Here is a 54,877-nt window from a genome sequence, read left to right as displayed (position 1 = left end):
GCGGCGACGACCGGATCGTCGAACTGGCGGCGGCCTACGCGGACCGCGACTGCGTGGTGGTCACGGCCGACCGCGAACTGCGGGAACGGGTGCGGGCGCACGGCGCGCGGTGCGTGGGGCCGCGCGCCGTACGCCCGCCGGACTGACCGGGGGCCGGCCGGCCTCAGCGGCAGTACTGCACCCAGCCGTGGTTCTCGACGTAGCGGGCGGAGACCCAGCGCTCCTCGCCGTACGCCTTGCGGTCGTCCGGACGGGTGCCGTTCTGCCAGTCGCCCTTCTCCGGCTTGCCGTTCTCCGGCTTGCCGATCTGCCAGTCGCCGTGCTCGGAGTCGCCGTTCTCCTTCTTGTCGTCGCGCTCGGCGAGGCGGTACCAGATGCTGTTCCCGTCGACGCTCTCGCCGCGCTTCTTGCACCAGATCTCGACCTTGCTGTGCGGGCGGACCTCGCCCACGGACCGGGAGCGGGTGGTCGGCTTGCTCCGGACCTTCAGCGGGCCCTTCGAGACGACCTTGCCGGTGGTGTGGCCCGCGATGCGGAACCCGCCGTCCTCCGCGACCGCGGTGCCCGCACCGACCAGGCCGAGCACCAGGCTTCCGGCGGTGAGGGCGAGGATGGTCCTGGTGGACTTCAGCATGAGCCGGCTCCTCTACGAAGACTTCCGCCCGGCCGCCGAGCGCGGCACGGGGCGGCAACCGGGCGGTTGCCACGGACGACTATGGCGAGGAGGGAGCCGGGCCCTCGGGTGGCGCACCGCCGGTTAGCCCGATATGCCCAATCTCCGGTATCGGCGTGCGGGGCCGTGCCCGCCCCCGAACGGGCACGGCCGCGCAGCGGGGCCCCGGGGGGAAAGGGCCGGTGCCGGCCGGTGAACCGGCTCGGCACACCGTACGGGCCCGCCGACCGCGGCCGCGCCCATCCACGGGTTGACATCCGCCTACCCCCAACGATGGCGACCCTGTACAACGAGGGGTGTACACAAGGGGGGTTGACGTGCACGTGGCCGCACACCCGGCGGCGGTCCGGCTCCGCGCCGTGCTTCCGGTGGTCAGCGAGGTCGTGTACGCCCTCGGCTCGCTCTGGATCTCGACGACGATGCTCCGCAACTGGCCCGACCCGAACGGCTATTGGCGGGACACCGACGCGCTCGCCTACGCGCTGCTCGTGGCGGTCTACCTGCCGCTCGTGCTGCGCCGCCGGTTCCCGGTCCCGGTCCTCGCCGGTACGGCCGTCTGCGTCGGCACCTACTTCACGCTCGGCTACTACCACGTCGTGGCCGTCTGCGGCCTGCTCCTCGCCCTCTACACGGTGGCCTCCCTGTGCCCGCGCCGGGTCTCGGTCCGGTGCGCCGCAGGGAGCCTGGCCGTGCTGCTGTGGGGCACCCGGCTGGCCGAGCCGGGCATCGGCGCGCTCAGCGTGGGCTTCGTGTCGGTGTCCACGGTGGTGTGCTGGGTGGCCGGCGACGGCTCCCGGCGGCTGCGCGAGCTCACCCGCCGGCTGCGGCTGGAACAGGAGGAGAAGGCCCGCCGGGCCGTCATGGAGGAACGCATCCAGATCGCCCGCGAACTGCACGACGTCATCGCGCACCACGTCTCGGTGATCTCCGTCCAGACGGGGCTCGCCGGGTACGTGTTCTCCTCCGACCCGCCGACCGCCCGCCGCGCCCTGGACACCGCGGGGGACAGCGCCCGCGAGGCCCTGGCCGAGATGCGGCGGATGCTGCTGGTGCTCCGCGAGGAGGGACCGGGCCCGGAGCACGGACCGCAGGGGCCGCCCGGCGGCGTACAGGGGCTCGGACGGCTGGACGAACTGGTCAAACGCGTCGGCGAGGCCGGGGTGCCGGTGGACGTACGGATCACGGGAACCGCGTACGAGCTGCCGCCGGGCATCGACCTGTGCGCGTACCGCGTGGTCCAGGAAGCCCTCACCAACGTGATCAAGCACGCCCCGCGGGCGCGGACCACCGTACGGGTCCACTACGGCCCGGACGAGGTGCACGTACGGGTCAAGGACGCCGGGAACGGGCGGACCCCGGTTCCGGCCCCGGAGCCGGCCGGACCCGGGACGAGCACGGGCCAGGGGTTGATCGGCATGCGCGAGCGGGCGACGATCTACCACGGCACGGTGACCGCCGCGCCCGCGCCCGAGGGCGGTTTCGAAGTCAGTCTGCGGGTCCCCGTACCCCGAACAGGAGGGGATGGAGCGGATGCCGTCCGTACTCGTCGTCGATGACCAGTTCCTGATCCGGTCCGGACTGACCGCGCTGCTGACCGCGGCACCCGGCTACGAGGTCGCCGGCGAGGCGGCGGACGGCGAGGAGGCCGTCCGGCTCGCCGCCGAGACCCGCCCCGACGTGGTCCTCATGGACATCCGGATGCCCGGCACGGACGGCATCGCCGCCACCGAGCGGATCGTGGCGGACGGCCGCGAGCCGCACGCCGACGGCGGGCCCAAGGTGCTCGTGCTCACCACCTTCGACACCGACGAGTACGTCCTGCGCGCGCTCCGCGTCGGCGCCAGCGGCTTCCTCGTCAAGGACACCCCGCCCGACCGGCTGCTCGCCGCCATCTCCACCGTCCACGCCGGCGAGATGCTGTTCAGCCCCCGCGCGTTGCGCGGGCTGATCGACGCGTACGCCGCCCCCGTCGCGGCCCCCGCCGCCCACCCCGGTCTGAGCACACTGACCCCGCGCGAGCGGGAGGTGCTCGGCCTGGTCGGAGCGGGGCTCTCCAACAGCGACATCGCCGAGCGGCTCTTCCTCAGCGCCGCCACCGTCAAGACGCACGTCCACCGCTGCATGAGCAAGCTGGAGCTGGCCAGCCGCGCCCAGGCCGTGGTCCTGGCCCACGAGTTCGGCATGGTCACCCGGACCGGCTGACGCTGACCGGGGCCGCCTGACGGGGACCGGCCGACCCGGAACCTCCGGGACTTTCCGGATGCGGGCTGCGGCGGGCCGGGCGAGAGTGGGTGCCATGGGAATCGAAGACTACGGCGGCGGTCCCGGTGCGCACGAGACCGGCATCCTCGTCGTGACCACCAACGACGTCCCCGGATACCGGGTCGAGCAGGTCATCGGCGAGGTCTTCGGCCTCACCGTGCGCTCCCGCCACCTGGGCAGCCAGATCGGCGCGGGACTGAAGTCGATGATCGGCGGCGAGCTGAAGGGCCTCACCAAGACCCTCGTCGAGACGCGCAACCAGGCCATGGAACGGCTCATCGAACAGGCGAAGGCGCGGGGCGCGAACGCCGTGCTGATGATGCGGTTCGACGTCACCGACGCGGCCGACGTCGGGACCGAGGTGTGCGCGTACGGGACGGCCGTGGTGCTGGTCCCCGCCGCCTGACCGACACCGCTGCCGCTGCCGCCGCCGTAAGTCCAGGACGGCGCTCCGCTTTGTCCATGGGTTTGTCCCGCCCCGGTCCGCAAGCTGACAGACCAGTGAGCGGACCGCTCGGGCCCTCCGTGCCGTGAGCGGTCTTCCGTGCAGGAAGCGCCGACTCCCGGAGGCCCCATGCGAACCCCCCTCTGGCCGCGGCCGCGGCCGCGGCGGCCGGTCTGGCCGCCACCCTGGTCGTGGTCGTGGCCGTGCCCGCCGCCCCCGCCACGGCGGCCGCGCCCGTGACGATCATCTCGCCCGAGCTGTCCGTCAGCGTGGACGGCGCCTTCCCCCGCGTCATCGGGGACGTACTGCACGGCAACGAGGACCCGTTGAGCACCGTTCTCGTCAACGGGACGAGCGACACCCCCACCGTGACCTCCACCCCCTCCGCCTCGGGCATGGACTACGCGCTCGCCTTCTCCGGAGTGACCATCAGGTCCCGGATCTCGGTGACCGGTTCGACCGTGGAGTTCAAGGTCACCGCGATCGAGGACACCGCCGCACTGCGCGTGCGCAGCTTCGCGGTCCCCGACCACACCCTCGTCAGCGTCCGCAGCGACCAGCCCGGCGCCGCCCTCGCCACGGCGGCCATGCACACCGCGACCACCGGCACCGGGGACACCTTCACCCCGGTGACCGCGAGCACCCCCGTCGACCGTCCGCCACCACCGTGATGTACGGCCTGGCCAACGCCGGCAGGCTGGCCGCGGCCCACGGACGGCCGCACCGTCCTGTCCGGTGACGCCCACCTGCTGCCGCGCGGCGGCAAGCTCTCCCACTGGAACGACAAGGGCGGCTCCACCACCTGGACCCTGCCTGCGGGCTGGAGCGCGCCCAAGCTGTACCGGCTCACCGACACCGGGCGCGTCCTGGTCGGCGACCTCGCGATCGGGGCAGGCGGCACCGTCACGGGCCGGAGGGCGGAGGCCAGAGGCCGGAGGGCGGTTGCGTTCGACGCCCTGCGGGGGCACCCCGCCGCACCCCCGACCCCCGGCGGGCGGGCTCACGGTGCCTGCCGCGCGCCCGCCAGGGCGACCGGTCCGGCCCGGTCCACCGCGCCCCGCCCCGAAGGCGTCCGCAGGCCCGCCGCCAGGCCGGCGATCACCACGGCCAGGCCCAGCCACACCGCCGCCCCCGGGATCCCGCCGCCCGCGCAGACCCCCGCCCCGGCCGCCGCGACCGGGGCGATCCCGGTCAGCAGCCCGGCCCGCCCCGGGCCCACCGCGGCCACCGTCCGGTACCAGAGGACGAACGCCACCGCGGTGACCATGACCGCCAGGTACCCCGAGGCCGCCCACTGCGTCCCGGTGACCGAGGCCAGCTCCGAGGGCTGCTCGAACACCGCCGCGAGCCCCGCGAACATCACCGCCCCCATCCACACCGCGTGCACCGACACCCCCCACGCGCCGTGCCGCCGCAGCACCGGTACGGCGAGCAGCGTGAACCCGGCCTCGCAGCCCAGGGCGAGGACCGCCCAGGCCACCCCGGCGGCGTCCGTCCGGCCCGTGCCTTCGACCAGTACGGCCCCCGCCACGACCACGGGAGCCGCGAGCAGCACCTGCCGGCTGGGCCGGCGCCCCTCCAGGAGCGGGCCGAGCAGCCCCAGCAGGATCGGCACGGAGGCCACCGCGACGGCGATCACGGCCGGTTCGGCATGGGCGACCCCCCGCACCACCGCCACGTTGAACAGCACCAGCCCCGTCACCGCGATCCCGGCCAGCCAGAGCCACTCGCGGCCGCGGGGACGCAGGACGGTCACCCGCGCGGCCCTGGCCAGTGCGAGGAGGAGCAGCGCCGCGGCCGCGTACCGGGCGGCCTGGAGGGTGAACAGCGGGGCGTCGACGAGGGCGCGGGAGACGGTGACGCTGCTGCCGACCAGCGCCATGCCGGCGATACCGGGGGCCAGGTCCCGGAAGGCGTTCTTCTTCATACGGACCAGCCTGGGCACACAATGGACCTGTGAGCAGGTCCAAAGAGAGCGGCATCGAGGGGTCCAAAAGGCCCGGGCGGGCGTCCGGGGCAGCGGCCGGGTCGGACTTCCTCCAGCTCGACATCGGCGAGGCCCCGGCCGGCGGCCGGACCGACTGGCTCGCCGGACGGCTCCGCGCCGCCATCGCCGACGGCACCCTCCCGGTCGGCAGCCGGCTCCCGGCCAGCCGGGTGCTCGCCGCCGAGCTCAGCGTGTCGCGGGGGCTGGTCACCGAGGCCTACCAGCGGCTCGCGGAGACCGGCCAGGTCGACGGCCGCGGGCGCGCAGGCACCGTGGTGGTCGCCGCCCCGCCCCCGGCGGCCGCCCCCGCCGCCGCCCCCGAACGCGGCGGCCTCGTGGACGCCCTGCGCGCCGAGCCCTGCCGGATCGACCTCTCTCCCGGTGTCCCCGACCTCACCGCCTTCCCCCGTACCGCCTGGCTCCAGGCGGAGCGCCGCGTGCTCGCCGCACTCACCCCGGCCGACTTCGGCTACGGGAACCCGCAGGGCGCGCCCGCCCTGCGCGAGGCCGTCGCCGGCTGGCTGTCGCTGAACCGGGGCATCCGGGCGGATCCGGACGAGGTGGTGATCGTCAGCGGGGTGGCCCAGGCCCTCGGGCTCCTCGCGAAGGTCCTGCACGAGGACGGCGTACGGCGCATCGCGGTGGAGGACCCGGGCTCCCTCGGGGCCCGCCAGCAGCTGGAGTACGGGCGGCTGGAGACCGTACCGGTACCCGTCGACGGGGCCGGGCTGGACGTGGCCGCGCTGCGCGCGAGCGGGGCCGACGCCGTCCTGACGACCCCGGCGCACCAGTTCCCGACGGGGGTCGTGCTCGACGGGGAGCGCCGCCGGGACCTGCTCGGCTGGGCGGCCGCCGGGGGACTGGTCGTCGAGGACGACTACGACGCCGAGCACCGATACGACCGGGCCCCCGTCCCCGCGCTGCGCGCCCTGTTCCCCGAGGGCGTCTGCTACGCCGGGAGCGTCTCCAAGCTCCTCGCCCCCGCGCTGCGCCTCGGCTGGCTGCTGGTCCCGCCGCGGCTGCGCGACCGCGTGATCGAGGCCAAGCGGTACGCCGACCTCGGCAATCCGGTCCTCGCCCAGCTCGTCCTGGCCCGGCTGATGCAATCGGGCGAGCTGGAACGCCACCTGCGCTTCGTCCGGCGACGCCACCGCCGCCGGCGGGACGCGATGCTCCGGGCCCTCGCCGACCGGCTGCCGGGCGCCCGGGTGCACGGAGCGGCCGCGGGCCTGCACCTCATGGTCACCTTCGACGGCGCCCGCTTCGAGGACGCCGACCTGGCCGCGGCGGCCCTGGCCCTCGGGGTCAAGGCCCATCCGCTGTCCTGGCACCGGATGCGACCGGGTGCGCCGGGCCTGATCCTCGGTTACGCGGCCGGCTCCGTGAGCGAGATCGAGGAGGGCGTCGCCACGCTGGGCAGAGCGGTGGAGGAGCTTTCGCGGACCGGCCCGAAACTTCTTCGGGAAAAGAAGCAACCTCCACCGGGGTCGCGCGTCGTGCGGGGGTGAAGGGTGCGGACCCGCACCCTCGACCCGAACGTGGAGAACCACCGTGAAGAACCTGAACCGCGTCCCCCGCACCGTCCGCCGGGCGGCCGTCACCGCTGCCGCCGCCGGGGCGGTCGTCGCCCTCGCCGGACCGGCCTTCGCCACGGGGGCCTCCGCCTCGCCGTCCCCCGCGCCCGCCTCCAGCTCCTCGCCGAGCGCCGCGCCGAAGGCACCCGCGGACGCGGCCAAGCCCACCCCCTCGGTCAGCGTCCCCGGCAGTGCCTCGCCGAGTGCCGCGCCCAGCGCGTCCGTGTCCTCCGTGCCGAGCGCGGCGCCCAGCGCGTCCGTGTCCTCCGTGCCGAGCGCGGCGCCCAGCGCGTCCGTGTCCTCCGTGCCGAGCGCGGCCCCGGACGCCTCCGCCTCACCCACCGCGCCCGCCGATGCGGAGCTCGCGCATACTGGCTCCTCCGCCACCACCACCGCCCTGGGTGCCGGGGCCGCCGTCCTGCTCGCCGCCGGGGCCGGAACCCTGTACGCCGTCCGGCGCCGCACCAACGGCTGAGGAAACCCGTGCTTCACCTCGTACCGACCGCCGGCCCCGCCACGCCCGTCCTCGACCGGGCGTGGCGGGGCCTGTGGGCGTTGCTGCGCCGCGAACGCTCCGCCCCGCCGGTCACCGCGCCCGCGTACGGACCCTCGTACACCTACGACTTCACCGGCGCCGGCGACTTCGGCCAGCCGCCCACCGTGTCCGCGCTCTACCACGCGCACCGGCTGCGGATGGTGCGGCTGGCCGTACTGCTCGTGGACGACCTGGCCACCGCCGAGGACGTGGTCCAGGACGCCTTCACCGCCCTGTACCGCCGCCACGGCGAGCACGTCGCCGAGGTCGACAACGCGCTCGGCTACCTGCGCACCGCCGTGGTCAACACCTCGCGCTCCGTCCTGCGCCGCAGGCGCACCGCCCGGGCCTGGACCCCGCCCGCCGCCGCCGACGTGCCGTCCGCCGAGGCGTCCGTCGTGCTCGACGAGGCGCACCGCGAAGTGCTGGCCGCGCTCGGCCGGCTCAGCCCGCGCCGGCGCCAGGTGCTGGTGCTGCGCTACTGGGCCGAGCTCAGCGAGGCGGAGATAGCCGCCACCCTGGGGATCAGCCGGGGAGCCGTGAAGTCGAACGCCAGCCGGGGCCTGGACGCCCTGGAGCGGATCCTGGAGGGACGGATATGACGCCCGGGACGTACGACCACGACGGCGAACGCCCCGTCGAGCGGCGGCTGCGGCAGGCCCTCGACGCACGCGCCGCCGAGATCACGGTACGCACGCTGCGGCCCGCGGATCCGCCCGGTGCGCACCCGGCCGTCCCACGGCTGCGGCGCCGGCTCGCCTTCGCCCTGGCCGGGTTGGGGGTGGCTGCCGCCGCGCTGGCCGGGTACCTGGTGCTCACTCCGGAGGACGCGCCGGTCCGCCAGGTGCCGCCGGCGGCGCCCCCCGAGCTCGACCCGCCCACATCATCGCCGTCACCGTCGCCCTCGTTGTCGTCCCCCGGTCCGGCGACGCCGTCGCCCGGAGGGACGCGGACACCGGAGTCGCCGTCCGCGTCGCCGAGTTCGCCGCCCACCCCGGGGGCTTCCGCGAGTCGGTCCGTCACGCCCTCGGGCTTCCCGAGCCCGGGCGGGAAATCGGCATCGCCGTCGGTTCCCCACTCGCCGACTCCCTCCTAACCACGGGGGACGTCCTCTGAGGTGTGCCATGTGGCGGAGACGAGCGGGGCATTGGCCGGGGGCCGGTACCAACTCCTCGAACCGGTCGGCCAGGGCGGCATGGGCCGCGTACGGCGGGGGCGCGACGAGACTCTCGGCCGGGAGGTCGCCGTCAAGGAGGTGACGCTCCCTCAGATGGAGTTCGTGACGGGCGCCTCCCTCGCCGCTGCGCGGCGGGGACTCGTCTGGGCGGGAGCCTTCCTGCTGCCGTGGAGCCGCGCCGCGCACTGGTTCACCCCCGCGCGGGGCTGTCCGTCTTCCTCGTGGCCCTGGTGGCGGGGCTGGTGAACGTGGCGGTGCGGCCCCGGGGGCGCTGGGCGTGGCCGGCGTTCGTGGGCGTGAACGTCATGCTGTTCGTCTGGGGGCACCTGCTGGGTGTGCGGCCCCTCTGGTCGGCCGTCCTCGACGGGCTGATCCTCGGCACCGGCGCCTTCGCCCTGTGGAGGGTCGCCCCCGGGAGTCGTCAGGCCGTCCCCGTGCCCCGCACCGCCGCCACCAGCGGGGCCAGCTCCGGCTTGAGCGCGGCCTGGTCCAGGGCCTCCTGCAGTGCGGCGTCGTTCGTGGGCCGGGCCTCGGCCAGCAGGGCCAGGCCGGACTCGCTCACGTCGGTGTAGATGCCCCGGCGGTCGGTGTCGCAGATGTAGCGGGCCAGCAGTCCGCGGTCCTCCAGCCGGGTCACCAGCCGGGTCGTCGCGCTCTGGCTGAGCACCACCGCGTCGGCTACCTGCTTCATCTGCAGGTGTCCGCCCGGGCCGGAGTGCTGCCGGCTCAACACGTCCAGCAGGGAGTACTCGCGGACGCTGAGCCCGTGCCCCGCCTGGAGCACCCGCTCGAGGTGCGACTCGATGCGCCCGTGCAGGAGGGAGAGGGCGCACCAGCCCTGGGCGAGGCCGGTCAGTGCGCTGTCGGTGGCGGTCATGCCCCCAGGATAGGCGAACCCCGCAATAGCCCGCGCTTGCAAATATCCCGCGTCTGCAATTAATGTGGACGCACGTAAGCCGCGAAAGCAATCTCTCCTGAAGGGGCTCCCCCCATGCCACTCGCCCTCCTCGCCCTCGCCATCGGGGCCTTCGGGATCGGCACCACCGAATTCGTGATCATGGGCCTGCTGCCCGAGGTCGCCTCCGATTACGGCGTCTCCATCCCCACTGCGGGCTTCCTGGTCACGGGCTACGCCCTGGGCGTCGTCCTCGGCGCCCCGCTGATGACCGTCCTCGGCACCCGCGTCCCCCGCAAGCGCATGCTGATGCTGCTGATGGGCCTGTTCATCGCGGGCAACGTGCTCTCCGCGCTCGCCCCCGCCTTCGGCGTCATGCTCGCCGGCCGGGTCGTCGCCTCCCTCGCGCACGGAGCCTTCTTCGGCATCGGCGCGGTCGTCGCCGCGGAGCTCGTCGCCCCCGAGAGGAAGGCCGGCGCCATCGCGATGATGTTCACCGGCCTGACCGTGGCCAACGTCGTCGGGGTCCCGCTCGGCACCCTCGTCGGGCAGACCGCCGGCTGGCGCCTCACCTTCCTGATCGTCGCCGCCCTCGGCGTCCTCGGCCTGCTCGGCATCGCCCGCCTGGTTCCCGAGCTGCCCCGGCCGCAGGGCGTACGGATCCGCCACGAGCTGGCCGCCTTCCGCAACGTCCAGGTGCTCCTCGCGATGGCCATGACGGTCCTCGGCTTCGGCGGGGTCTTCGCGGCGATCACCTACATCACCCCGTTGATGACCGAGGTCGCCGGCTTCGCGGGCACCTCCGTCACCTGGCTGCTCGTCCTCTTCGGCCTCGGCATGGTGGCCGGGAACCTGGTGGGCGGCCGGTTCGCCGACCGCGCGCTCATGCCGATGCTGTACGCCACCCTGGGCGCGCTGGCCGTCGTACTGGCCCTGTTCACCCTCACCGCGCACAGCAAGGCGGGCGCCGCCGTCACCGTCGTGCTCATCGGCGCCCTCGGCTTCGCGACCGTGCCGCCGCTGCAGAAGCGGGTCCTCGACCAGGCCGCAGGGGCCCCCACCCTGGCCTCCGCCGTCAACATCGGCGCCTTCAACCTCGGCAACGCCCTCGCCGCCTGGCTCGGCGGCCTGGTCATCGCCGCCGGCCTCGGCTGGACCGCGCCGAACTGGGTCGGCGCCGCCCTGGCCGCCTCCGCCCTCGTGCTCGCCCTCGTCTCCGGAGCCCTGGAACGCCGCACGGCGGCCCGGCCCGGCCGGATCGTCGCCTCCGGGAGCCCCGGACCCGCCCGCGTCGCGGCCCACCGCTGAGCCCCACCGCTCGCGCTCCCGTGTCCCCCGTGCCACGTTGGTACGGGGGACACGGGAGCATGATGCGGAATCGAATACGGCACAAGAAGATCCACGCCATCGCGACGGCGACCGCCGCCGCGCTGGTCACCCTTGCCGTGCCCGGCTGTACGGCCGCCTCGGACAGCGCCCGCGCCCCGGCCGCCCCCGCCGCCCCGACCCAGGGGTCCGGCACCGTCACACCGGCCGACCGCAGCACCGACGCCGCCCCCACGCCCTCGCCGACGCCGACCCGCACCTACCCCCTCTCCACGGCCCCGCAGACCATTCCGGCCGTACGGGAGCACGTGCCCGCCCGCGGGCCCGGCTGGAAACCCGCTCCCGGCTCGCGGGTGGTCGTACCGGCCGAGGACAAGGCGGCCCTCTCCGACGAGGGCAGACTGCTCGCCGGTGAACTGGGCATCGGATACGCCGAGTCGACGGCGCCGCGCACCGGAGACGTGGAACTCTCCCTCGGTGAAGCGAAATCGGGCGCGCCCGAGTCCTACACCCTCACCGTCAAGGACGGCCGGGTCCACGTCACCGGCCCCGACCAGGCCGGGGTGTTCTACGGCACGCGCACCCTCAAGCAAGCCGTCAAGGGTTCCGGTTCGGCCCCCGAGGGCACCGTCCGCGACGCACCCGCCAAGCCCCAGCGCGGCCTCAACCTCGACATCGCGCGCAAGTACTTCACCCCCGACTGGATCAAGGACCGGCTGCGGGAGATGGCCGACCTCAAGCTCAACCAGCTCGGCCTGCACTTCTCCGACGACCAGGCCTTCCGGATCCAGTCCGACACCCACCCCGAGATCGTGTCCACCCCGCACCTCACCAAGGCCCAGGTGCGCGACATCAACGCGCTCGCCGCCCGGCTGCACATCACCGTCGTCCCGGAGATCGACTCGCCCGGACACCTCGGCGCGGTGATACGCGCCCACCCCGGCCTGCAACTGCGCGACGTACAGGGCCGGGCGGTCAAGGGAGCGGTGGACATATCCGACCCGGCGGCGGCCGAGCTCGTCGACGAACTGCTGCGCGAGTACCTGCCGCTGTTCCCCGGCGGGGCCTGGCACCTGGGCGCCGACGAGTACCAGGCGCTCGTCTACCGCGACCCGCAGGCCTCCTTCCCCCAGCTGGCCGCCGCCGCCCGGCAGCGGTACGGGGCGAACGCCCGCGTACAGGACCTGGCGACGGGCTGGCTGAACGACCGGGCGGCCGTGGTCCGTCCCTCGGGCAAGGCACTGAAGGCGTGGAACGACGGCTTCTTCACCGGCGGGGTGACCACCGCGGCCAAGGACATCCAGGCCGAGTACTGGACGGGCAAGGAGATCGGCGCCCGCCCGCCGCTCTCGTACCTGCGCGAGGGCCGCAAGGTCGTCAACCTCAACGACGAGTACCTGTACTACGTGCTGGGCGAGCCGAACCAGTTCACCTACCCCACCGGCCGCCGCATCTACGAGCAGTGGACCCCGCTCGTGCTGCGCGGCACCACCGCCGTGCCGGCCTCGTACGCGCCGCAGATCCTGGGTGCGCGCCTCGCCGTGTGGTGCGACCTGTCCGGCGCCCAGACCCCGGCCCAGGTCGCGGCGGGCATCCGGCTGCCGCTGGCCGCCCTCTCCCAGAAGGTGTGGGACGCGCGCACGCCCGCTCTGCCGTGGACCGGGTTCAAGACCCTCGCCGACCGGCTCTGAGGGCCCGGAGATCCACGAACCGCAACGGCCGGATGCCGGACAGGTGACGATCGTGATCCGGCCATCGTCATGGCCGAAAGCCGCACGCTAGGTTGACCCCCACACTTCGACCATGCAGAGGGAGACGACCATGCGAGCGGTACGCGGCCCGCGCACGACCCCGGGGCGTGCGGCACTCGCCGCCTTGGCGGTGAGCGCGACGCTGGCCCTGACGGCCTGCGGTCCGGCTGCCGGAAAGGCCGGGCCCGCCGCCTCGCCGAGTGCCGCCGGACCGGCCGGCTCCCTGGCCCCGGCCACCCCCTCCGCCACGGCGAAGACCCCGGCCCCCTCGGCGTCCAAGTCCGCCGCGAAGCCCGCGGCGACGAAGAAGCCGGGCTCCCCGGTGCCGAGCGCGAGCTGCGACCACAAGATGCCGATCGCGCCCGACCTGATCGCCGTGTACCGCTACACCCCGGAGGGCGGCTCGCACAACCTGATCGTCCGGTACGGCAACTGGAGCTGCGGCACCCCGGGCGACGGCGCGTACTTCGACGCGGTCGGCAAGGAGGTCTTCGTCCCGATCGCGGACACCGCCAAGATCACCGCCACCGCCCCGATCGTCCAGGGCTCGGCGCCGGAGAAGATCACGCTCCAGCAGCTCATCGACTGGGTGACCGCCCACCCCGACGCGGGCCGCCCGTTCCAGTACCACCTGGGCGCCGACGGTGCGATCGACACCCTCGACGAGGTCTACCTGCCGTAGCCCGCGGTCCAGGAGCCCCGGCGGCCGCGGAGTCGCGGCCGCGGATGCGGGCCGTGACCGGACCGGCCGGGCCGAAATGCCCTACGGCCAGATGGAGTCGACCCACTCAGGGTGGTCGATGAACGGGTTCCGGTTGTGCTGGAACGTGTCGTAGATGACCTGGTTGCGGCGCTGCTCGAAGGCGTCCGGCGGGTCCATCCGGTTCCACTGCTTCAGCAGGCTGAGCCGGCCGAACAGCGGCGCCGTGCCGTTGTTGACCTTGTCGTTCATCTCCAGGTCGGCGAAGCCGTCGCCGCCGTCGTACCGCACGGCCATGTAGAGCAGCATCCGCGCCACGTCGCCCTTGACGGCGTTGCGCGGCTCGAAGGAGTCGCTGTCGGTGAAGCTGCCCGGGGCCTCGCTGACCGGGCTGCCGCCCAGGTCGAAGTCCTTGTTGCCGCGGGTGCTGTTGACCGTGACGTCCTCGGGGCGCAGGTGGTGCAGGTCGGTGCCCGGGCCGGTGGCGGTGCCGAAGTCCCCGTGGCTCTTGGCCCAGACGTGCTCGCGGTTCCAGTCGTTGACGCCGCCGCCGTTCGTGGACTTCGACTGGGAGCGGCCCGAGTAGACGAGGATGACGTTGTTCGGGTTCGCCGGGTCCTGGTCGGTGACCTTCAGCGCGTTCCACACGCCGTCGTAGCTCACCTTCGACTGCACCTTGACGATGTCGTGCAGGGCCGTCTTCAGCGCGGCACCGGACTTGCCCTCGGCGGCGGCGTAGTACGCGTCCACGGAGACGGCAGTCCTCGCGGCCGCGGGGGCGGCCGTCCGGTCCTGGCCGGCGGAGGCGGCCGCCGGTATCGCGATCAGGGCGGCCACGGCGAGGCCGCAGGCCCATGGGGTCAGGCGGGAGAATCTCATGACGTGGGGGTTCCTCTCCACAAACACCGTCCCCGCCCTGGGTGTTGGCGGGGTGTCAGGTGGCAGAGCGAGGTTCACATTGTCATGTGCCCGGCAGGTAAAGGCCATGTGTCCGGCGCGCGGATCTTCGTGTGTGGGGCCGCCGTGGCGCGGGCAGGGTAGCGGTGGCCCGGCGCGGCCGGGCCGATCGCGCACCTCCGTACCGTGAACACCTCCTACCGGGAGCAGCCCATGGCAGTGAAGATCCTCATCGTGACCGGCGACGCGGCCGAATCGCTGGAGGTCCTGTATCCGTACCAGCGGCTCCGCGAAGAGGGGTACGAGGTCCACATCGCGGCGCCCGCGGTGAAGAAGCTGCGGTTCGTCGTCCACGACTTCGAGGAGGGCTTCGACACCTACACCGAGAAGCCCGGCTACACCTGGCCCGCCGACGTGGCCTTCGCCGACGTGGTGCCGGAGGAGTACGCCGCCCTGGTGGTGCCGGGCGGCCGCGCGCCGGAGTACCTGCGCAACGACCCCGAGGTGCGGCGGATCCTGGCGGCCTTCGCCGACGCTGACAAGCCGATCGCCCAGATCTGCCACGGCCCGCTGATCACGGCCGCGGCCGGGGGCCTGTCCGGGCGCCGGGTGACCGCGTACCCGGCGCTGGAGCTGGACATGAAGGCGGCCGGGGCGGAGTTCGAGGACTCCGAGACGGTCGTCGACGGCACCCTGGTCTCGGCCCGCGCCTGGCCCGACCACTCGCGCTGGATGCGGGAGTTCCTGACGGTGCTGCGCGGCAAGGCCCCCGTCGCCTGAGTCCCGGTCCGCACCCCCGTCGCCGTCGCCCGGCCCGCGGACTGCCGTCCGCGGGCCGGGCGCGGTGAAGGGGCGCGGTGAACGGGAGGCTCCCCATTCCCTTGTGAAGTGTCCGGTCGGGCCCCCTGACGGGACAGGGCGGGTGTGCTGAGGTTGGTGGGTCAATCGATGCTGATTTCAAGGCAGTTGAAAGGACACCACCGTGACTGGACGACCCTTGGGCAGGCGCAGGTTCATCGGGGCGGCCGCGGCCCTCGGCAGCGCCGCACTCGCCGGCCCGCTCGCCCCGCTCGCCCAGGCCCGTACGACAGCCGACGCGACCTCGACCACCGCCTCCCGCCCCGACGCCGTCGCCACCCCGGCCGGATTCCAGCCCGAGGGCATCGCGGTCTCGGGCCGGGGCGCGGCCTACACGGGATCCCTGATCGACGGCTCGATCTACCGCGCCGACCTCGCCACCGGCACCGGCCGGATCATCACCCGGGGCCAGGGCCCGATGTCGGTCGGCCTCAAGCTCGACGCGTACGGCAGGCTCCTCGTCGCCGGCGGCGACAGCGGGCAGATCCGGGTGATCCACTCCGGCGACGGCCGCGTGCTGGCCACGCACCAGGCGGCGACGGGCACGGCCTTCATCAACGACGTGGTCGTCGGATGCGGCGGCGCCTGGTTCACCGACTCCTTCGCCGACGTCGTGTACTTCCTGCCCGCCGGCCGCTCGCTCACCGGCGCCGATGCCGCACCGCGCGCCCTCCGCCTCGGCGGGGAGTGGGTACCGGTACCGCCCGGCGGCCAGTACTGGGGCGCCAACGGCATCGAGCGCACGCCCGACGGCCAGGCCCTGCTGCTGGTGCACGACACCGCCGAGGCCCTCTTCCGCGTCGACCCGCGCACCGGGACCGCGACCCGGACCGTCCTCGACGGGGGCTCGGTGGGCAACGGCGACGGGCTCGTGGTGCACGGCCGCACCCTGTACGTCGTACGCAACTGGGCCTATGCCGTGGACGTCTTCACGCTGAGCGGGGACGGCCGCCGGGCCCGGTTCGTCAAGCGGATCACCGACCCGCGGTTCGACGAACCGACCACCGCGGCCGTGTACGGAAACCGGCTCTACGTCGTCAACGCCCGCTTCGACGCCGACTGGGCGGACCCGGCCACCGCCTCGACGATCGTCAGCTGCCCGCTGTGACCGCCGGGGCCTGCTCGCCCTTGTAGTCGGCGCCGAAGTTCTTCTTCACCGCCGCGTCCCAGGAGCCGTCCTGGACCATCTTCTTCAGCGCGGCGTTGATCTTGCCCTGGAGTTCCTTGTTGCCCTTCTTGACCCCGATGCCGTAGTTCTCGACGCTCAGGTTCTGGCCCGTGAGCTTGAACTTGCCCTCGTTGCCCTTCCGGGCCGCGTAGCCGGCCAGGATGGAGTTGTCCGTGGTCATCGCGTCGACCAGGTGGTCCTGAAGGGCGACGAGGCACTCCGAGTAGCCGGCGACCTCGAGGATGCCGGCCTTCGGGGCGAGCTTGTTCTTGAGGTTCTCGGCCGAGGTGGAGCCGACGACGGAGCAGAGCCGCTTGGCCGGGTTGTTGAGGTCCTCGGCCTTGGTGATGCTCGTGTCGTCGGCGCGGATCAGCAGGTCCTGGTGGGCGACGAAGTACGGGCCGGCGAAGTCGACCTTCTCCTTGCGCTTGTCGTTGATCGAGTAGCTCGCGGCGACCAGGTCGACCTCGTTGTACTGCAGCAGCAGCTCGCGGTCGTTGCTGTACACCTGCTTGAACTCGATCTGGTCCGGCTCGTAGCCGAGCTGCTTGCCGATGTACGTCGCGACGTCCACGTCGAAGCCGGTGAAGGTGCCGTCGGGCTCCCGCATCCCGATGCCCGGCTGGTCGAACTTGATGCCGACCGCCAGGGTTCCCTTGGCCTCGTCGTCGCCACTGCACCCGGCGGTGGTGAGGGTGAGGGCGATCACTGCGGCGACCGCACCGGCCTGGGGAACCTTCATCTTGCACTCTTTCTTTGGACGCGGCGGCGCGCCGGGATCGCCGGGCACACGGAACCGCGAAGACGTGGGGGGACGTCGAGACACGTGTACGAGGAAGACACGTGTACGAGGAAGCTAGGAAGACGACCGGCTCAGCGTCACTAGATCTGAGCAAAACTTGAGGATAACGATCCGGACCGACCGCCGATCCTGCGGCCGATCGGCGCCCGGACGGTAAAAGGGGCGGCATGGGAAACGGTTCGGTGAGGGTCCACAACAACGCGCTGATACTGGGAGAAGGGGTGCAGATCCACTTCATCCGGACCTTGCGGCTGCCCGAATCCGGCACGCACGCGCTACCGCCGGGGATGGGGGAGTTCCCGCTGCGCCGCGTCGAGGACCATCCGGACACGGTGCCGCCCGAGTGGCTGGCGAAGGGCGGCGTGATGCTGCCCGTGTACCTGCGCGAGGCGATGTGGCTGCGCTTCGGCGGCACCCGTGAGCCGGCGGCCCTCCAGGTCGGCGTCGGCAAGGTCTGCGCCGTCTCGGGCGAACGCTGGACGGGGCGGCTCGCGCGCGACCCGCAGAACTACGTGACACTGCCCCGGCAGCCGTGGCTGGACGGGATCAATTCCGGCAACGGGACGGTGCGCCAGTTCGTGGCCGTGCCGCTCGGGCTCGGCGCCACCGTCGAGGGCCAGGTGACCGGCGAGGAGACCACCGGCGGCGTACAGCTCCAGGTGTTCCCCCTGGGCCCGGTGGCGCTCGCGCACTGGCGGCGCTCGGATCAGGCGAAGCGGGCGGGGAGGCCGCGCGGGGGTGCCGGCCCGCAGCCCCCCGCCGGGTTCGCCGGCCGCCCGGGGCCGCCGCCGATGATGCCCGCGCCCATGATGTGCGGCGGCGCTCCCGGCTCCGCCCGCCCGGGCGGCTCCGCCCTCCCTCCCGCGGCTCCGGCGATGGGGCTCGGAGTGGGCGGCTCCATGCGCCAGGAGGTCTACCGGGACGACCGGCCGCTGTCCGACTGGGCCGAGGAGCCGGCCGGGCGCGTCTTCGTCCACCTGGTGCCCCCGCCCGCATGGCGGCACATCACCGGGGAGGACGCCCCGCCCTCGCCGGCCGACCGGGCCGCCTACACCAGGGCCGGGCTGCCCTGGTTCGACTACTACGACGATTCCGCCGCCGATCTCGCCCCGGCCGACGCCCTGGGGGAGGTCAAGCCGGTCGGGGAGTGGCTCGGCGACGACCACGCCCCCTGGGCGGCACCGCACCCGGGCCAGGTCAAGCAGCTCGGGAACGCCCCGCGGCCGGGCAGGCCCGTACAGGACGGCGACTGGTAGGCGGACGCGCGGCGGGGGCCGGCTGGCCGGGATCGTGCGGTCGTTCGGCCCCGGCCGCGGTGTGCATGGGATCATGGCCGGGCCATACCCGTTGAACGGAGGGGGAGTTCGGTGACCGGTGTACGCAAAGGCCTCGCCAAGGTGGAGGTCGCCCTGAAGTGGGACCCCAGCCCGGCCGGCACGCCCGCGAACGACCTGGACATCATCGCCGCCGTCTACGGGGCGGCGGACCTCTACCGGGAACCCGTCCAGCTGGTCCACTTCGGCAGGCGCTCGCCCGACGGCACGATCACCCTGAACCGCGACAGCCACACCGGCCAGGGCTTCGGCTTCGACGAGGTCATGACGATCGAACTGGACCGGATGGGCGACGAGTTGCGCCGGGTGGTCGTCGGCGTGGTGATACAGAACGCCGTGGCGGGCGCCGACGGCACCAAGACCTTCGCCGACATCGCCGGTACGGGCTTCCGGATCCGGGAAGGCCACACCGGCCTGGCACAGGGCGACTTCGGGGACGTGCCGACCGCCACCGCGGCCACGGTGGCCGAGTTCCTCCGCGACGCCTCCGGCACCTGGTCCCTCGACGCACGGGTGCGCGGCTTCGACGCAGATCCGGAGGAGTACACGCGGGCGATGGGCTCCGTACGCTGACAGCCGGGGGATGCCGATGCGCTCGGGCGGGCCGGGGCGGCGCGGTGGCGCGGCGGCCCGCACGGCCCGGGCGGCGGCCACTCTTCGGATGAGTGGCCGTCGCCCGGCCCGGGAGGCGCGCTGCCACCGTCCCCACGAGGCAGCGCGGGCAGGCCTCCGTCCGGTCATCGGGACGGCGGCCCGCCGGTTCAGGGGGTCCGGCCGCCGGCCGGCGCCAGGCCCAGGGAGGGGAGCATGACCGCGTCGACGAACCGGACCAGGTAGTCGGCGTCGGCGTACTTGCCCTCCAGTACGTGGCGGATCCGGAGCACGCCCATGAGCTGGGCGGGCAGGAACTCCACGGCCGGGTGGTCCGCGGTGATCTCGCCCCGCGCCACCGCCCGCTCCACCATCGCGTCGAAGGCCGCCAGCTCCGGCTCGACCAGCGCCTCGCGCAGCGCGGACTGGAGCTCCTCGTCACTGAGCACCGCGTGCCCGAGGGCGTGGATCAGCCGGGTGTCCCGGCCCGAGGTGCACGCCGCGATACGTGCGGCCTCGCGCAGATCGCCGGCCAGCGACCCGGTGTCCACCGCGGCGAGCGTGCCCTGCCGGTTCGCGCGCAGCGCGGCGGCGACCAGCCGGGGCTTGGTCCTCCACTGCCGGTAGAGCGTGGACTTTCCGCAGCTGGCGCGGGCGGCGACGCCCTCCATGGTGAGGGCCTCGTAGCCGTGCTCGCGCAACTGCTCCAGGACGGCGTCGTAGAACTCCTGCTCCCGCTCCGGCGTGATCTTGGAGCGGCGCGCGGGGGTCGGCGGCGTCGTCGTCATGGGTGCGGCTCCTCGGGGGCGCCTCGGTGGCGGGTCTGGTGAAAGTCTACGGGAACGCGAGCGTATCGGTACACCCCCGTATCGATACGCCAATGTATCGATACACTGGCGTGTCGATATCGGCCGAAGGCAGGCCGAGCCAGGGGGACGCAGGACCGATGCGTGTGCGAACAGGAAGCGAGACCGGCGGATGAACGCCCAGACAACCGGGATATCCGAGGAACCCGGCCGACAAGGGGCGGCACGGCGCCGGCTCATACGCGAGCTGCTGCTCGTCGCGGGACTGTTCGCCGTCTACAAGGCGGGCCGGACCCTCTCCACGGGCCGCACCGCGGACGCGTTCCGCAACGCCGGGTGGACCTGGGACGCCGAGCGCGCCCTGCACCTGCCCGGGGAGGGCGCGGTACAGCGCCTGCTGCTGCACGGCGACGCCCTCGTGCACACGGCCAACACCTACTACGCGGCCGTCCACTTCCCGGCGACCGCGCTCTTCCTGGTCTGGCTCTACGTCCGCCGCCCCGGCCACTACCTGTGGGCCCGCCGGGTCCTGGCCGTGGTCACCGGAGCCGCCCTCGTCCTGCACCTCGCCTTTCCGCTGGCGCCCCCGCGGATGCTCGAGGCGGCCCACCTCGTCGACACCGGCCAGGTGTACGGGCCCACCGTCTACGGGGCCGAGCCGGCCGCCGACACGATGGCCAACCAGTTCGCCGCGATGCCCTCCCTGCATTTCGGCTGGGCGCTGATGCTGGCGCTCGGCATGATCGCCGCCACGGCCTCCCGGTGGCGTGCGCTGTGGCTGCTGCACCCTCTGGTGACCCTGCTCGTGGTGGTCGGCACCGCCAACCACTACTGGCTCGACTCCATCGTGGCCGCCGTCCTCCTCGGCGTGGCCCTCCTGCTGGTCCCGAGGCCGCCCCGCCCCCTGCGGACGCCGTCCCCGGCCCGGCTCGCCTCCGCCCCGCCCGCCCAGCGGACCGCATCGGCCCCGGCCCAGGGCCCGGCCCCGGCCTCGACCCCGGTCCCGGGGCCCGCCTCGCCCCAGGCCTCGACCCCGGTCCCGGTCCCGGTCCCGGCATCCGCCCCGGCCCCCGCCTCCGCAGGAGCGCGGCGGTGAACGCCACCGTCCTCGCCGTCGCGCTCTGCCTCGCCTCGGCCGTCACGTACGCGGCCGCGGCGGTCGCCCAGGAGCGGCTCGCCAGGGCCGCCGTCGCGCGCAGCGTCGGGGCCCTCCTCGGCAACGGCGCCTGGTGGTGGTCGGCCGGCCTGAACGCCGCCGCCGCGCTGCTGCACGCCGCCGCCCTGCGGTACGGGCCGCTCACGCTGGTCCAGCCGCTCGGCGCGCTCACCCTCGTGGCCGCCGTCCCGCTGGGCGCGCACGGAGCCGGGCGCCGGGTCGCCGCCACCGAATGGCGCGGCACCCTGGCCACCGTCGCCGGGCTCGGCCTGCTGCTGCTCCCGGCCTCCGGGCCGGCCCCCGACGACACCCTCTCGCTGGCCGAGGCGCTCGCCGTCTCCGGGGCGACGGCCGCCGTGATCCTGCTGCTCACCGCGCGCAAGGACCCCCGTTCCGGGCTCCGGCACGCGACCGCGTCCGGGCTGGCCTCAGCGGCCGCCTCCGCCCTGACCCAGACCGTGGCCGTGGCGGGCGGCCGCGGCGGGGACCTGCTCAGTCTCCGGGTCGTCGCGGTGGCCCTGCTCGTCGTGGTGTTCGCGGTCGGCGGGATGCTGCTGTCGCAGCGGGCCTACCGGGGCGGCCTCGGCGCCCCGCTCGCCGTGGTGAACCTGTCCAACCCCCTCGCCGCGGCCGCCATCGGCATGCTCCTGCTCGGCGAGCGCCTCCAGGGCGGCGCGCTCGGCCTGCTGCTCGCGGTGGCCGGAGCCCTCGCCGCGGCACGCGGGGTGCTCCTGCTGACCCGGACGCCGCCCGCCGTGATGGCCGCTGCCACCGCCTGAGCCGCCCGAGCCGCCCGAGAACCGTTCCTGAGAACCGTTCCGGCCCGCGCCGCGTCCTCCCCGGTGAACACCGAACCACCGAAACGGAGTGACTGGGCATGGGTATCGTCAGCTGGATCGTCCTGGGACTGCTGGCCGGGGGCATAGCCAAGTTCCTGCTGCCCGGCCGGGATCCCGGTGGTCTGATCGTCACCACCCTCATCGGCGTCGCCGGTTCCTTCATCGGCGGCTGGCTCTCGGCGAAGTTCCTCGACAAGCCGATCCAGACCGAGTTCTTCGACCTCGCCACCTGGGGCTCCGCCATCGCGGGCTCCCTGGTCCTGCTCGTCGCCTACCGGCTCCTCTTCGGCAACTCCCGCAGCTGACCCGCGTCCGCCGGCCCGCGCCGGGCGGCCATTACGCTGGCCGCACGGCGCGACGTACGAGCGAGAACGAGCAGCGAGGAACCTTCAGCGACATGAGCGTCACCCCCGTCCCCACGGCCGACATGTACGACGAGCACGGTGAGGCCCTCGGCATCTGTGCCACGCAGTTCCGGCAGCTCGGCGGCCGCCGGCTGTTCGCCGGTCCGGTGCGGACCCTCTCCTGCCACGAGGACAACGCGCTGCTGCGCGAACTCGTCCACGGGCCCGGCGAGGGCGCCGTCCTCGTCGTGGACGGCGGGGGCTCGCTGCGCACCGCCCTCGTGGGCGACCTCATCGCAGGAGCCGCCGAGCGCAACGGCTGGGCGGGCCTGATCATCAACGGCGCCGTCCGCGACAGCGTGGCCCTCGGCGGACTCGACCTCGGCGTCAAGGCACTGGGCACGGTGCCCCGCAAGAGCGGGAAGACGGGCGCCGGCCAGGTCGACGTGCCCGTCACCATCGGCGGCACCACCTTCCGTCCCGGGGACACCGTCCACGCGGACGACGACGGGGTCGTGGTCCTCCCGGCCTGATCCGGGGTTTCCCCGCAGGGGCGAGATCGCGCCACTTCCGCGGCAGCCGCCCTGGCGCCGTCCCTGCGGGCCGGGTTTCACTGCGGGCCCATGAGACGACACAGGATCATGGGCCTGCTCGGCGCGATCGCGCTCGCAGTCGGCACCCCGGCCGCCGCGGGACCCGCGCACGCCGCCACCGGCCACCCCGCCACCGCGTACCCCGCGGCGGCGGCACCCGCGGCCGACCCGCCCGCCGAGTTCGGCACCGACTGGCACGACCCCCTCACCCCCGCCCCGCCGGTCACCCGGCCCGGGACCCGGTCCTGCCGGGTGACCCTCGCGGAGGCGCAGTTCCGCGACTTCACCCCCTACCGCGGCAGTTACGCACCGCCCGCGGACTGCGGCCCCGGCGACTGGGCCAAGGTGGTGCTGCGCCTCGAGGGCAAGGTCAAGGGCCGCCAGTACGACCGCCTGGGCAACGTCACCCTCGGCGGCGTCGAGATCCTGCGCACCTCCACCCCGCAGCCCTCTCCCGACGGCATCAGCTGGTCCGTGGAGAAGGACGTCACCCGCTACCGCGACACCCTGGCCCGCCCGCAGCCCGTCGAGATGCTCATCGGCAACGTCGTCGACGACACCTACACGGGAGTCATCGACGTCAAGGTCACCCTGACCTTCCACGCGGCCGAAGGCCGTACCCCGCCGGCCTCCGGCACCCCCGACCGCGTACTGCCCCTCACCGCCCCGGAGATCACCACCCCGCGCAACACCGAACGCCTCCTCGCCGAGGTGTACGCCACGGGCTCCGGCGGCGGCTGCGAGGAGTACTGGTACATGACCACCCCCGATGCGGCCCCCTACTCCTGCAAGGCCGAGAAGGGCCCCCACCGGGAGGTGCGGATCTCCGTCGACGGGCAACTCGCAGGCATCGCCGCGCCGTTCCCGACCGTATGGACCGGAGGCTGGTCCAACCCCTTCCTCTGGTACGTCACTCCCGGCCCGCGCGCCTTCGACGTCCAGCCGATCGTCTACGACCTCACCCCCTACGCCGCGCTCCTCAACGACGGCCGCCCGCACCGGATCGAGGTGTCCGTGGCCGGGGTGCCGGCCGGGCAGAGCGGCTGGAGCACCCCGGCGAACCTGCTGCTCTGGCAGGACGAGGCCCGCGAGACCGTGTCCGGGGCCCTGACCCGGCAGGAGCAGAGCGAACCGGCCGGCTCCTCGCGCTGGACGCCCGCCGCCCCCGGCGGCGAACACCGTCTGGACACCGACGGCAGCCACCGGCTCACCGTCTCCGGGTACCTGGACACCTCGCACGGCCGGGTCGCCACCACCGTCACCCGCGCGGTGCGGGGCACCTCCGTCCACCGCTGGACCGAGGGCGAGAACCGTGACGCGCTGACCGGGACCTGGACCGACGAGGAGAGCGTGACGCGCGGGCCGACCACCACCCGGACCGTCCGCACCTACACCATGGACGGCGAGACCACCCTGGGCGCCGGGGACCGGCTGCGCACCGTCCTCTCGCTCGGCGACCGCGCCGACACCACCACCCTGCGCGGCGGCCGCAGCATCGACGTCTCCCGCCTCGACGACCGGTACACGGGGGACGCCACCTACACCGCGAACGTCCCGCGCGACCAGCGCCACGCGGTCGCCACCACCTCCGCCCGCTACCGGCTCCACGGGGCCGGGGCGCCCGGCGGCTGCTACGACCGTACGGTCACCACCGTGCAGGGCACGCTCACGGTGGACCGCCGACGCTGCTGACAGCGGAGGGGCCTACGATGACCGGCCATGAGCACTGGTGAGGCCGGCAGACAAATGATCGACGGGCGATTCGAACTCGTCGCACCCCTGGGCAGCGGGGGAATGGGTACGGTGTGGCGCGCCCGCGACATCGCCCTGCACCGCGAGGTCGCACTCAAGGAGGTGCGCCCGCCGGACCCGGCGACCGCCGCAGCCCAACCCGGTCTGGCCGATCAGCTGCGCGAACGGGCCGTCCGCGAGGCCCGTGCCCTCGCCCGCCTCGCCCACCCCCACGTGGTGACGATCCACCACATCGTCGAGCCCCCCGAGGGCGCGGACGGGCATCCGTGGATCGTCATGGAGCTCGTCCGGGGCGGTTCGCTGCACGACAAGCTGGCCTCCGGCCCGCTGCCGCTCGCGGACGTGCTGCGGACCGGCCTCGACGTGCTGTCCGCACTCCGCGCGGCACACGCCGAGGGCATCCTCCACCGTGATGTGAAACCGGCCAACGTGCTGCTGCGGCCCGACGGGTCGGCGGTGCTCACCGACTTCGGCATCGCGGCCCTGCAGGAGTCGACGGGGCTCACCGCGACCGGTGTGCTGATCGGTTCGCCGGAGTACATCGCGCCCGAGCGGGTGCGGGGCGAGGAAGGGCTCGCGGCCTCCGACCTGTGGTCGCTGGGCATGATGCTGTACGTGGCGGCCGAGGGCGTGAATCCGCTGCGCCGGGCCACCAGCCTGGCCACCGTGGTCGCCGTACTGGACGAGCCGATCCCGGCGCCCGTGCGCTCGGGCCCGCTGGCAGCCGTACTGGAACGGCTGCTCGTACGGGACCCGGCCGCGCGGCCCGACGGCGCACAGCTGGAACAACTGCTCCGGGAGGCGAGCACCGCTCTCGCAGCAGGAGCAGGAGCAGGAGCAGGAGCAGGAGCAGGAGCTGTGGCTGCAGCCGCTGCTCCGCTCGCCGCCGCCCCCATGGCCGCGCCCGTCCCCCCGTCCCCCTACGGGCAGTTCGGGCCGTACGGGCAGCCCACCCCGCCGCCGTTCGGCCCGGTCCCCTCCCCCTACGCGGCCCACACCACGCCCCTCACCACGGCGCCGCCGGCCCCGCGCAAGCGCCCGGCCCTGGTCGGCATCGTGGTCGCGGCGGTGGTGGCGGCCGCGGTCATCGGCATCGTCCGGTGGCTGCCGGGCGGGGACGAGGGCGGCGACGACTCCGCGAAGGGCGGCTCCTCGACCCGCCCCACCACCTCCGCGAGCTCCGTCGCCAACCCGCCCGCCACGGCCACCCCCGGAACGAAGACGGGCGGAGGCAAGGCGAGCGCGCCCCAGGGCAGCATGCTCACCCCGCAGAACATCCGGACCGCCCTCGAGGCGTTCAAGCAGCAGACGGGCACCACCACCTTCGTGGACATGACGGTCTACGACGGCTACGTCCTCGCCTCCATCCCCACCGCCCCCGGTGCCGACACCGTCGACTCCTGGCAGTACCGCGACGGCGCGGCCAAGCGCACCGGCCCGGACGGCACGGTCGAGGAGGGCGAGCCCCTGATCGACATGGCCACCGTCAACTGGGACGCCCTGCCGGGCCTGCTGGAGCAGTCCAAGAAGGACCTGAAGGTCCCCAACCCGAGCTCGCGCTACGTCATCGTCGAGCCCTGGATGATGGACCAGGTCCCCTGCATGCGCCCCTACCTCAGCGACGAGTACGGCCGCGGCGGCTACGTGCTCGCCGGGATCGACGGCAAGGTCAAGAAGGTCGTCGCCACCTGACATCGTGTACCCGTACGCATGCACGGTCCGACACGCCGAGGAGCACCACCGACATGCCCAGCTGGCGCACCACCCTCACAGGGGCCGGGATCTCGGGTCCCCGGCTGCGCGACGACTACACGCACGCCGCCCGCCGGGTTCTGCGCCGGGAACCCGCCCCCTACCTGGCGCTGCGCCTGCTCGCAGCACCGCCGCTGGTGCCCTTCCTCGCCGCCGGTCTCGCGTTCATGAACCTCGTCGACGACGTGGCCGAGACCGGCACCCCGAGGGAGCGGGCCGAGGGCCTCGCCGCGCTGACCGACCGGGTGGAGGCGGCGCTGAAGGACGGGGACAGCCCCGACCCCGTCCTGCGCGCCTACGCCGACGCCGTCCACACCCGTGCGCTGCCCGCGCACTGGACAACCCGGTTCCTCGAGGGCGCCGCCACCGCCGAGGCGGGCTTCGACGGCTTCGACGCCGAGGAGGACTTCCAGGCCTACCTCGACGCCTACGCCTGGCCCGGGGTGCTGGTCTTCACCGGACTCCAGTACCAGGGCGGACCCGACGGGGAACAGGCCGCGGGCTGGCGGCGGTTCGTCGACGCGGCCCAGCGCGTCGACTTCCTCGCCGACCTGTGCGGGGACCTCGCGGACGGCCGGCTGTGCATCCCGCGCAGCAGCCTCGCCGAGCACGAGGTGACCCGGGGCGACCTCGAACAGGCCCGCGACACCCCTGCCGTGCGGGCCCTCCTCCTCGCCGAGAGCCGACGCGCCCGGGCCTCCCTCGATGCCACCGACGGCATCCTCGAACTCGCCGAACCGGGGCTGCGTCCGGTCATCGCCACCATGCGGGAACTGATGGGACACCAGCTGACCGCGGTGGAGCGCGCGGGGGTCACCGCCCTGCGCCGGGACGTCGGCTACGGACTGGTGGCACCCCTGCGTACCCTCGCGCGCGCCCGCCGGGGGCTCAGTAGGCCCCGTTGACGTTGTCGATGGAACCGTAGCGGGCGGCCGCGTAGTTGCACGCCGCGGTGATGTTGGCGACCGGGTCGTACGAGTTCAGCGACGTGCCCGGCACGTGGTAGGCCTGGAAGGTCGGGTCGATGACCTGGAGCAGGCCCTTGGACGGGATGCCGTTCTGGGCGTTGATGTCCCAGTTGTTGATGGCGAGCGGGTTGCCCGAGGACTCGCGCATCACGTTGCGGTGAATTCCGTTGTAGGTGCCGGGAATTCCGTGCTTGGCCATCACGGCGAGGGACTCGCGGATCCACCCGTCGAGGTTGTTCGCGTAGGTGGGCGCGGCGGCGGGCTTGAGCGCGGTCCGGGCGGCGGAGCGGCTCGCGCGAACGGCCTCCGGCTGGGCGCCGAGCTTCAGTTTGATGCCGGGCCGGATGATCGACGGATTGTTGCCGATGAGGCTCTTGTTCGCCGCGTAGAGGGTCTTCCAGCCGCCGCTCACGGAATGTTTCGACGCGATCCCGGAAAGCGTGTCGCCGGCCTTCACGGAATAGGTCGCGTCGGCGGCGGCGGGGGTCGCGGCGACGAGGGTGCGGGCGGCGGGAGCGGTGGCCGTCTCCACTGCCCCGGCGGTGGTCGCGCTGATCAGGGGGAGGGTGAGGGCCGCGCCACCGGTGCCGGCGAGCGCCAGCTTGCGGGTGATCTTGTGGTGCTTCGGCCGACGGTGCTTACCCTTTGCGGGCATGGCGGTATTCCTCACGTGGGGGGACGGGAGACCCTGGTGGGTGGACCGGATTCGGCTGGGGACCACCGGGAGTGAGGTGACCGTAGGTGAGTGCGCCGGGCGGCAACAAGACCCGAATTCCGCCGGTAGATCGACTTCCTGCTTTACGTCCGGTAAATGACCTTGGTGGCGTACCGGCGAAATAGCCGATTCCCTTTCCGGGAAAAGGGAATCGGCTGTCCGGGGGAAATGATGTTGGAGGAATCGCCGTGACTCACATCACGGGCCGGGGGCCTCGTGCCCAATCCGGGCAAGTACGGTCCCCATGCGGCTCATTCGGGCGACCGGCCCTTACGTTGCGAATCGCCTGAATCGGGCGTTTTCGGGCGCGGAATTCCTACCGTTCGAGTTCCGCCAGCCGCTCCAGCGCGGCCGTCACCGCCGCCCCGGACGCCGGCAGCAGCGGGAGCCGCACACCGGGCGACGGGATCCGGCCCAGCGCGTGCAGGACGCCCTTGACGACCACCGGATTGGGTTCGGCGAAAGCCGCCGCGGACAGCCGCGCCAGGGCGTGTCCCAGCGGCCGCGCCCGTGCCGCGTCCCCGGCCCGCCAGGCCCCGGCGAGCTCCGCGAACCGGTCCGTCGCCAGGTGGGCGGAGGCGAGGATCCCGCCCGCCGCGCCCATCGCCATCAACGGGGACGCGTACGTGTCGTCCCCCGCCAGTACCGCGAACCCGGCCGGCGGGTCGCCGAGCAGCGCGACCGTGTCCTCGCCGATGCCCCCGCCCGCGTACTTCATCCCCGCCACCCCGGGCAGCGCCCCGAGGGCCCGCAGCGCGGCCGCGTCCAGCGGCTGCCCCGTGCGGTACGGGATGTGATACACGATCAGCGGTACGGGGCTCACCTCGGCCAGCCGCGCGAAGTGCGCCAGCACCCCCGCCGCCGAAGGCCGTACGAACGACGGGACGGTCACCAGCGCCGCCCGCGCCTGCGGCCACCGCGCCAGCCGGGCCAGCGAGGCCTCCGCGGCCCGCGTCCCGCTCGCCCCGGCCCCGACCGTCAGCAGTGCGCCCCGCTCCCGGCAGACCCGGGCGCACACGTCGGTGACGAGGTCGCGCTCCGCCTCGTCGAGGGCCGCGCTCTCCGCGGTGGTGCCCAGCGCCACGATCCCGGTCGCGCCCGCGTCGAGCACCTCGTGGGCGAGGCCTTCCAGGGCCTCGGCGGCCACCTCCCCGGCCGCGTCGAAGGGGGTGATCAGCGGTACGTGGATCCCCCGGAGGGAGTCGGAGAGGGAGTGGATGCGGGCCGTGTCCTGCGCTGTGTCGAGTGCCATGCCGTAGAGCCTGGCCCGGCCGACCCGGCAGATCCAGTTCGCATTTCTTACCTGAAGCGTAAGCTGAGCCGATGCTCGACGTACGACGCCTGCGCCTGCTCCGCGAACTGGCCCGCCGCGGCACCATCGCCGCCGTGGCCGAGGCCCTCGCGTTCAGCCCTTCGGCGGTGTCCCAGCAGCTCGGCGTCCTAGAACGGGAAGCCGGCCTGCCCCTGCTGGAACGCACCGGCCGCCGGGTTCGCCTCACCCCGGCCGGGCAGCACCTGGTCGAGCACGCCGAGGCCGTCCTCGAGCGGCTGGAACAGGCCGAGGCCGACCTCGCCGAGGCCCGCGGCGGCCTGTCCGGCGTCCTGCGGATCGGGGCCTTCCCCACCGCCACCCGGGCCATCGTCCCCGCGGCCCTGACCGCCCTCGCCCGGCGCCACCCGGGGCTGGAGCCCATGGTCTCGGAGACCGACCCGGCGGCCGTGGCGCACGCCCTGCGGGCCGGGGACCTGGACGTGGCCCTCGTCCACGAGTACGACTTCGTCCCCGCCGCCCACGAGCCGGGCCTGGCCACCGAACCCCTGTACGGGGAGACGATGTACCTGGCCACCCCGTCCCCGTCCCCGTCCCCGGCCCCGGCCCCGTCCCCGTCCCCGGCCCCGGCCCCGGCCCCGTCCCCGTCCCCGTCCCCGGCCCCGGCCCCGGCCCCGTCCCCGTCCCCGGCCCCGGCCCCGGCCCCGGGCCTGTCCCCAGCCTCGGCCTCCGGCTTGGCTCCGGCCCCGGCTACGGCCCCTGGCCTGTCCCCGGCCCCCGGCCAGGCTCTGGCTCCGGGCCTGGCCCCGGCCTCCGGAGTCCCTGTCTCGGCCGCCGGAGGCCCGGCCGCGGTGCAGGACGCCGTCCTGCGCGCGCACGCCGACGCCCCGTGGATCACCGCCACGCCCGGCACCCTCTGCCACGCCATGACCCTGCGCGCCTGCCAGGCCGCCGGATTCACCCCCCGCGTCCGCCACCAGGTCGACGAGTTCGCCACCGTGCTCGCCCTGGTCGCGGCCGGCCAGGGCGTGGCCGTCGTCCCGCAGCTCGGCATCACGGCCCCCGCCGATCCGGCCGTACGCCTCACCCGCCTCCTGATGGGGCGCCGCACCCAGCTCGCGTTCCGCAGCGGGGCCGCCGCCCACCCGGCCGTCGCCGCCTTCGGAGCCGCGCTGCGCGCGGCCGTACCGCCGGAACTGGCCGGATCGCACGCCGTGCCGTGACACAACTGCCCTACGGCGCGCCGCCCGTGTACGTTCCGTACCGACGGGAGCCGACGACGGAAGAGCGGGGTAGACGTGACGCATCGCGTACGAGGGGTCATCGCCCGGAGCAAGGACGCACCGGTGGAGACGACGACGGTCCTGGTGCCCGACCCCGGCCCGGGCGAGGCGCTCGTACGGGTCCAGGCCTGCGGGGTCTGCCACACCGACCTGCACTACCGCCAGGGCGGCATCAACGACGAGTTCCCCTTCCTGCTCGGCCACGAGGCCGCGGGGATCGTCGAATCGGTCGGCCCGGACGTCACCTCGGTGGCCCCCGGCGACTTCGTCGTCCTCAACTGGCGTGCCGTGTGCGGCACCTGCCGGGCCTGCAGGCGCGGACGGCCCTGGTACTGCTTCGCCACGCACAACGCCACCCAGCCGATGACCCTGGAGGACGGAACCCCGCTCTCCCCGGCGCTCGGCATCGGCGCCTTCGCCGAGAAGACCCTGGTGGCGGCCGGCCAGTGCACCAAGGTGGATCCGGCCGCCTCGCCCGCCGCCGCCGGACTCCTCGGCTGCGGGGTGATGGCCGGCCTCGGCGCGGCCCTGAACACCGGCAACGTCGGACGCGGGGACTCCGTCGCCGTCATCGGCTGCGGGGGAGTCGGCAACGCGGCCGTGGCCGGAGCCAGGCTGGCCGGCGCCTCGCGGATCATCGCCGTGGACCTCGACGACCGGAAGCTGGAGTGGGCCCGCGGGCTCGGCGCCACGCACACCGTCAACGGCCGCGCGGAGGACGTGGTCGAGGCCATCCGGAAGCTGACCGGAGGCAACGGCGCGGACGTGGTCATCGAGGCCGTCGGCCGCCCCGAGACCTACAACCAGGCCTTCTACGCCCGCGACCTCGCGGGGACCGTGGTCCTGGTCGGCGTGCCGACGCCGGACATGAAGCTCGAACTGCCGCTCCTCGACGTCTTCGGCCGCGGCGGCGCCCTCAAGTCCTCCTGGTACGGGGACTGCCTGCCCGAGCGGGACTTCCCGCTCCTGATCGACCTCTACCTGCAGGGCCGGCTCGACCTCGACGCCTTCGTCTCCGAGACCATCCCGCTCGACGGGGTCGAGGAGGCCTTCGCCCGGATGGAACGCGGCGAGGTGCTCCGCTCGGTGGTCGAGTTCCCGTAGGTCCGGCAGCACCTACACTCGGGCGGAACACCACACCCGTGCCCCGGCCGCGATCCGGCCGGGGCACGGGTCCTCCGCACCTCGTACCCCTGGGGCCCTCCGTGACCGCCGAGCACAGCTACCGCCACCCCGGAACGGTCCTCACCGACCACCGGTTCACCGTCCCGCTGGACCACGCCCGCCCGGACGGGGAGCGGATCGAGCTGTACGCCCGGGAGGTCGTCGCCTCGGACCGGGACCCCGAGACCCTCCCGTGGCTGCTGTACCTGGAGGGCGGTCCCGGCTTCGGCGCCCGCCGGTTCATCGGCCGCCAGGCCTGGCTGGGGCGCGCGCTCGCCGAGTACCGGGTGCTCCTCCTCGACCAGCGCGGCACCGGCCGCTCCACCCCCGCCAACCGGCAGACCCTGCCGCTGCGCGGCACCCCCGCTCAGCAGGCCGAGTACCTCGCCCACTTCCGCGCCGACTCCATCGTGCGCGACGCCGAGGCCATCCGCCCCGGCCTGACCGGCGGCGCACCCTGGACGGTGCTCGGCCAGAGCTTCGGCGGCTTCTGCACGGTCAACTACCTCTCCACCGCGCCCGAGGGCCTCACCGCCGCCCTGATCACGGGCGGGCTGCCGTCGCTGACCGCCACCGCGCGGGAGGTGTACGAGGCCGCGTGCCCGCGCATGGAGCGCAAGAACCTGGCGCACTACGCCCGGTACCCGATGGACGTCGACCGCGCCCGCCGGATCGCCGCCCACCTCACGGAGCGCCCGGCCGAACTCCCCGGCGGCCACCGCCTCACCGCCGAGGCCTTCCAGTCCCTCGGCATCCTCCTCGGCTCCGGCGACGGCAGCCACCAGCTGCACCACCTCCTGGAGGACGCCTTCGTCCCCACTCCGGCCGGCCCCGCCCTCTCCGACGCCTTCCTCGAGGCCGTCCGCGGGCAGCTCTCCTTCGCGGGGCACCCCCTCTACGCGCTGCTGCACGAGGCGATCTACGCCCAGGACCCCTCCGCGCCCACCGCGTGGGCCGCCGACCGGGTGCTCGCGGACCGCCCCCGCTTCGACGCCGCCAAGACCCTCGCCGGCGACGAGCCGCTGCTGTTCACGGGGGAGACCGTCCACCCCTGGCACTTCACCACCGACCCGGCCCTCGTCCCGCTGCGGGAGACCGCCGGACTGCTGGCCGCCCGCACCGGCTGGGAGCCGCTCTACGACCCGGCCCGGCTCGCCGCCAACGAGGTACCGGTGGCCGCCGCCGTCTACCACGACGACCTGTACGTGGACACCGCGGACTCCCTGACCACCGCCCGCGCGATCCGGGGCCTGCGCACCTGGGTCACGGACGAGTTCGAGCACGACGGGGTCCGCGCGGGCGGCCCGCGCGTCCTGGACCGCCTGCTGGCCCTCGTACGCGACGAGGCGTAGGCGCCGCTGAGGGGGCGCCTACGCTCCCGGATGAATCGTTCCAGCAGAAAACGATCACACGAACCCGTACCGCTCCTACGGGAACGCCGCCGGCGACCTCCGCGGGACGCGAGGGCTGCGCCGCGGGTGAGCTCGAGTCCGACGCGACCGCGGTGGTCAGGGAAGCGGCGGCCAACGGCCTGGACTCCGTCACGGGCCGGAGCCTTCCGTCCGGGAGGCGCCGGCCCCGGCGGCGCGTTCGCCTATTGTGCGGCGTATGACCGAACAGCAGGATCAGCAGCCCCCGTTGCCCCCGATGCCCACCGACTGGCAGCGTGCCCTCGCCGTGGTGGCCCACCCCGACGACCTCGAGTACGGCGCCGCCGCCGCGATCGCGGACTGGACGGACGGCGGTCGTGAGGTCGTCTACGTCCTCGCCACGCGCGGCGAGGCGGGCATCGACACCGTCGACCCCGCCGAATGCGCCTCGCTGCGCGAGGCGGAGCAGCGGGCGAGTGCGGCCGTCGTCGGGGTGTCCGAGGTGGAGTTCCTCGACTACCGCGACGGCGTGATCGAGTACGGCCTGGACCTGCGCCGGGACATCGCCGCCGCCATCCGCCGGCACCGTCCCGAGCTGGTCGTCACGATGAACCACCGTGACACCTGGGGCGGTGCCGAGGGCGGCGGCTACTGGAACACCCCCGACCACAAGGCCGTGGGCCGGGCCACCCTGGATGCGGCCGGCGACGCGGGCAACCGCTGGATCTTCCCCGAGCTGCTGACCGAGCAGGGCCTGGAGCCCTGGAACGGGGTGCGGTGGGTCGCGGTGACCGGTACGACCACCCCGACGCACGCGGCCGACGCCGGTCCGGGCATGGAGCGCGCGGTCAAGTCGCTCATGGAGCACAAGGCGTACATCGAGGTGCTGACGGACCAGGACCCCGAGGCGTACGTACGCGGCTTCCTCGGCGGCGTCGCGGAACAGGCGGGTGCCCGGTTCGGCGGCCGCCCGGCGGTGCTGTTCGAGGTCTTCCCCCGTTGACCCGGCACCCCTAGTCTGACGAATCGTCAGGCAGTGAGGGGGGTGCGGCCCGGTGATCGACACCGTCTCGACGGAGATCGCTGAGGGTGAGGAGCGGATCCGGCTGGAAACGGCCGACGGGATCGCGGTCCTCACCCTGTGCCGCCCGGACAAGCTGAACGGCTGGAGCTGGGAGTCCACCCGCCAGCTCGGCCTCCTCGCGGACCGGATCCGCTTCGACCCCTCGGTGCGCGTGGTGCTGCTGCGCGCCGAGGGGCGCGCCTTCTGTGCGGGGATCGACGTGACGGCGCCCGGCGGCGCCATCACGGGGGCCTCGGCCGCCGAACGCACCCGCAACTACTACGAGGGCATCCGCTGGGTCCACGAGCGCTTCGCGGTCCTCGCCCGCCTCCCGCAGCCGGTGGTGGCCGCGGTCCAGGGCTACTGCCTGGGCTTCGGCTTCGAGCTGGCCCTGATGGCGGACATCCGGGTGGCGGCCGAGGACGCGGTCTTCGCGCTGCCGGAGGCCGGGCTGGGCGTGGCCGTGGACGCGGGGGGCGACCTGCGCATCGCCCGCGAGGCGGGTGCCGGGTGGGCCAAGTACCTGGCCCTGACCGGCCGCCGCATCGACGCCGCGACCGCCCTCCGGCTGAACCTGGTCCAGCTGACCGTCCCCGGGGGCGAACTGGAGCCCACCGCCCGGGCCCTGGCGGCGGAGATCGCCGCGAACGCGCCCCTCGCGGTCCAGGGCATCAAGCGCGGCATCGACGCCTACGCCGACGCGGCCCTGCCCGCCGCCCTGGACCGGGTGGCGATGAATGCGGCCCTCACCCTGACCTCGGAGGACATCCGCGAGGGCTACGGAGCCAAGGCGGCCCGCCGCCCGCCGCACTTCACCGGGGGCTGACCCCTCAACCGGCGAACGGGCCCCGCCCCAGCTGTTCGCGCAGCGGGACGACCTCGGGATTGACCACGGCCCGGCGCTGCCAGTTCGCCCCGTCCACCACCAGCGTGTGGCCGGTGACGAAGCGGGCGTAGGGCGAGGCCAGGAAGGTGGCGGCCCAGCCCAGCTCGCGCGGGGCGCCCACCCGCAGCGCGGGCTGCCGGGCGTCCTTGGCGTCGGGGGCGGCCCGCTCCAGGCCGCCGCGGATGTCCGCGGTCATGTCGGCGTGCGGGAACAGCCCGGGGACGAGCCCGTTGATCTGGATGCCGTACGGGCCCCACTCGACGGCGAGGGTCTCCACCAGGTTCTTCACCCCGGCCTTGGCGGCGGCGCTGTGCGCGAATCCCGGGCCGCCGGTCCAGGCGTACGAGGCGCCGATGTTCACGATCGACCCCGGGCTGCCCGCGGCGAGGTGGCGGCGGCCGAACTCGCGGGTCATGAACCAGGTGCCGGTGAGGGTGATGTCGACCACCGCCCGCCAGGCGTTCGGCGACAGGTCCTCGGCGGGGGAAGGGAAGTTGGCGGCCGCGTTGTTGACCAGCACGTCCGGCAGCCCGAAGGCCGCCCCGGCCGCGTCGAAGACCTCCGCGACCCGCTCGGGATCCCGGATGTCGCACACGGCGGCCGTCACCCGGCCCGCGCCGGGTACGGCCGCCAGCTCGTCCTGGGCGGTCTTCAGCTGCTCGATGCGCCGTCCCGCGATCACCAGGTCGGCGCCGAGCCGGGCGAACTCGGCGGCGATGGCCTTCCCGAGCCCGGTGCCGCCGCCGGTCACGAGGACCACCTGCCCGGCGTACGTACCGGGAGGCAGGGCGGCGGCGCCGAGCGGCGGTGGCGCGGGCAGCCCGCGCAGGGGGTTCTCCATGCGCCCATCGATAGCGTGCGGGCGCCGAGATGACCATCCCGCGGACAGGATCAGCCCTGCGGCGCGTACGCCTGCCCGCTCGCGCAGTTCCAGATCACGGCGCTGCCCTCCCGGGTGTTCCGGTCGGTGACGCTGCCTCCGACCCGGTCGTCGTCGGTGGCGGCGAAGGCGCGGGTGAGCGGCACGTCACCCGGGGCGCCGGCCGGGGCAGGGAGCGCGAGCGGAGCCCCCTTGCCGGGCCAGTAGACGGCCTGGAAAGAGCTGGGCCAGCTCTCCTCGAAGGTCGTGGCCGTGCCGACGGCCGCGTTCGTGGTCGGGCTGCTGCCCGAGAGCTCCAGGTGCCGGTGGCCGGCGAGCCGGCCCGGGTCGGTGGGCAGGGCGTCGTACGGCTTCTTCCAGACGGCCGGGGTCAGCTTCGGGTCGTTGCGGTAGTAGTAGTCCTCCAGGCCGACGACCCGGCCGCGGTCGTCGATGTCCCGGCCGACGGTGGCGAAGGCCCGGTGGTAGCCGTTCCACACCTGGAGGCTGTACGGCGGGTAGCCGCCTCCGGCTGGCCAGACCACCGGGAACGTCTTGGTGACCTCGATGTCGTTGTCGGCGTCGAAGTAGGAACCGGTCGCCGTGCCGACGATGTCGCCCCGCTTGTTGATGCCGTTCAGCGAGATGATCCTGGTGCCGGGGATCTCGCCGGCGGGAACCGGCAGCTCCCGCACGACCTTGCCGTTCACCCACTCCTTGGCGACGCCCCGGTCCACGGCGACGACCCGGCCGGAAGCGTTGACGTCGACGTCCGCGGAGGTCCCGTCGGCAGCGGGCGTCGTGAGCGCCTCGGACACCGCGGCGCCCTGCTGGTGGGTGAAGGCGACGCCGGCGTGGTCCGACTCCCGGGTGGCCGTGCCCACCATCAGGCCCGTCGCGCTGACGGCCTTGACGCTGCCCCGGTCGAAGCCGGCGGGCAGCGGGACGGCGTGGACCGCATGTTCGGCGCCGGTCCAGTAGGCGGGCCGGCCGCCGCTCTCGCCGACCGCGAGCCCGCCGGTGCCGAAGCCCAGGACGGTGCCCCCGCTCAGCCCCGGCAGCGAGGGCAGGAGCTGTACGGACGGGGTGCATGCGGCCGTCCCGGCCGCCGTGGCCGGTCCGGCGCCGGTGATCAGTCCCGCGAGGACGACGGCGGCCCCCGCGGCGGCCGTGGCGCTCCTCCTGCTGATGGCGTTCACTGCTGGTATCCCCCTGATGGTGCGTGGTGCGTGTCATATGCCGTACGGCATCTGCCTGTTGATCTACGAAGCCCATGCTGCCCGACGGCGGCGGGTGAACACAGGCCTCCGCCGGAACCGCCGCGCGAAGGGCCGACGTCAACGCGGAGCGGCACCTTCCCCCGGGTGCGCCGATGGGTTCACAGAATGGCAAGCGACCGCTTAGTATGCCCGCGGAGCGTGATTCTCGACGGCGGCTGGAGGCCCCGGATGCAGGCATGGCGCGTACACACCCCCGGCGAACCGCTCGAGGCCATGCGCCTCGAAGAGGTTCCCGAGCCGGTGCCCGGCGAGGGCGAGGTGAGGCTCCGGGTGCTCGCCGCCAACGTCAACTTCCCCGACGCACTCCTCGTCCGCGGCCAGTACCAGATCCGCCCGCCGCTGCCCTTCACCCCCGGCGTCGAGGTCTGCGGCGAGACCGAGGACGGCCGCCGCGTCATCGCCAACCCGAGCCTCCCGCACGGCGGTTTCGCCGAGTACGTCACCGCGCCCGCGCGAGCCCTGCTCCCCGCACCCGACAGCCTCGACGACGCGGAGGCCGCCGCCCTGCACATCGGCTACCAGACCGGCTGGTTCGGCCTGCACCGCCGCGCGCGGATCCAGAGCGGGGAGACCCTGCTCGTGCACGCCGCCGCAGGCGGGGTCGGCAGCGCCGCGGTCCAGCTCGGCAAGGCCGCCGGGGCCACCGTCATCGGGGTCGTCGGCGGCAAGGCCAAGGCCCGCACCGCCGAGGAGCTCGGCTGCGACCTGGTCGTCGACCGGACGACCGAGGACCTCGTCACCCGGGTCAAGGAATTCACCGGCGGCCGCGGCGCCGACGTGGTCTACGACCCGGTCGGCGGCGACGCCTACACCGCCTCCGCCAAATGCGTGGCCTTCGAGGGCCGGATCGTCGTCGTGGGCTTCGCGAGCGGCACCATCCCCACCCCCGCGCTCAACCACGCGCTGGTCAAGAACTACACGATCCTCGGCCTGCACTGGGGGCTCTACGCGGCCAAGGAGCCCGCGGCCATCCTGGCCTGCCACACCGAACTCACCCGGCTCGCCGCCGAGGGGGCCGTCAAACCCCTGGTCAGCGAACGCCTCCCGCTGGCCGCCGCCGCCGACGCCGTGCAGCGCCTCGCCGACGGGACCACCACCGGCCGGCTGGTCGTCGTACCGGCCGCCGCCCCGGCCCGGGACGGAGCGGCCCGATGACCCGCCCGACCGTGACCGCCGGGGAACTGTCCGCCCGCGTACGGGACCTGCTCGCGGACCACCCGCCCGCCACCACCCCCCGCGGCGAGTTCCTCCACGCCCGCTTCGACGCCGGACTCGCCTGGGTCCACTACCCCGAGGGCCTCGGCGGACTCGGCGCGTCCCGCACCCTGCAGGCCGCCGTCGACGCCGAACTGGAGGCCGCGGGAGCCCCCGACAACGACCCGCGCCGGATCGGCATCGGCCTCGGCATGGCCGCCCCGACGATCCTCGCGTACGGCACCGAGGAGCAGAAGCGCCGCTTCCTGCGCCCGCTGTGGGCCGGCGAGGAGGTCTGGTGCCAGCTCTTCAGCGAGCCCGGAGCCGGCTCCGACCTGGCCGCGCTCGCCACCCGCGCCGTCCTCGACGAGGCCACGGGGGAGTGGGTGGTCGACGGGCAGAAGGTGTGGACCTCCAGCGCCCACACCGCCCGCTGGGGCATCCTGATCGCCCGCACCGACCCCGCCCTCCCCAAGCACCAGGGCATCACCTACTTCCTGTGCGACATGCACGCCCCCGGCGTCGAGGTCCGGCCGCTGCGCCAGATCACCGGCGAGGCCGAGTTCAACGAGGTCTTCCTGACCGGCGTCCGCATCCCCGACGCGCACCGCCTCGGCGCCGTGGGCGAAGGCTGGGCCGTCGCCCGCACCACCCTGATGAACGAACGCGTCTCCATCGGCGGCATGCGCATCCCGCGCGAGGGCGGCATGATCGGCCCCGTCGCCGCCACCTGGCGCGAACGCCCCGAACTGCGCACCCACGCCCTCCACCAGCGGCTGCTGGAACTGTGGGTGGAGGCCGAGGTCGCCCGCCTCACCGGCGAGCGGCTGCGCCAGCAGCTCGCCGCGGGACAGCCCGGCCCCGAGGGCTCGGGCATGAAGCTCACCTTCGCCCGGCTCAACCAGGAGATCAGCGGCCTGGAGGTCGAACTCCTCGCCGAGGAGGGCCTGTCGTACGACGACTGGACCATGCGGCGCCCCGAAGGCGTCGACTTCACCGGCCGCGAGGCCGGCTACCGCTACCTGCGCGCCAAGGGCAACAGCATCGAGGGCGGCACCAGCGAAATCCTCCTCAACATCGTCGCCGAACGCGTCCTGGGCCTGCCCCCGGAACCGCGCGACGACAAGGACCTCCCCTGGAAGGACCTGGCCCGATGACCCGCGACCTGCTCTACTCCGAGACGGAGGAGGAGCTCCGCTCCGCCGTACGGTCCCTCCTCGCCGACCGCTGCGACAGCACGACGGTCCTCGCCCGCGCAGAGACCGGCAGGCCGCACGACCCGGCCGTGTGGCAGACCCTCGCCTCCGGCATCGGCGCCGCCGGTCTCCTCGTGCCCGAGAAGCGCGGCGGCCAGGGAGCGTGCCACCGCGAGGCGGCCGTGGTCCTGGAGGAGCTGGGCCGCGCGGTGGCGCCCCTCCCGTACCTGACGAGCTCGGTGCTCGCCACCGAGATCCTGCTCGGCTGCGACACCCCGGAAGCCGCCGGACTCCTGCGGGAGCTGGCCTCGGGCAGCCGGGTCTGCGTGCCGGCCGTGCCGCTGACCCTCGCCCCCGGCGCGTCCCTGCCGGCCGGCGTCCGGGACTCCGGCGGAGGGACCCTGACCGGCACGGTCACCTCCGTCGCGGACGCGGTCGCCGCCGACGTCCTGCTGGTCCTCGCCGACACCGGGCTCCACGCCGTCCCCGCGGGCTCGGCCGAGCTGACCGGGCAGGTCCCGCTGGACCTGACCCGCCCGCTCGCCACCGTCACCCTCGACGGGGCCGCGGGCACCCTGCTCGCCGACCCCGCCACCGCCCGGGCCGCCGTCGCCGGAGCCCTGCTCTCCGGGGCCGGACTGCTGGCCTCCGAACAGGTCGGGATCGCCGAATGGTGCCTGGCCGAAACCGTCGGCCACCTGCGGACCCGGCACCAGTTCAACCGGACCGTCGGCTCCTTCCAGGCCCTCAAGCACCGGCTGGCCCGGCTCTGGCTCGACGTGGCCTCCGCCCGCGCGGCGGCCCGGGCCGCCGCCGACGCCCTGGCGACCGGGTCCCCCGACGCCCCGCTGACGGTGGCCGTCGCCCAGTCCTACTGCTCGGGCGTGGCGGTCCGCGCGGCCGAGGAGTGCGTCCAGCTCCACGGAGGCATCGGCATGACCTGGGAGCACCCGGCCCACCTCTACCTCAAGCGCGCCAAGGCCGACTCACTGGCCCTCGGCACCGCCGGCCACCACCGCGGGCTGGTGGCCGACTTCGCGGAGCTTCCGGCGCCGTAGGGCTACCACACGAGGAGGGCGGGAGCCTCGCCCGGTGACGTTTCCGACGGCCATTCCCGGTACGGGGGCACGCTCCGTTCCGGGCCGGAGAACAGGACCGCTCCACGGCCGCAGGCCGGCCAGGGTGTCGCGCAGCTGCGGCGCCAGGGCAGCGGCGTCCAGCCGCTGGTCGACGGCGTGCCAGGGGTCGCTGCTGTCCGGCTCGTGCCGGTGCGCGTCGGGCCGCTCCTGCCCGACCCGCCGCCAGTGCCCGGCCAGGACGTTCCTGGCGAAACCGGGGCCACCGGGGAGGTCGTCTCCCCCTCCTGCGGCGCGCCCCCGGCCGATCCGTACGCTGGCCGCATGACGGCCACCATCAGCCCCCTCGACGCCACCGGCCTGCGCGCGCACCGCGACGAACTGGCCGCACTCCTCCTCGCCGTCGTGGAGGGCGGCTCCTCGCTCGGGTTCCTCGCGGACCTCGACCACCGGGGCGCCGCCGCCTGGTGGGACTCCCTGCTCCCGGCCGTCGAGGAGGGCTCCCTGGCGCTGTGGGTCTCCCGCACCGGCGGCAACGGCCGCATCGACGGCACCGTCAGCTGGTACCGGGAGTCCAAGCCCAACGGCCGCCACCGTGCCGAGCTGCGCAAACTGATGGTCCATCCGGACGCCCGCGGCCGGGGAACCGCCCGCGCCCTGCTCGCCGAGGCCGAGGCGGCCGCCGCCCGCGCCGGGGTGGTGCTGATGTTCCTCGACACCGAGACCGGCAGCGGCGCCGAGAAGGTCTACCTCCGGGCGGGCTGGACCGAGGCCGGCACCATCCCCGACTACGCCACCGACCCGGCCGGCCGCCTGCACCCCACCACCCTCTTCTACAAGCACCCTCAAGGGTGACCTCGCCCGCCGCGCGGCGTTAGACCCGTAGCCGCCGGCACCGAGCGAGGGAGACCGAATGTTGTCCGCAGCAGCCGCCGCCGCACCACTGACCCGCCGCGCGGTCCTCCGTACGGCCTTCACCGCGACGGTGCTCGCCGGCACGGCCGCGGCCCTGGCCCCCGTGCTGCGCGCCCGCCGCCCCCGGCAGACGCTGACCCCGGCCCCGCTCTCCGAGGAGACGTACCGGGGCCGGCACATCGCCGTCGATCTCGCCGGGGTGCGCATCGACGGCCGTCCGCTGCACGTCATGCGCCGTGCCGACGGCAGCTACCTCAGCGGGATCAACCACTTCGAGTCCTACGCGACGCCCCTGGAAGTGGCCCGCGCCGCCGTCGACGAACTGGGCACGACCCAGCTGGCGTTCGCGGCCCCGCACCACGGCTGACCCATCCACGGGAAGGGGAGGAACCCCGCGTTGTACATCCGGCAGAACCAGAAGAACCTGACCAGCGCCCAGAAGAAGCGGTTCACGGCGGCCGTGCTCGAGCTGAAGCGCGACGGCACCTACGACTCCTTCGTGCGCACCCACGACAAGTACTTCGTGCCCGACCGCGACCGGAAGCTCCGCGTCGGGCACATGTCGCCCTCCTTCTTCCCGTGGCACCGGCTCTACCTGCTGCGGTTCGAGAGGGAGTTGCAGCGCGTGGACCCCGGAGTCTCCATCCCGTACTGGGACTGGACCACCGACACCAGCCCGGTGTCCTCGCTCTGGGCCGACGACTTCCTCGGGGGCACCGGACGGCAGAGCGACCGCAAGGTCATGACCGGGCCGTTCGCCTACGACAAGGGCAACTGGACGGTGACCGTGGGCATCACGGAGTCCGCCTTCCTCACCCGCAACCTCGGCCGCCCGCAGAACCCGATCACCCTGCCCACCCCCGCGGAACTCCAGTGGGCGATCGACGATCCCACGTACGACTCCTCGCCCTGGGACTCCACGGCCGCCGGCGGCAGCTTCCGCAACAAGCTGGAGGGGTGGGCCGCACCCAAGAGCGAGCGCTGGCGCAACCACAACAAGGTCCACCAGTGGATCGGCGGCCACATGACCGGCGGAACGGCCCCCAACGACCCGGCGTTCTGGCTGCACCACTCCTTCGTGGACCTGATCTGGGACCGCTGGCAGGAGAAGCACCCCGACTCGGGCTACCTGCCGGCCGGACCCCTGCCCTACGGGGACCTCCAGCGGGGCCGCGTCATCGCCCTCGACGAGCCGATGCCGCCGTGGGACATCACCCCCCGCGAGGCGTTCGGCCACCGGGGCGTCTACCGCTACGAATGACGGATGCGGGCAGAGACGCGGAAAGGGCCCCCGCCGTCCGGCGGGGGCCCTTCCGGCGATCAGCCGATCAGGAGATCAGGCGATCAGTGGCCGTAGTCGCCGCCCTCGGTGTGGTGCTCGCCGCCGCCCGACGCGTTGACGCAGGTGTTGCCGAACGCCGGGTTGAGCAGCGCGATCACGTTGACCGTGTTGCCGCAGACGTTGACGGGGACGTGGACGGGAACCTGGAGCACGTTGCCCGAGAGGACACCGGGGGAGCCGACCGCCGCACCGTGCGCTCCGGCATCGGCGACAGCCAGACCCGCACCGGCGGTGACGGCGCTACCGGCCACAGCGGTGATGGCGAATGCCTTCGCGATACGCGACATCAAAGATCTCCTCGTGAGATATGGGGCGCCGCAGAATCTGCAGCATTTGACATGGCATACAACGCGGGGAGGGCCGAGGGGTCACGGCCGCTGCGCCTACCCGGTGACACCGAAGGCCACGGACGCGAAGTACGGCCGCACCTGGGTGACGGCGCCCGGCCGCAGGACCTCCACCGCCCGGCCCTTGCAGCCGGGCTCCCGGTAGAAGGCGGCCGTGGCAGGGGTCCGGTTGGAGACCGCGCGGCCGCCGCCCCCCTCCGCCCCGACGCAGCCCTTCGGAGCGGTGAGCCCGTGCGGCCGGTCGTCCTGGCCGACGTACTGGAAGTCCGGCTCGGCCGCGGCGGCGGCGCCGGCGAAGACCGGTCCGGTGGCGGCCAGCAGCAGGACGGGCAGAATGTGGTGGATACGCAGGGATCGCATAGCCGGTCCAACCGGCACGGGCCCCGGCACGGTCACGCCTTGTCACCCGTCGGAGGGCTGTGCGACCGTGCCAGGAGCATGTGCGACCGCAGGAGGACGAGATGAGCGCACCCGGTGACGACGGCCGGGCGCGGCCCCGGGTCCGGACCGGGTCCGGCCTGGTGGAGGGCCGGACGGACGCGCACGGGAGCGCCGTCTTCCGCGGCATCCCCTACGCCGCCCCGCCCGTCGGCGCCCTGCGCTTCGCGGCTCCCGCGCCGCCGGCCGCCTGGGAGGGCGTACGGGACTGCTCGGCCTTCGGGCCCACCGCGCCCCAGGTGCCGTACGCGGACGTGTTCGCGACCCTGCTGCCCGATCCGCAGATCCCCGGGGACGACTGCCTGACGGTCAACGTGTGGACCCCCGACCCGGCGCCGGCGGCCCGGCTGCCCGTCATGGTGTGGCTGCACGGCGGAGCGCACACCCGCGGCTCCTCGGCCGTGCCCGTCTACGACGGCGCCGCCTTCGCGCGCGACGGGGTCGTCCTCGTCTCCTGCAACTTCCGCCTCGGGGTCCTCGGCTACGGGCTCTTCCCCGACGCACCCGCCAACCGCGGCCTGCTCGACCAGATCGCCGCCCTGGAATGGGTCCGCGACAACATCGGGGCCTTCGGCGGCGACCCCGCCCGCGTCACGGTCTTCGGCGAATCCGCCGGGGCCATCAGCACCGGCGCCCTCCTCGCCGCCCCGAGCGCCGCCGGGCTCTTCTCCCAGGCGGTCCTGCAGAGCGGGGCCCCCGAGGTGCTGCCGCGCGACAAGGTCCGCGCCATGGTGCGGCGGATGGCCTCCCTGCTGAAGACGAAGGCCACCGCGAGCGCGTTCGCCGACGTCCCGCTGCCCGACCTGCTCGCCGCCCAGGCGGCGGTGCTCCACAAGTCGAGCCTCCTCGTGGGCGGACCCGCCTTCGGCCTGGTGGCCGACCCGAAGACGCTCCCCGGCGACCCCCTCGAAGCCGCCGCGCTCAGCGAGGTGCCCCTGCTGATGGGCTGGACCAGCGAGGAGTACCGGCTCTGGCTCGCCCCCACCGGCGCCATGCGGGTCCTGGACCGGCTCGGCCCGCTCGCGCTGGCGCTGGCCCGCTTCCGCAGCGGCAAGGACCGGGACGACGTACGGGCGCTGCGCGCCGCCCTGCCGGGGGCGAGCCCCGCCGAGCTCGCGGGGCAGCTGGTCACGGACAGCCTGCTGCGCGACCCGCTCCGGAGGCTCGCCGGGGCCGGGCGGGCCGCGCCGAGCTACCTGTACGAATTCGCCTGGCCCTCCGGAGTGCCGGGGCTCGGGGCCTGCCACGCCCTGGAACTGGGCTTCGTGTTCGACACCCTCGGCGTGCCGGAGGCCTCGTGGCTGGCCGGCCCGGACACCCCGCAGGCGCTCGCCGAGGAGATGCACTCCGCGTGGGTGCGGTTCGCCCTGACCGGCGACCCGGGCTGGGAGCCCTGGGACGGCAACGGCCCGCCGAGGATCTTCGGCGGGCCGGAGCTGAAGGAGGAGCGGGTGGAGGAGCCGCAGGCTACTCGACGGGTCCTTCCATGACCTTGCTGATGAACTGGATCGGTCCCAGGCCCATGTTCGGGACGTAGGTCTTGGCGTTGTGCTGGCCGCCGGGGATGACCCTCAGCTCGGTGTGGATCGGCCCCTTGTTGCCGTACGTGGCGATGAACTTCTGCACGTCCGGCAGGGTCTTCTTGTTGTTCTCGTTGTCGCCGACCTGGAAGGCGAGGTAGACGTCCGGCGCGCCCTTCTTGTCGATCATGGCCTTCGCCAGGAGCTCCGGGTTGTTCTCGGCCTTCTCCTTGTCGTGGCCCTTCCACAGCGAGGAGTCGGGGACGATGTCCGGGCCGGAGCAGATCGCGGCCTTGAACTTCTCCGGGTACTTGAGCACGGCCTTCAGGCTCGCGAAGCCGCCGGTGGAGGAGCCCATGTAGGCCCAGCCGTCACGGGACTTGACGGTGCGGAAGTTCGCCTTCATCAGGTCGGGGACGTCCTCGGTCAGCCAGGTGCCCATCTTCGGCTGGTCGGGGATGTCGGAGCCGTCCCAGTAGATGCCCTTGTCGTCCGGGCCCGGGTTCAGTACCGGCATGGCGAGGATGAACGGCTTGCTCTTGCCCTCGGCGTACCACTTGCTGATGCTCGTCTGGAGCCCCAGGTCGGTGCCCATCCAGTAGTTGTTCGGGTAGCCGGCGCCGCCGGGCAGGGCGATCATGACCGGGAAGCCGCTCTTGGCGAACTTCGGGTCGTTGTACTCCTTGGGCGCCCAGACCCAGACCTTGCCCTTGAAGCCGGACTTCTTGCCGTCCAGCGTGGTGACGGCCACGTGCGTGCCGTCGGCCAGGGTCATCGAGTTCTTGAACTCGGCGGCCGGCCCGGTGGGCATCAGCATCTTGGAGTTCGGCGGCGGCTGCCCGGCGTCCTTCTTCTTGCCGTCACCGCCCGCGGGCTGCCCGAAGGACACGTCGGAGCCCTTGTCGGTGAACGGCGGTATTTCGAAGTGGTTCATCACGAGCGCCGCGATGCCGGCGAGCGCCAGCACGGTGACACCCGCGATCACCCAGCGGCGCGCCCGCGACCTGCGCGGCGGGGGCTCCGGGTCGTAGTCGTACTGGTCCCCGTACTGCTCTTCGTACTGCGGCTGTTGACCGTACGGAGGCTGCTGCCCGTACGGGCCCTGCGGCGGCCGGCCGGGGGCCTGCTGTTGTCCGTAAGGCCGGCCGTACTGGTCCCCGTACGGCGGCTGGGGGCTCTGTCCCTGCGGCCCGTACGGCTGGTACTGCTGCCCGTCAGGTGAGTACGACATGTGCGGTGGCTCTCCGGCTGATGCTGCCCCCGAGGGGGCGGTGTGGTCTGGCGGCTGGTCCCGTCCGTTCGGAAGATGAACGAATACGTGGCCGGGTTCCGCATTTTTACTTCTCTTGGGGTTTTCTGGGGCAGGCCGTTACCCGGCGCCTGAAGGGCCGGTGGAGTTCGGGTTCTGTTCGCCAAGTATCCCTGGCCAGTGCACATGCCCCTGGGTATGGTGCCTCCGCGCCGCCGTCCGAACCCCCATTCCGCCCGGAGGTACCCCGTGTTTGGCATGCTCCTGCCAGGCTCTCGTCGTAGGACCGCCCTCGCCACCGCCTTCGGCCTCAGCGTCGCGGGCGCGGCCCTGTGGGCGGGCACAGGCGCCGTCCAGCCCGCCCACGCCGCAGGCCTGCCCGCACCCGACCACGTCGTCGTCGTGGTCTTCGAGAACCACGCCTACAACCAGGTCATCGGCAGCTCCAGCGCCCCGTACATCAACTCGCTCAAGAGCGGCGGCGCCAACCTCACGCAGTCGTACGGCATCACGCACCCGAGCCAGCCCAACTACCTCCAGCTCTTCTCGGGCTCCAACCAGGGCGTCACCGGCGACAGCTGCTACACCCCCGGCTTCAGCTCCGCCCCCAACCTCGCCTCGGAGCTGATCGCCGCCGGCAAGAGCTGGGGCAGCTACAACGAGGGCCTCCCCAGCGCGGGTTCCACCACCTGCAGCAGCGGCAAGTACGCCCGCAAGCACAACCCCTGGTTCGCCTTCTCCAACGTGCCCACCAGCACCGCGAAGACGATGACCCAGTTCCCGACGGACTTCACCACCCTGCCCAAGGTGTCCTTCGTCGTCCCGGACCTCTGCAACGACATGCACGACTGCTCCGTCGGCACCGGCGACACCTGGCTCAAGAACAACCTCAAGGCCTACGCGGACTGGGCCAAGACCCACAACAGCCTCCTCGTCGTCACCTTCGACGAGGACAACCGGCTCGCCGGGAACAAGATCCCCACCGTGCTCTACGGCCAGCCCGTCACCCCCGGCAGCACGTCGGGCACCACCTACAACCACTACGACATGCTGCGCACCCTGGAGGGCCTGGCCGGCCTGACCACCCACGCCGGGAACGCCGCCACCGCCAAGGACATCACGGGGATCTGGGCTTCCTGACCATGTACGTTGCGGACAGCCGCGGTACTTCCGCGCCCGCCGTGACCCCCGAGCCGCAGGCCGCCGCCCCGGGTGCCCACCCGGGGCGGCGCGCCGCCCTCGCCCCCACGGTGCTCGCCCTCGGCACGGTCAGCCTGATCACCGACGTCTCCTCCGAGATGGTCACGGCCGTGCTCCCGCTCTACCTCGTCGCCGGCCTCGGGCTCTCCCCGCTCGGCTTCGGACTGCTCGACGGCCTCTACAACGGGGTCAGCGCCCTCGTCCGGCTCACCGGAGGCCACCTCGGCGACCGCCTCGGCCGCCACAAGGCCCTCGCCGGGATCGGCTACGGGCTCTCCGCGCTCTGCAAACCCCTGCTCCTGCTCGCGCACACCCTGCCCGCGATCGGCGCCGTCCTCGCCCTCGACCGGACCGGCAAGGGCCTGCGCACCGCCCCGCGCGACGCGCTGATCTCCCTCGCGGCCGCCCCCGAGGACCGCGGCCGGGCCTTCGGTGTGCACCGGGCCATGGACACCGCCGGCGCGCTCATCGGCCCCGTCCTCGCCTTCCTCATCCTGCGCGGCGCCGCCGACGGCTACGACGCCGTGTTCACCGTCAGCGCCTGCGTGGCCGCCCTCGGGGTCCTCGTCCTGGTCCTGTTCGTGCCCGGCCGGCGGACCGCCCCGGCCGCCCCCGCCGAGCCGGTCTCGCTGCGCGCCGCCCTCGGGCTGCTGCGCCGGACCGACCTGCGCCGGACCGGCCTGTGCGCGCTGCTCCTGGGCCTGTGCACCGTCAGCGACGCCTTCGTCTTCCTGCTGCTGCAGCGCGCCACCGGGATCGCCGACCGCTGGTTCGCCCTGCTGCCGCTCGGTACCGCCGCCGCGTTCTTCCTGCTCGCACTGCCGCTGGGCCGCCTCGCCGACCGGATCGGCCGCGGGCGGGTCTTCATCGGCGGCCACCTCGCCCTGCTGCTCGCCTACGGACTGCTCCTGGCCGGCGGGGCGGGGGCGTGGCTGCCGTACGCGGTGCTCCTGCTGCACGGCGGCTTCTACGCGGCGACCGACGGCGTGCTGATGGCCGCGGCCGCCGGCTCCGTCCCCGAGGAGCACCGCGGCGGCGGCCTGGCCCTCGTCCAGACCGGCCAGGCCCTCGCCCGGTTCGCCGCCTCCCTCGGCTTCGGTGCCGCCTGGACGGTCTGGGGCGCCCGCCCCGCCCTCGCCGTGGCCGCCGCACTGCTCGCCGCCGCCGTCTGCGTGTCCGTACGGCTGCTGCCCTCGGGCGACGACTGACGCGGTCGCCCCCGAACATCCCCCGAAGCCGCCCCGAAAGGCCCCCATGCCACCGATGCCCCCCTTGTCCCTCCGCCGCCGGATCCTGATCCTGGCCGCCGTCGTGTGCGTGCTGGCCGTGGTCGCGGGGCTGTCCTTCCTGCGGGCCGCCGACCGCGCCGAGCAGAAGAACCACGCCCAGGCGGGCGGCCCCGAGATCACCCGGGGCGCACTCTCGCTGAACCCCGGCGACGCCGGCCCGCGGATCCTCTTCCGCAACATGGCGTGGGGCCCGCACCGCGACGAACTCGCCTCCGTCCCCGCCTCGGCTCCCGAGGGGGCCCGTACCGCCTCCGGAGTGAGCTGTCTGCGCTTCCACTCCGCCGGGGGCACCGGCGTCTGCCTCCAGGCGGTCAAGGGCGGGGTCCAGGACGGCTACCGGGCCGTCGTGCTCGACGCCCGTCTGAAGGAGGTGTCCGCGCACCCGCTGGCCGGCATCCCCACCCGGGCCCGGGTCTCGCCCGGCGGGCACCTCGCCGCCTGGACCGTCTTCGTCGGCGGCGACTCGTACGCCGGTACGAACTTCTCGACGCGGACCTCGGTGCTCGACCTGCGCACGGGCAGGCTCGACGCCTCCCTGGAGGACTTCACGATCCTCAAGGACGGCAAGGAGTACCGGAACGCCGACGTCAACTTCTGGGGGGTCACCTTCACCGCCGACGAACAGGCGTTCTACGCGACCATGGCCACCGGCGGCCGCACCCACCTGGTCCGCGGGGACCTGACCGCACGCACGGTGACCACCCTGCGCGAGAACGTGGAATGCCCGTCCCTGGCGCCCGACGGCAAGCGGCTGGTGTTCAAGAAGCGGGTGGAGGGGCTGCCCGCCGAGGCCCCGTGGCGGCTGTACGCCCTGGACCTGGCCTCCGGAGCGCAGACCCCGCTCGCCGAGGAGCGCAGCGTCGACGACCAGGTCGTGTGGCTGGACGAACGGACCGTCGCCTACTCGCTGCCCGGTGACTTCGGGGCCGACCTCTACACGGTCCCGGCGGACGGGAGCGGTGCCCCGGTCCGCCTCATGGCATCGGCCCTCGCCCCCGCCTTCCTCGGGTGAGAGGACGGGGGCGGGCGGCCGCAGGACCGTTACGCCGGAACGAGCGTCTTGCGCCTGCGCTTGCGCGGAGCCTTCGCCGAGAGCCTCAGCTCGATGATCGACCGCACGGCCGGCCACTCCTCGTCGAGGATCGAGTAGAAGGCCGTACTGCGGACCGCGCCGTCGAGCCCCCGCGAATGGGCCCGGCGGACCCCCTCGCAGGTGAACCCGAGACGCTCCATGGCGGCCCGCGAACGGAGGTTGCGGGCGTCCGCGCGCAGTGAGATGCGTCGCACGCCCCAGGTCTCGAAGGCATGGCGGAGCATGAGCAGCTTCGCCTCGGTGTTGATGCCGGTTCCCTGGGCGCCCGGGGACAGCCAGGTATTGCCGATCTCGGCGGCATCGGGGATCGCCGTCGCCGGATCACCGAACGGGACACCCGGCACGGCGGGCCACACCAGCGGACCCTGCCAGTAGTCCAGTTCCAGGAACCGGGTGGAACCGACGACCAGGCCGTCCGCGGCTCTGACCACCGCGAACGGGAGCGACCGGCCCGCCGCCTGATCGGCGAGGGCGCGTTCGATGTACTCGTGGGACGCCTGCACCCCATGGGGTACGGGGGTGAAGGCGTAAGTCGTACGATCCTCGGCCCCGGCCAGGGCCAGAGCCTCGGTGTGGTGGGGGGCGAGGGGCTCGAGCCGCACGGAGCGGCCGGCGAGGAGTACGGGTACGGGCACGGAGCCTTCGGTCCTTCTGGGCGGTGGGGTGGTTGCACAGTCTGCGTCTCTGACGTCGCCCCCCGTGCAAAACACGGGTGAAAGGCAACGGGCTGTCAGGTGAACGCGAGTGGCTCAATGTAGCCCCTTAATGTCCTCTCATGAACCCCCAATTTGGCAATGGCGTGAACGTCTTTTTCGACGACTTGGGTCCCCGGGACGGAGCGCCCGTAATCCTGATCCACGGACATCCGTTCAACCGCACGATGTGGGCCCCCCAGACAGCCGCGCTGACGGCCGCCGGCTACCGGGTTATCGCCCCTGACCTGCGAGGATACGGTGAAAGCCCGGTCGTCCCCGGCAAGGCGCTGCTCGCCGACTTCGCGGACGACCTCGCCGCCCTGCTCGCCCGCCTCGGTATCGAACAGGCGGTCGTCGGTGGTGTGTCCATGGGCGGGCAGATCGCCATGGAGCTGCGGCTGCGCCACCCGGGTGTGGTACGGGCCCTCGTGCTCTCCGACACCTCGCCGGTGCCGGAGAACGAGGACGGCAGGAAGTACCGCCGGGAGCTCGCGGAGCGGCTCCTCGCCGAGGGCATGGAGGGGTACGCCGAAGAGGTCATCGACAAGATGCTGGCGCCTTACAACGTGACCGGCATGCCCGGGGCGGCCGCCCGGGTGAGCGCCATGATGTGCGCGACCGGCCCCGAGGGTGCGGCAGCGGCCCTGCGCGGGCGCGCCGAGCGCCCCGACTACCGCCCGGTGCTCGCCGGGGCCTCCGAGCCCTGCCTGGTGCTGGTCGGCGCGGACGACGTCTACACCCCGGTCGCGGACGCCGAGGCCCTGCACGCGCTGATGCCGCACTCGGTGCTCACGGTCGTCGAGGGGGCCGGGCACCTGCCGGGGGTGGAGCGGCCGGAGGCCTTCAACCGGGCGCTGCTGGAGTTCCTCGCGGGGCTGTGAGTGGCCCAAGATCTCAGGCCGTGATTGGCTCTGCCGCGCGGGCCACCCGGCTGATGGAATGACGGGGTGACGCTACGGATCCTGCCCCCGCCCGGGGCGCCGCGACGGCTCGCCGCGGCCCAGTTGAGCAACTCCGTCGGTGACGGTGCCTACTACGTGTGTTCGGCCCTCTACTTCACCCGCATGGTCGGTCTCTCGCCCGCGCAGATCGGCCTCGGCCTGACCGTCGCCTGGGCCGTGGGCTCCGTGGCCGGCGTCCCGCTGGGGGCGCTCGCCGACCGGCGCGGCCCCCGCGGAACCTCGGCGCTGCTGGCGGGGGCCACCGCGGCCTCGGTGCTCTCCTTCCTCTTCATCCGGTCCTTCTGGGCCTTCCTGGCGGCCGTGGTCCTCTACGCCACCGCCCAGTGCGGCCTCGGGGCGGCCCGGCAGGCGCTGCTCGCCGGTCTGGTCCCCGCGGAGCAGCGGACGGGGGTCCTGGCCCACCTCCAGTCGATGCTCAACGGAGGGCTGGCCCTGGGGGCGGCGCTCGGCGGGCTGGCCCTGGGGGCGGACACCGGACGGGCCTACCTCGCGGTCTTCGTCCTGGACGCGGTGGGCTTCCTGGGCTGCGCCGCCGTCCTGCTGACGCTGCCCGCGGTGGCCCCCGTCGCCGGGCGGGCGGCGGGGGAGCCCCGGCTGGCGGTGCTCCGCGACCGCCCGTACGCGCTGGTCACGCTGCTGAACGCGGTCCTGCTGCTGCGGATGCCGCTGCTGAGCCTCGCCGTGCCGCTCTGGATCGTGCAGCGCACGCACGCCCCCGGCTGGCTGGTGTCGGCGCTGTTCGTGCTCAACACCGTCGCCGTGATGCTCTTCCAGGTGCGCATGGCCCGGCCCGTGACCGGCCTGGACGCCGCCCGGCGGGCGGTGCGGGTCTCGGGGCTGGTGATGGCCGCGTCGTGCGCGGTGTTCGCCCTCTCGGCGCTGCCGGGGGCCGGATGGGCGGCGGCCGGGCTGCTCGTGGCGGGCGCGGTGCTCCAGGTGGACGCCGAGATGCGGCAGTCCGCCGGGTCCTGGCAGATCGGGTTCTCGCTGGCGCCCGCCGACCGGATCGGCCAGTACCAGGGCTTCTTCGGCACCGGGGTCCCCGTGGCCCGCACCCTCGGGCCGCTGGTGCTGACCTCTCTGCTGCTGGTGTGGGGCATCCCGGGGTGGCTGCTGCTGGGGGCCGTGCTGCTCGCGGCCTCGTACGGGATGGGGCCGGCCGTGCGCCGGGCCGAGGCCTCCCGCGGGCGTGACGGCGCCCGGGGAGCCGCCGTGGAAGCCGTACCTGCGGGCTGAACCAGGGCCTGTCGGCGTGCCCCGGGCGACCGGCGGCGGCCCGGGTGCCGGGGCGGCCGCCTGCTCCCCGGCGGAGTGAGCCCCCGCGCCTGAGATCATCCGGGCATGGACGAGGTACTGCGCAGGCTCGCTTCCGTCGGGCCGTTCTTCACCGTCCCCTGCGGGAAGGAACCGCCCGGGGAGGGCTTCCGGCCGCTCGGCGAGCTGTACGGCGAGCGGCTGGAGCCGTACGTCGCCGAGGTCGGGCGGCGGATCGGCAGCGGGCCCGGGCGGGTGGCCGCCTCGACCGCCCAGCTCGGGATCGCCTCGCGGCTGTGGTCCGCCGGGCTCGGCTGCGCCGCCCTGGCCGGGAGGGTGCCGGACCTGGCCCCGGACCGGGTGTGGTGGCGGCTGCCGGCGGCGGGCTCGCTGGAGCTGTGGCTGCCCGAGCCGGGGGAGCTGCCGGCCCGGGCGCTCGGGGAGACCGTGCTCGGGAACCTGGCCGTGCTCGACGCGGGACTGCGGGAGCGGTTCGGGGTCTCGCCGAAGGTGCTGCGGGGCAATGCCGCGTCGGGGCTCGTCGGAGCCCTGCGGGTCCTGCTCGACCGGGTGCCGGGCGGTACGGCCGTGGCCCTGGCCGGTGAACTGCTGGGCGAGGGAGGGGCGCTCGCCGGGTCGGGCACCTTCATCCACGAGGAAGGGCTCGGCGTGGCCTTCGTACGGCGCAGCTGCTGCCTCTACTACCAGGTGCCGGGCGGCGGGCTCTGCGGGGACTGCGTGCTGCGGACCAGGTAGGCGGGCTCGGCCGGGCGGACGTTCTTGTTGTGGTGGAAGGCGTTGCCGGGGTCGTACGCGGCCTTGACCCCGGCCAGCCGCCGGTAGGTGTCGTCGCCGTAGGCCTCGCGGACCCGGGCCGGGTCGTCGTCGCGGTCGAGGAAGTTGACGTAGACGCCGCCGCCTCGGTGAGGCCCGAGCGCTTGGAGGAAGCGACGTGTCCAGGCGGTCTCGGCCGCGGACCGCTCACCGGTTTCCCCGGGGAGCCACACGCCGTCGATGACGATGTTGAAGGCCGCGTCCCGGCCGGCGTAGGCGGTGGTGCCGCGGGGGACCCGGGCGACGGCGCCGCCCATGTGGAACACCGCCGTGTACGACCGGGGCGAGCCGGCGCGGTGGGCCTGGTCGGCGATGACGGAGACGGCGGCGTCCGAGAGCCCGCTGAGTCCGGTGGACTTCCAGTAGTAGTGCCACCCGTGGGGGACGGTGTCGTCGAGACCGCCCTGGAACGCGGCGTAGGGCGTGGGTGCCAGCAGGTCCACGAGGGGCGTCCCGAACCGGCGCAGGGGCCGCAGGACCCGCTCGCCCTCGTCGACGGGTCCGGCGTAGCAGCAGGCCACGGCGACGGCCGGCCGCCAGTGCAGCTCCTCGGGGACCACCGGCAGCGGGGGAACGGTGCCCAGTCTGACGACGGTGCCCAGCTCGTCGGGGGCTTCGGAGACGAAGTCACGGTAGAAGCGGAGCACCTCCGCGGTGTCGTCCGCCGCCCAGAAGACGGGGCCGGCCGTCACGGTCGGGCCGAGGGGGTGCAGGGCGAACTCGAAGGTGGTGACGGCGCCGAAGTTCCCGCCGCCGCCGCGCAGCGCCCAGAACAGGTCGGGGTGCTCGTCGGCGGAGGCCCGTACGAGGTCGCCGTCGGCGGTGACCACCTCGGCGGCCAGCAGGTTGTCGACCGTGAGCCCGTGCCGCCGCATCAGGAAGCCGAGGCCGCCGCCGAGCGTGAGCCCGGCGACGCCGGTGTGGCCCACGATGCCTCCGGTGGTGGCCAGCCCGTGGGCCTGCGTCCCGGCGTCGACGTCGCCCCACAGCGCACCACCCTGCACCCGGGCCGTGCGGGCCACGGGGTCGACCCGGACGGCCCGCATGTGCGAGAGGTCGACGACGATCCCGTCGTCGCACACCGCGGTGCCGGCGACGTTGTGGCCCCCGCCCCGGACGGCGATCTCCAGGTCGCGGTCGCGGGCGAAGCGCACGGCGGCGACCACGTCGGCGGTCGTGCCGCACCGGGCGATCAGCC

General features: G+C 73.8%; 56 protein-coding genes and 1 pseudogene (2 of these 57 running past the window's edge). 42 read left to right on the top strand and 15 right to left on the bottom strand.

All coding sequences use genetic code 11. The features are described from left to right. Positions 1–146, top strand: partial view of an NTP pyrophosphohydrolase gene (locus ACIGFK_RS18205; RefSeq protein ID WP_376661190.1) — the end only. Its footprint begins 202 nt before the window's first position; the window shows 146 of its 348 coding nt (coding positions 203–348); its start codon lies beyond the left edge, outside the window; it ends in the stop codon at positions 144–146. A 17-nt stretch (positions 147–163) separates the two neighbouring features. Here ACIGFK_RS18205 and ACIGFK_RS18200 read toward each other — a convergent pair whose 3' ends face one another. Continuing rightward, positions 164–634, bottom strand: coding sequence for a hypothetical protein (locus ACIGFK_RS18200; RefSeq protein ID WP_376661189.1), 471 nt, complete (start codon positions 632–634; stop codon positions 164–166). Positions 635–990: 356 nt separating this feature from the next. Between ACIGFK_RS18200 and ACIGFK_RS18195 the strand changes: the two genes are divergently transcribed. From ACIGFK_RS18195 to ACIGFK_RS18175, 5 genes and pseudogenes are all read left to right on the top strand, one after another. Then, positions 991–2,229, top strand: a complete 1,239-nt coding sequence (locus tag ACIGFK_RS18195; protein WP_400052581.1) for a sensor histidine kinase — start codon at positions 991–993, stop codon at positions 2,227–2,229. Continuing rightward, positions 2,204–2,875 (top strand): response regulator, encoded by a 672-nt coding sequence (locus ACIGFK_RS18190; protein ID WP_400052579.1) that lies wholly within the window; start codon positions 2,204–2,206, stop codon positions 2,873–2,875. Before ACIGFK_RS18195 ends, ACIGFK_RS18190 begins: the two co-directional genes overlap by 26 nt. 94 nt (positions 2,876–2,969) lie before the next feature. Then, a complete protein-coding gene (locus tag ACIGFK_RS18185; protein ID WP_376661186.1) occupies positions 2,970–3,341 on the top strand; it encodes a YbjQ family protein in 372 nt (123 codons plus the stop codon). Between the two features lie 236 nt (positions 3,342–3,577). After that, a complete protein-coding gene (locus ACIGFK_RS18180) occupies positions 3,578–4,051 on the top strand; it encodes a hypothetical protein (protein WP_376661185.1) in 474 nt (157 codons plus the stop codon). Between the two features lie 54 nt (positions 4,052–4,105). Next, positions 4,106–4,231, top strand: a pseudogene (locus tag ACIGFK_RS18175) (glycoside hydrolase family 101 beta sandwich domain-containing protein); the annotation flags it as partial. 149 nt (positions 4,232–4,380) lie between these two features. Here ACIGFK_RS18175 and ACIGFK_RS18170 read toward each other — a convergent pair. Next, positions 4,381–5,307 carry an EamA family transporter gene (locus ACIGFK_RS18170; protein WP_376661184.1) on the bottom strand — a complete coding sequence of 309 codons (927 nt, stop codon included), beginning with the start codon at positions 5,305–5,307 and terminating at the stop codon, positions 4,381–4,383. Between the two features lie 29 nt (positions 5,308–5,336). Here ACIGFK_RS18170 and ACIGFK_RS18165 point away from each other — a divergent pair, with 29 nt between their 5' ends. From ACIGFK_RS18165 to ACIGFK_RS18150, 4 genes are all read left to right on the top strand, one after another. After that, positions 5,337–6,875, top strand: coding sequence for a PLP-dependent aminotransferase family protein (locus tag ACIGFK_RS18165; protein ID WP_386467698.1), 1,539 nt, complete (start codon positions 5,337–5,339; stop codon positions 6,873–6,875). A gap of 43 nt (positions 6,876–6,918) precedes the next feature. Beyond that, positions 6,919–7,416, top strand: coding sequence for an LAETG motif-containing sortase-dependent surface protein (locus ACIGFK_RS18160; RefSeq protein ID WP_386467696.1), 498 nt, complete (start codon positions 6,919–6,921; stop codon positions 7,414–7,416). Between the two features lie 8 nt (positions 7,417–7,424). Continuing rightward, entirely contained in the window at positions 7,425–8,078 is a 654-nt protein-coding gene (locus ACIGFK_RS18155) for an RNA polymerase sigma factor (RefSeq protein WP_386467694.1), read from the top strand. Positions 8,079–8,602: 524 nt separating this feature from the next. Further along, positions 8,603–8,899 carry a hypothetical protein gene (locus ACIGFK_RS18150; protein WP_376659435.1) on the top strand — a complete coding sequence of 99 codons (297 nt, stop codon included), beginning with the start codon at positions 8,603–8,605 and terminating at the stop codon, positions 8,897–8,899. Between the two features lie 175 nt (positions 8,900–9,074). Here the strand turns inward: ACIGFK_RS18150 and ACIGFK_RS18145 are convergent, their stop codons facing one another. Beyond that, on the bottom strand, positions 9,075–9,530 hold the full coding sequence (locus ACIGFK_RS18145; RefSeq protein WP_376659436.1) for a MarR family winged helix-turn-helix transcriptional regulator: 456 nt from the start codon (positions 9,528–9,530) through the stop codon (positions 9,075–9,077). A gap of 114 nt (positions 9,531–9,644) precedes the next feature. On the opposite strand from ACIGFK_RS18145, the gene ACIGFK_RS18140 reads away from it, so the two are divergent. The 3 genes from ACIGFK_RS18140 to ACIGFK_RS18130 all read left to right on the top strand — a co-directional run bounded on the left by ACIGFK_RS18140 (position 9,645) and on the right by ACIGFK_RS18130 (position 13,307). Beyond that, positions 9,645–10,856, top strand: coding sequence for an MFS transporter (locus tag ACIGFK_RS18140; protein ID WP_400052575.1), 1,212 nt, complete (start codon positions 9,645–9,647; stop codon positions 10,854–10,856). A gap of 59 nt (positions 10,857–10,915) precedes the next feature. Beyond that, the gene (locus ACIGFK_RS18135) at positions 10,916–12,565 is read left to right on the top strand and encodes a family 20 glycosylhydrolase (protein ID WP_386467689.1); all 1,650 of its coding nucleotides are present in this window, start codon (positions 10,916–10,918) and stop codon (positions 12,563–12,565) included. A 112-nt stretch (positions 12,566–12,677) separates the two neighbouring features. Then, complete coding sequence (locus ACIGFK_RS18130) at positions 12,678–13,307, top strand: hypothetical protein (RefSeq protein ID WP_400052573.1); 630 nt, start codon at positions 12,678–12,680, stop codon at positions 13,305–13,307. Between the two features lie 81 nt (positions 13,308–13,388). Here the strand turns inward: ACIGFK_RS18130 and ACIGFK_RS18125 are convergent, their stop codons facing one another. Next, the gene (locus ACIGFK_RS18125) at positions 13,389–14,204 is read right to left on the bottom strand and encodes an endonuclease I family protein (protein ID WP_400052571.1); all 816 of its coding nucleotides are present in this window, start codon (positions 14,202–14,204) and stop codon (positions 13,389–13,391) included. A 231-nt stretch (positions 14,205–14,435) separates the two neighbouring features. Between ACIGFK_RS18125 and ACIGFK_RS18120 the strand changes: the two genes are divergently transcribed. Both ACIGFK_RS18120 and ACIGFK_RS18115 read left to right on the top strand, forming a co-directional pair. Then, positions 14,436–15,002 carry a DJ-1/PfpI family protein gene (locus ACIGFK_RS18120; RefSeq protein WP_376659441.1) on the top strand — a complete coding sequence of 189 codons (567 nt, stop codon included), beginning with the start codon at positions 14,436–14,438 and terminating at the stop codon, positions 15,000–15,002. A 202-nt stretch (positions 15,003–15,204) separates the two neighbouring features. Next, positions 15,205–16,188: an SMP-30/gluconolactonase/LRE family protein gene (locus ACIGFK_RS18115; protein WP_400052569.1), complete on the top strand. Its 984-nt coding sequence runs from the start codon at positions 15,205–15,207 to the stop codon at positions 16,186–16,188. Here the strand turns inward: ACIGFK_RS18115 and ACIGFK_RS18110 are convergent. Then, positions 16,172–16,990 carry a glutamate ABC transporter substrate-binding protein gene (locus ACIGFK_RS18110; protein ID WP_400052567.1) on the bottom strand — a complete coding sequence of 273 codons (819 nt, stop codon included), beginning with the start codon at positions 16,988–16,990 and terminating at the stop codon, positions 16,172–16,174. The genes ACIGFK_RS18115 and ACIGFK_RS18110 overlap by 17 nt on opposite strands. Positions 16,991–17,217: 227 nt before the next feature. Here ACIGFK_RS18110 and ACIGFK_RS18105 point away from each other — a divergent pair, with 227 nt between their 5' ends. Both ACIGFK_RS18105 and ACIGFK_RS18100 read left to right on the top strand, forming a co-directional pair. Then, entirely contained in the window at positions 17,218–18,306 is a 1,089-nt protein-coding gene (locus tag ACIGFK_RS18105) for a hypothetical protein (protein ID WP_400052565.1), read from the top strand. Positions 18,307–18,417: 111 nt separating this feature from the next. Next, positions 18,418–18,957, top strand: coding sequence for a TerD family protein (locus ACIGFK_RS18100; RefSeq protein ID WP_400052563.1), 540 nt, complete (start codon positions 18,418–18,420; stop codon positions 18,955–18,957). 188 nt (positions 18,958–19,145) lie between these two features. Here ACIGFK_RS18100 and ACIGFK_RS18095 read toward each other — a convergent pair whose 3' ends face one another. Next, positions 19,146–19,763 carry a TetR/AcrR family transcriptional regulator gene (locus tag ACIGFK_RS18095; protein WP_376659446.1) on the bottom strand — a complete coding sequence of 206 codons (618 nt, stop codon included), beginning with the start codon at positions 19,761–19,763 and terminating at the stop codon, positions 19,146–19,148. 190 nt (positions 19,764–19,953) lie between these two features. On the opposite strand from ACIGFK_RS18095, the gene ACIGFK_RS18090 reads away from it, so the two are divergent. From ACIGFK_RS18090 to ACIGFK_RS18060, 7 genes are all read left to right on the top strand, one after another. Further along, a complete protein-coding gene (locus tag ACIGFK_RS18090; RefSeq protein ID WP_400052561.1) occupies positions 19,954–20,877 on the top strand; it encodes a phosphatase PAP2 family protein in 924 nt (307 codons plus the stop codon). Beyond that, positions 20,874–21,716, top strand: a complete 843-nt coding sequence (locus tag ACIGFK_RS18085; RefSeq protein WP_386467673.1) for a hypothetical protein — start codon at positions 20,874–20,876, stop codon at positions 21,714–21,716. The genes ACIGFK_RS18090 and ACIGFK_RS18085 overlap by 4 nt, the downstream gene beginning before the upstream one ends. A gap of 98 nt (positions 21,717–21,814) precedes the next feature. Then, entirely contained in the window at positions 21,815–22,081 is a 267-nt protein-coding gene (locus ACIGFK_RS18080; protein ID WP_376659449.1) for a GlsB/YeaQ/YmgE family stress response membrane protein, read from the top strand. A gap of 92 nt (positions 22,082–22,173) precedes the next feature. After that, positions 22,174–22,653, top strand: a complete 480-nt coding sequence (gene rraA, locus ACIGFK_RS18075; protein ID WP_376659450.1) for a ribonuclease E activity regulator RraA — start codon at positions 22,174–22,176, stop codon at positions 22,651–22,653. 90 nt (positions 22,654–22,743) lie between these two features. After that, the gene (locus tag ACIGFK_RS18070) at positions 22,744–24,405 is read left to right on the top strand and encodes a peptide-N4-asparagine amidase (protein ID WP_400052558.1); all 1,662 of its coding nucleotides are present in this window, start codon (positions 22,744–22,746) and stop codon (positions 24,403–24,405) included. A 27-nt stretch (positions 24,406–24,432) separates the two neighbouring features. Continuing rightward, the gene (locus ACIGFK_RS18065) at positions 24,433–26,157 is read left to right on the top strand and encodes a serine/threonine-protein kinase (RefSeq protein ID WP_400052556.1); all 1,725 of its coding nucleotides are present in this window, start codon (positions 24,433–24,435) and stop codon (positions 26,155–26,157) included. A gap of 53 nt (positions 26,158–26,210) precedes the next feature. Beyond that, positions 26,211–27,122: a squalene/phytoene synthase family protein gene (locus ACIGFK_RS18060; protein WP_376659453.1), complete on the top strand. Its 912-nt coding sequence runs from the start codon at positions 26,211–26,213 to the stop codon at positions 27,120–27,122. Here the strand turns inward: ACIGFK_RS18060 and ACIGFK_RS18055 are convergent. Further along, positions 27,106–27,840 (bottom strand): LysM peptidoglycan-binding domain-containing protein, encoded by a 735-nt coding sequence (locus ACIGFK_RS18055; protein WP_400052555.1) that lies wholly within the window; start codon positions 27,838–27,840, stop codon positions 27,106–27,108. The genes ACIGFK_RS18060 and ACIGFK_RS18055 overlap by 17 nt on opposite strands. A gap of 376 nt (positions 27,841–28,216) precedes the next feature. After that, positions 28,217–29,152, bottom strand: a complete 936-nt coding sequence (locus ACIGFK_RS18050; protein WP_400052553.1) for a dihydrodipicolinate synthase family protein — start codon at positions 29,150–29,152, stop codon at positions 28,217–28,219. Positions 29,153–29,223: 71 nt separating this feature from the next. Here ACIGFK_RS18050 and ACIGFK_RS18045 point away from each other — a divergent pair, with 71 nt between their 5' ends. The 5 genes from ACIGFK_RS18045 (at position 29,224) to ACIGFK_RS18025 (ending at position 34,876) form a co-directional block, all read left to right on the top strand. Then, a complete protein-coding gene (locus tag ACIGFK_RS18045; RefSeq protein WP_400052551.1) occupies positions 29,224–30,393 on the top strand; it encodes a LysR family transcriptional regulator in 1,170 nt (389 codons plus the stop codon). A 75-nt stretch (positions 30,394–30,468) separates the two neighbouring features. Then, complete coding sequence (locus tag ACIGFK_RS18040; RefSeq protein WP_376659457.1) at positions 30,469–31,557, top strand: S-(hydroxymethyl)mycothiol dehydrogenase; 1,089 nt, start codon at positions 30,469–30,471, stop codon at positions 31,555–31,557. A gap of 101 nt (positions 31,558–31,658) precedes the next feature. Continuing rightward, positions 31,659–32,969: an alpha/beta fold hydrolase gene (locus ACIGFK_RS18035; protein ID WP_376657086.1), complete on the top strand. Its 1,311-nt coding sequence runs from the start codon at positions 31,659–31,661 to the stop codon at positions 32,967–32,969. Between the two features lie 256 nt (positions 32,970–33,225). Further along, entirely contained in the window at positions 33,226–33,990 is a 765-nt protein-coding gene (locus ACIGFK_RS18030) for a PIG-L deacetylase family protein (RefSeq protein WP_376657084.1), read from the top strand. A gap of 52 nt (positions 33,991–34,042) precedes the next feature. Next, entirely contained in the window at positions 34,043–34,876 is an 834-nt protein-coding gene (locus tag ACIGFK_RS18025; protein ID WP_400052549.1) for an enoyl-CoA hydratase/isomerase family protein, read from the top strand. 4 nt (positions 34,877–34,880) lie between these two features. Here the strand turns inward: ACIGFK_RS18025 and ACIGFK_RS18020 are convergent, their stop codons facing one another. Together ACIGFK_RS18020 and ACIGFK_RS18015 are read right to left on the bottom strand one after the other, a co-directional pair. Further along, positions 34,881–35,777, bottom strand: a complete 897-nt coding sequence (locus tag ACIGFK_RS18020; protein WP_400052547.1) for an SDR family oxidoreductase — start codon at positions 35,775–35,777, stop codon at positions 34,881–34,883. A gap of 50 nt (positions 35,778–35,827) precedes the next feature. Next, positions 35,828–36,994, bottom strand: coding sequence for a hypothetical protein (locus ACIGFK_RS18015; protein WP_400052545.1), 1,167 nt, complete (start codon positions 36,992–36,994; stop codon positions 35,828–35,830). 249 nt (positions 36,995–37,243) lie between these two features. Here ACIGFK_RS18015 and ACIGFK_RS18010 point away from each other — a divergent pair, with 249 nt between their 5' ends. From ACIGFK_RS18010 to ACIGFK_RS17985, 6 genes are all read left to right on the top strand, one after another. After that, positions 37,244–38,230 carry an NADPH:quinone oxidoreductase family protein gene (locus tag ACIGFK_RS18010; RefSeq protein ID WP_376657080.1) on the top strand — a complete coding sequence of 329 codons (987 nt, stop codon included), beginning with the start codon at positions 37,244–37,246 and terminating at the stop codon, positions 38,228–38,230. Continuing rightward, on the top strand, positions 38,227–39,426 hold the full coding sequence (locus ACIGFK_RS18005) for an acyl-CoA dehydrogenase family protein (RefSeq protein ID WP_376657079.1): 1,200 nt from the start codon (positions 38,227–38,229) through the stop codon (positions 39,424–39,426). Before ACIGFK_RS18010 ends, ACIGFK_RS18005 begins: the two co-directional genes overlap by 4 nt. Beyond that, on the top strand, positions 39,423–40,523 hold the full coding sequence (locus ACIGFK_RS18000; RefSeq protein ID WP_400052543.1) for an acyl-CoA dehydrogenase family protein: 1,101 nt from the start codon (positions 39,423–39,425) through the stop codon (positions 40,521–40,523). Before ACIGFK_RS18005 ends, ACIGFK_RS18000 begins: the two co-directional genes overlap by 4 nt. Before the next feature lie 342 nt (positions 40,524–40,865). Then, on the top strand, positions 40,866–41,396 hold the full coding sequence (locus ACIGFK_RS17995) for a GNAT family N-acetyltransferase (protein ID WP_376657077.1): 531 nt from the start codon (positions 40,866–40,868) through the stop codon (positions 41,394–41,396). Positions 41,397–41,454: 58 nt separating this feature from the next. Then, positions 41,455–41,823 carry a tyrosinase family oxidase copper chaperone gene (locus tag ACIGFK_RS17990; protein ID WP_376657076.1) on the top strand — a complete coding sequence of 123 codons (369 nt, stop codon included), beginning with the start codon at positions 41,455–41,457 and terminating at the stop codon, positions 41,821–41,823. 30 nt (positions 41,824–41,853) lie between these two features. Further along, positions 41,854–42,717 (top strand): tyrosinase family protein, encoded by an 864-nt coding sequence (locus tag ACIGFK_RS17985; protein WP_386467653.1) that lies wholly within the window; start codon positions 41,854–41,856, stop codon positions 42,715–42,717. Positions 42,718–42,800: 83 nt separating this feature from the next. Here ACIGFK_RS17985 and ACIGFK_RS17980 read toward each other — a convergent pair whose 3' ends face one another. Together ACIGFK_RS17980 and ACIGFK_RS17975 are read right to left on the bottom strand one after the other, a co-directional pair. Next, positions 42,801–43,085 carry a chaplin gene (locus ACIGFK_RS17980; protein ID WP_376657074.1) on the bottom strand — a complete coding sequence of 95 codons (285 nt, stop codon included), beginning with the start codon at positions 43,083–43,085 and terminating at the stop codon, positions 42,801–42,803. Positions 43,086–43,181: 96 nt separating this feature from the next. Continuing rightward, positions 43,182–43,505: a hypothetical protein gene (locus ACIGFK_RS17975; protein WP_376657073.1), complete on the bottom strand. Its 324-nt coding sequence runs from the start codon at positions 43,503–43,505 to the stop codon at positions 43,182–43,184. A 101-nt stretch (positions 43,506–43,606) separates the two neighbouring features. Here ACIGFK_RS17975 and ACIGFK_RS17970 point away from each other — a divergent pair, with 101 nt between their 5' ends. After that, positions 43,607–45,073, top strand: a complete 1,467-nt coding sequence (locus ACIGFK_RS17970) for a carboxylesterase/lipase family protein (RefSeq protein ID WP_376657072.1) — start codon at positions 43,607–43,609, stop codon at positions 45,071–45,073. Here ACIGFK_RS17970 and ACIGFK_RS17965 read toward each other — a convergent pair. Beyond that, positions 45,051–46,334: an alpha/beta hydrolase gene (locus ACIGFK_RS17965; RefSeq protein ID WP_376657071.1), complete on the bottom strand. Its 1,284-nt coding sequence runs from the start codon at positions 46,332–46,334 to the stop codon at positions 45,051–45,053. The two genes, ACIGFK_RS17970 and ACIGFK_RS17965, sit on opposite strands and share 23 nt — an antisense overlap. Positions 46,335–46,610: 276 nt before the next feature. Here ACIGFK_RS17965 and ACIGFK_RS17960 point away from each other — a divergent pair, with 276 nt between their 5' ends. The 3 genes from ACIGFK_RS17960 to ACIGFK_RS17950 all read left to right on the top strand — a co-directional run bounded on the left by ACIGFK_RS17960 (position 46,611) and on the right by ACIGFK_RS17950 (position 49,853). Continuing rightward, positions 46,611–47,492: an alkaline phosphatase family protein gene (locus ACIGFK_RS17960; RefSeq protein ID WP_386467651.1), complete on the top strand. Its 882-nt coding sequence runs from the start codon at positions 46,611–46,613 to the stop codon at positions 47,490–47,492. 2 nt (positions 47,493–47,494) lie between these two features. Continuing rightward, a complete protein-coding gene (locus ACIGFK_RS17955) occupies positions 47,495–48,760 on the top strand; it encodes an MFS transporter (RefSeq protein WP_376657069.1) in 1,266 nt (421 codons plus the stop codon). A gap of 64 nt (positions 48,761–48,824) precedes the next feature. Continuing rightward, on the top strand, positions 48,825–49,853 hold the full coding sequence (locus ACIGFK_RS17950) for a TolB family protein (protein ID WP_400052617.1): 1,029 nt from the start codon (positions 48,825–48,827) through the stop codon (positions 49,851–49,853). A 29-nt stretch (positions 49,854–49,882) separates the two neighbouring features. Here the strand turns inward: ACIGFK_RS17950 and ACIGFK_RS17945 are convergent, their stop codons facing one another. Then, positions 49,883–50,569 carry a GNAT family N-acetyltransferase gene (locus ACIGFK_RS17945; RefSeq protein ID WP_376657068.1) on the bottom strand — a complete coding sequence of 229 codons (687 nt, stop codon included), beginning with the start codon at positions 50,567–50,569 and terminating at the stop codon, positions 49,883–49,885. A 140-nt stretch (positions 50,570–50,709) separates the two neighbouring features. Between ACIGFK_RS17945 and ACIGFK_RS17940 the strand changes: the two genes are divergently transcribed. From ACIGFK_RS17940 to ACIGFK_RS17930, 3 genes are all read left to right on the top strand, one after another. Continuing rightward, complete coding sequence (locus ACIGFK_RS17940; protein ID WP_400052538.1) at positions 50,710–51,510, top strand: alpha/beta fold hydrolase; 801 nt, start codon at positions 50,710–50,712, stop codon at positions 51,508–51,510. 66 nt (positions 51,511–51,576) lie between these two features. Beyond that, positions 51,577–52,827 (top strand): MFS transporter, encoded by a 1,251-nt coding sequence (locus ACIGFK_RS17935; protein ID WP_376657067.1) that lies wholly within the window; start codon positions 51,577–51,579, stop codon positions 52,825–52,827. Positions 52,828–52,932: 105 nt separating this feature from the next. Then, the gene (locus ACIGFK_RS17930; protein ID WP_376657066.1) at positions 52,933–53,601 is read left to right on the top strand and encodes a (2Fe-2S)-binding protein; all 669 of its coding nucleotides are present in this window, start codon (positions 52,933–52,935) and stop codon (positions 53,599–53,601) included. Here ACIGFK_RS17930 and ACIGFK_RS17925 read toward each other — a convergent pair. Further along, positions 53,547–54,877, bottom strand: partial view of an FAD-binding oxidoreductase gene (locus ACIGFK_RS17925; RefSeq protein ID WP_400052536.1) — the 3' portion only. 100 nt of this gene lie beyond the right edge of the window; the window shows 1,331 of its 1,431 coding nt (coding positions 101–1,431); its start codon lies beyond the right edge, outside the window; its stop codon occupies positions 53,547–53,549. The two genes, ACIGFK_RS17930 and ACIGFK_RS17925, sit on opposite strands and share 55 nt — an antisense overlap.

This window comes from Streptomyces sp. NPDC085524, from assembly GCF_044541755.1.
GTDB lineage: Bacteria > Actinomycetota > Actinomycetes > Streptomycetales > Streptomycetaceae > Streptomyces.
The sequence above is the reverse complement of the archived record's forward strand: the minus strand, read 5'-3'. Positions and strand labels throughout refer to the sequence as shown.

What these genes read in the sequence shown, in the direction of transcription:
- ACIGFK_RS18055 (WP_400052555.1), bottom strand. Translation starts at nt 27,840, where the DNA reads ATGCCCGCAAAGGGTAAGCACCGTCGGCCGAAGCACCACAAGATCACC.
- ACIGFK_RS18140 (WP_400052575.1), top strand. Translation starts at nt 9,645, where the DNA reads ATGCCACTCGCCCTCCTCGCCCTCGCCATCGGGGCCTTCGGGATCGGC.
- ACIGFK_RS17930 (WP_376657066.1), top strand. Translation starts at nt 52,933, where the DNA reads ATGGACGAGGTACTGCGCAGGCTCGCTTCCGTCGGGCCGTTCTTCACC.
- ACIGFK_RS18080 (WP_376659449.1), top strand. Translation starts at nt 21,815, where the DNA reads ATGGGTATCGTCAGCTGGATCGTCCTGGGACTGCTGGCCGGGGGCATA.
- ACIGFK_RS18120 (WP_376659441.1), top strand. Translation starts at nt 14,436, where the DNA reads ATGGCAGTGAAGATCCTCATCGTGACCGGCGACGCGGCCGAATCGCTG.
- ACIGFK_RS18135 (WP_386467689.1), top strand. Translation starts at nt 10,916, where the DNA reads ATGATGCGGAATCGAATACGGCACAAGAAGATCCACGCCATCGCGACG.
- ACIGFK_RS18000 (WP_400052543.1), top strand. Translation starts at nt 39,423, where the DNA reads ATGACCCGCGACCTGCTCTACTCCGAGACGGAGGAGGAGCTCCGCTCC.
- ACIGFK_RS18110 (WP_400052567.1), bottom strand. Translation starts at nt 16,990, where the DNA reads ATGAAGGTTCCCCAGGCCGGTGCGGTCGCCGCAGTGATCGCCCTCACC.
- ACIGFK_RS18190 (WP_400052579.1), top strand. Translation starts at nt 2,204, where the DNA reads ATGCCGTCCGTACTCGTCGTCGATGACCAGTTCCTGATCCGGTCCGGA.
- ACIGFK_RS18125 (WP_400052571.1), bottom strand. Translation starts at nt 14,204, where the DNA reads ATGAGATTCTCCCGCCTGACCCCATGGGCCTGCGGCCTCGCCGTGGCC.
- ACIGFK_RS18005 (WP_376657079.1), top strand. Translation starts at nt 38,227, where the DNA reads ATGACCCGCCCGACCGTGACCGCCGGGGAACTGTCCGCCCGCGTACGG.
- ACIGFK_RS18065 (WP_400052556.1), top strand. Translation starts at nt 24,433, where the DNA reads ATGAGCACTGGTGAGGCCGGCAGACAAATGATCGACGGGCGATTCGAA.
- ACIGFK_RS17955 (WP_376657069.1), top strand. Translation starts at nt 47,495, where the DNA reads ATGTACGTTGCGGACAGCCGCGGTACTTCCGCGCCCGCCGTGACCCCC.
- ACIGFK_RS18010 (WP_376657080.1), top strand. Translation starts at nt 37,244, where the DNA reads ATGCAGGCATGGCGCGTACACACCCCCGGCGAACCGCTCGAGGCCATG.
- ACIGFK_RS18060 (WP_376659453.1), top strand. Translation starts at nt 26,211, where the DNA reads ATGCCCAGCTGGCGCACCACCCTCACAGGGGCCGGGATCTCGGGTCCC.
- rraA (WP_376659450.1), top strand. Translation starts at nt 22,174, where the DNA reads ATGAGCGTCACCCCCGTCCCCACGGCCGACATGTACGACGAGCACGGT.
- ACIGFK_RS18145 (WP_376659436.1), bottom strand. Translation starts at nt 9,530, where the DNA reads ATGACCGCCACCGACAGCGCACTGACCGGCCTCGCCCAGGGCTGGTGC.
- ACIGFK_RS18185 (WP_376661186.1), top strand. Translation starts at nt 2,970, where the DNA reads ATGGGAATCGAAGACTACGGCGGCGGTCCCGGTGCGCACGAGACCGGC.
- ACIGFK_RS17965 (WP_376657071.1), bottom strand. Translation starts at nt 46,334, where the DNA reads ATGTCGTACTCACCTGACGGGCAGCAGTACCAGCCGTACGGGCCGCAG.
- ACIGFK_RS18200 (WP_376661189.1), bottom strand. Translation starts at nt 634, where the DNA reads ATGCTGAAGTCCACCAGGACCATCCTCGCCCTCACCGCCGGAAGCCTG.
- ACIGFK_RS18095 (WP_376659446.1), bottom strand. Translation starts at nt 19,763, where the DNA reads ATGACGACGACGCCGCCGACCCCCGCGCGCCGCTCCAAGATCACGCCG.
- ACIGFK_RS18130 (WP_400052573.1), top strand. Translation starts at nt 12,678, where the DNA reads ATGCAGAGGGAGACGACCATGCGAGCGGTACGCGGCCCGCGCACGACC.
- ACIGFK_RS18045 (WP_400052551.1), top strand. Translation starts at nt 29,224, where the DNA reads ATGCTCGACGTACGACGCCTGCGCCTGCTCCGCGAACTGGCCCGCCGC.
- ACIGFK_RS18070 (WP_400052558.1), top strand. Translation starts at nt 22,744, where the DNA reads ATGAGACGACACAGGATCATGGGCCTGCTCGGCGCGATCGCGCTCGCA.
- ACIGFK_RS17980 (WP_376657074.1), bottom strand. Translation starts at nt 43,085, where the DNA reads ATGTCGCGTATCGCGAAGGCATTCGCCATCACCGCTGTGGCCGGTAGC.
- ACIGFK_RS18030 (WP_376657084.1), top strand. Translation starts at nt 33,226, where the DNA reads ATGACCGAACAGCAGGATCAGCAGCCCCCGTTGCCCCCGATGCCCACC.
- ACIGFK_RS17970 (WP_376657072.1), top strand. Translation starts at nt 43,607, where the DNA reads ATGAGCGCACCCGGTGACGACGGCCGGGCGCGGCCCCGGGTCCGGACC.
- ACIGFK_RS18050 (WP_400052553.1), bottom strand. Translation starts at nt 29,152, where the DNA reads ATGGCACTCGACACAGCGCAGGACACGGCCCGCATCCACTCCCTCTCC.
- ACIGFK_RS18170 (WP_376661184.1), bottom strand. Translation starts at nt 5,307, where the DNA reads ATGAAGAAGAACGCCTTCCGGGACCTGGCCCCCGGTATCGCCGGCATG.
- ACIGFK_RS17975 (WP_376657073.1), bottom strand. Translation starts at nt 43,505, where the DNA reads ATGCGATCCCTGCGTATCCACCACATTCTGCCCGTCCTGCTGCTGGCC.
- ACIGFK_RS18105 (WP_400052565.1), top strand. Translation starts at nt 17,218, where the DNA reads ATGGGAAACGGTTCGGTGAGGGTCCACAACAACGCGCTGATACTGGGA.
- ACIGFK_RS17995 (WP_376657077.1), top strand. Translation starts at nt 40,866, where the DNA reads ATGACGGCCACCATCAGCCCCCTCGACGCCACCGGCCTGCGCGCGCAC.
- ACIGFK_RS18090 (WP_400052561.1), top strand. Translation starts at nt 19,954, where the DNA reads ATGAACGCCCAGACAACCGGGATATCCGAGGAACCCGGCCGACAAGGG.
- ACIGFK_RS17940 (WP_400052538.1), top strand. Translation starts at nt 50,710, where the DNA reads ATGAACCCCCAATTTGGCAATGGCGTGAACGTCTTTTTCGACGACTTG.
- ACIGFK_RS18020 (WP_400052547.1), bottom strand. Translation starts at nt 35,777, where the DNA reads ATGGAGAACCCCCTGCGCGGGCTGCCCGCGCCACCGCCGCTCGGCGCC.
- ACIGFK_RS17990 (WP_376657076.1), top strand. Translation starts at nt 41,455, where the DNA reads ATGTTGTCCGCAGCAGCCGCCGCCGCACCACTGACCCGCCGCGCGGTC.
- ACIGFK_RS17960 (WP_386467651.1), top strand. Translation starts at nt 46,611, where the DNA reads ATGCTCCTGCCAGGCTCTCGTCGTAGGACCGCCCTCGCCACCGCCTTC.